At 36.9% G+C, this 57,671-nt stretch carries 50 protein-coding genes, 18 tRNA genes, 3 rRNA genes and 1 riboswitch (2 of these 72 cut by a window edge); of the genes, 21 read left to right on the top strand and 50 right to left on the bottom strand.

Annotated elements, in window-relative coordinates; all coding sequences use genetic code 11:
• Window positions 1–775 carry the 3' portion of a dipeptidase gene (locus MKY04_RS02805; protein WP_346235271.1) on the top strand. Its footprint begins 608 nt before the window's first position, so 775 of the gene's 1,383 nt are visible here — the last part of the coding sequence; its start codon lies beyond the left edge, outside the window; it ends in the stop codon at window positions 773–775.
• A gap of 446 nt (window positions 776–1,221) precedes the next feature.
• Window positions 1,222–1,473 (top strand): hypothetical protein, encoded by a 252-nt coding sequence (locus MKY04_RS02800; RefSeq protein ID WP_126294327.1) that lies wholly within the window; start codon window positions 1,222–1,224, stop codon window positions 1,471–1,473.
• A 1,520-nt stretch (window positions 1,474–2,993) separates the two neighbouring features.
• Here MKY04_RS02800 and MKY04_RS02795 read toward each other — a convergent pair.
• The 5 genes from MKY04_RS02795 to MKY04_RS02775 form a co-directional block, all read right to left on the bottom strand.
• A complete protein-coding gene (locus MKY04_RS02795) occupies window positions 2,994–3,662 on the bottom strand; it encodes a hypothetical protein (protein ID WP_126294328.1) in 669 nt (222 codons plus the stop codon).
• 13 nt (window positions 3,663–3,675) lie between these two features.
• Window positions 3,676–4,134 carry a DUF4879 domain-containing protein gene (locus MKY04_RS02790; protein ID WP_126294329.1) on the bottom strand — a complete coding sequence of 153 codons (459 nt, stop codon included), beginning with the start codon at window positions 4,132–4,134 and terminating at the stop codon, window positions 3,676–3,678.
• A 623-nt stretch (window positions 4,135–4,757) separates the two neighbouring features.
• A complete protein-coding gene (cyoE, locus tag MKY04_RS02785) occupies window positions 4,758–5,639 on the bottom strand; it encodes a heme o synthase (RefSeq protein WP_126294330.1) in 882 nt (293 codons plus the stop codon).
• A 188-nt stretch (window positions 5,640–5,827) separates the two neighbouring features.
• On the bottom strand, window positions 5,828–7,447 hold the full coding sequence (locus MKY04_RS02780) for a M14 family zinc carboxypeptidase (protein ID WP_185807703.1): 1,620 nt from the start codon (window positions 7,445–7,447) through the stop codon (window positions 5,828–5,830).
• A 161-nt stretch (window positions 7,448–7,608) separates the two neighbouring features.
• On the bottom strand, window positions 7,609–8,529 hold the full coding sequence (locus tag MKY04_RS02775; RefSeq protein WP_185807704.1) for an AbrB family transcriptional regulator: 921 nt from the start codon (window positions 8,527–8,529) through the stop codon (window positions 7,609–7,611).
• A gap of 398 nt (window positions 8,530–8,927) precedes the next feature.
• Between MKY04_RS02775 and MKY04_RS02770 the strand changes: the two genes are divergently transcribed.
• Both MKY04_RS02770 and MKY04_RS02765 read left to right on the top strand, forming a co-directional pair.
• Complete coding sequence (locus MKY04_RS02770; RefSeq protein WP_126294333.1) at window positions 8,928–9,992, top strand: NAD(P)/FAD-dependent oxidoreductase; 1,065 nt, start codon at window positions 8,928–8,930, stop codon at window positions 9,990–9,992.
• 74 nt (window positions 9,993–10,066) lie between these two features.
• A complete protein-coding gene (locus MKY04_RS02765; RefSeq protein WP_126294334.1) occupies window positions 10,067–10,900 on the top strand; it encodes an AraC family transcriptional regulator in 834 nt (277 codons plus the stop codon).
• Between the two features lie 302 nt (window positions 10,901–11,202).
• On the opposite strand, the gene MKY04_RS02760 is transcribed toward MKY04_RS02765, so the two are convergent.
• From MKY04_RS02760 to MKY04_RS02735, 6 genes are all read right to left on the bottom strand, one after another.
• A complete protein-coding gene (locus tag MKY04_RS02760) occupies window positions 11,203–12,075 on the bottom strand; it encodes a YitT family protein (protein ID WP_126294335.1) in 873 nt (290 codons plus the stop codon).
• Between the two features lie 176 nt (window positions 12,076–12,251).
• Window positions 12,252–12,968 carry an amino acid ABC transporter ATP-binding protein gene (locus tag MKY04_RS02755; protein ID WP_126294336.1) on the bottom strand — a complete coding sequence of 239 codons (717 nt, stop codon included), beginning with the start codon at window positions 12,966–12,968 and terminating at the stop codon, window positions 12,252–12,254.
• Window positions 12,961–13,617 carry an amino acid ABC transporter permease gene (locus MKY04_RS02750; protein WP_126294337.1) on the bottom strand — a complete coding sequence of 219 codons (657 nt, stop codon included), beginning with the start codon at window positions 13,615–13,617 and terminating at the stop codon, window positions 12,961–12,963. The genes MKY04_RS02755 and MKY04_RS02750 overlap by 8 nt, the downstream gene beginning before the upstream one ends.
• Window positions 13,618–13,835: 218 nt before the next feature.
• Complete coding sequence (locus MKY04_RS02745) at window positions 13,836–14,654, bottom strand: transporter substrate-binding domain-containing protein (RefSeq protein ID WP_126294338.1); 819 nt, start codon at window positions 14,652–14,654, stop codon at window positions 13,836–13,838.
• Between the two features lie 14 nt (window positions 14,655–14,668).
• Window positions 14,669–15,985, bottom strand: coding sequence for an aspartate aminotransferase family protein (locus MKY04_RS02740; protein ID WP_126294339.1), 1,317 nt, complete (start codon window positions 15,983–15,985; stop codon window positions 14,669–14,671).
• Window positions 15,986–16,548: 563 nt separating this feature from the next.
• A complete protein-coding gene (locus MKY04_RS02735; protein WP_126294340.1) occupies window positions 16,549–17,802 on the bottom strand; it encodes a DUF5068 domain-containing protein in 1,254 nt (417 codons plus the stop codon).
• Window positions 17,803–18,341: 539 nt separating this feature from the next.
• Between MKY04_RS02735 and ssuC the strand changes: the two genes are divergently transcribed.
• Genes ssuC through MKY04_RS02715 form a run of 4 tightly spaced genes read left to right on the top strand, consistent with a single transcriptional unit; the run spans window position 18,342 to window position 21,397 of the window.
• Window positions 18,342–19,121 carry an aliphatic sulfonate ABC transporter permease SsuC gene (ssuC, locus tag MKY04_RS02730; RefSeq protein ID WP_126294341.1) on the top strand — a complete coding sequence of 260 codons (780 nt, stop codon included), beginning with the start codon at window positions 18,342–18,344 and terminating at the stop codon, window positions 19,119–19,121.
• 28 nt (window positions 19,122–19,149) lie between these two features.
• Entirely contained in the window at window positions 19,150–19,845 is a 696-nt protein-coding gene (locus MKY04_RS02725) for an ABC transporter ATP-binding protein (RefSeq protein WP_126294342.1), read from the top strand.
• Window positions 19,846–19,847: 2 nt separating this feature from the next.
• Window positions 19,848–20,864, top strand: coding sequence for an aliphatic sulfonate ABC transporter substrate-binding protein (locus tag MKY04_RS02720; protein ID WP_185807705.1), 1,017 nt, complete (start codon window positions 19,848–19,850; stop codon window positions 20,862–20,864).
• A gap of 20 nt (window positions 20,865–20,884) precedes the next feature.
• A complete protein-coding gene (locus MKY04_RS02715; RefSeq protein WP_126294344.1) occupies window positions 20,885–21,397 on the top strand; it encodes a thioredoxin domain-containing protein in 513 nt (170 codons plus the stop codon).
• A 154-nt stretch (window positions 21,398–21,551) separates the two neighbouring features.
• On the opposite strand, the gene MKY04_RS02710 is transcribed toward MKY04_RS02715, so the two are convergent.
• Entirely contained in the window at window positions 21,552–21,716 is a 165-nt protein-coding gene (locus tag MKY04_RS02710) for a hypothetical protein (RefSeq protein ID WP_185807706.1), read from the bottom strand.
• Between the two features lies 1 nt (window position 21,717).
• On the opposite strand from MKY04_RS02710, the gene MKY04_RS02705 reads away from it, so the two are divergent.
• From MKY04_RS02705 to MKY04_RS02680, 6 genes are all read left to right on the top strand, one after another.
• Window positions 21,718–21,861 (top strand): hypothetical protein, encoded by a 144-nt coding sequence (locus MKY04_RS02705; RefSeq protein ID WP_185807707.1) that lies wholly within the window; start codon window positions 21,718–21,720, stop codon window positions 21,859–21,861.
• Between the two features lie 120 nt (window positions 21,862–21,981).
• A riboswitch (TPP riboswitch) is annotated at window positions 21,982–22,092 on the top strand.
• A 106-nt stretch (window positions 22,093–22,198) separates the two neighbouring features.
• Window positions 22,199–23,206, top strand: coding sequence for an ABC transporter substrate-binding protein (locus tag MKY04_RS02700; RefSeq protein WP_126294345.1), 1,008 nt, complete (start codon window positions 22,199–22,201; stop codon window positions 23,204–23,206).
• 12 nt (window positions 23,207–23,218) lie between these two features.
• Window positions 23,219–23,509 (top strand): thiamine-binding protein, encoded by a 291-nt coding sequence (locus MKY04_RS02695; protein ID WP_126294346.1) that lies wholly within the window; start codon window positions 23,219–23,221, stop codon window positions 23,507–23,509.
• A complete protein-coding gene (locus MKY04_RS02690) occupies window positions 23,509–24,267 on the top strand; it encodes an ABC transporter permease (RefSeq protein ID WP_126294347.1) in 759 nt (252 codons plus the stop codon). Before MKY04_RS02695 ends, MKY04_RS02690 begins: the two co-directional genes overlap by 1 nt.
• A gap of 1 nt (window position 24,268) precedes the next feature.
• A complete protein-coding gene (locus tag MKY04_RS02685) occupies window positions 24,269–25,006 on the top strand; it encodes an ABC transporter ATP-binding protein (protein ID WP_126294348.1) in 738 nt (245 codons plus the stop codon).
• Window positions 25,003–25,773 carry a TatD family hydrolase gene (locus MKY04_RS02680; RefSeq protein ID WP_346235270.1) on the top strand — a complete coding sequence of 257 codons (771 nt, stop codon included), beginning with the start codon at window positions 25,003–25,005 and terminating at the stop codon, window positions 25,771–25,773. Before MKY04_RS02685 ends, MKY04_RS02680 begins: the two co-directional genes overlap by 4 nt.
• A gap of 156 nt (window positions 25,774–25,929) precedes the next feature.
• Here the strand turns inward: MKY04_RS02680 and MKY04_RS02675 are convergent, their stop codons facing one another.
• Genes MKY04_RS02675 through MKY04_RS02660 form a run of 4 tightly spaced genes read right to left on the bottom strand, consistent with a single transcriptional unit; the run spans window position 25,930 to window position 28,549 of the window.
• Window positions 25,930–26,400 carry an SRPBCC family protein gene (locus MKY04_RS02675; RefSeq protein WP_126294350.1) on the bottom strand — a complete coding sequence of 157 codons (471 nt, stop codon included), beginning with the start codon at window positions 26,398–26,400 and terminating at the stop codon, window positions 25,930–25,932.
• A gap of 25 nt (window positions 26,401–26,425) precedes the next feature.
• A complete protein-coding gene (locus MKY04_RS02670; RefSeq protein WP_246020298.1) occupies window positions 26,426–26,770 on the bottom strand; it encodes a GNAT family N-acetyltransferase in 345 nt (114 codons plus the stop codon).
• On the bottom strand, window positions 26,737–26,934 hold the full coding sequence (locus MKY04_RS02665) for a hypothetical protein (protein WP_246020300.1): 198 nt from the start codon (window positions 26,932–26,934) through the stop codon (window positions 26,737–26,739). Before MKY04_RS02665 ends, MKY04_RS02670 begins: the two co-directional genes overlap by 34 nt.
• Window positions 26,935–26,944: 10 nt before the next feature.
• Window positions 26,945–28,549: a M20/M25/M40 family metallo-hydrolase gene (locus MKY04_RS02660; RefSeq protein WP_346235269.1), complete on the bottom strand. Its 1,605-nt coding sequence runs from the start codon at window positions 28,547–28,549 to the stop codon at window positions 26,945–26,947.
• A 183-nt stretch (window positions 28,550–28,732) separates the two neighbouring features.
• On the opposite strand from MKY04_RS02660, the gene MKY04_RS02655 reads away from it, so the two are divergent.
• The 3 genes from MKY04_RS02655 to MKY04_RS02645 all read left to right on the top strand — a co-directional run bounded on the left by MKY04_RS02655 (window position 28,733) and on the right by MKY04_RS02645 (window position 30,968).
• Entirely contained in the window at window positions 28,733–29,365 is a 633-nt protein-coding gene (locus MKY04_RS02655) for a nitroreductase family protein (RefSeq protein WP_126294352.1), read from the top strand.
• Window positions 29,366–29,925: 560 nt separating this feature from the next.
• Window positions 29,926–30,489, top strand: a complete 564-nt coding sequence (locus tag MKY04_RS02650) for a PadR family transcriptional regulator (protein ID WP_126294353.1) — start codon at window positions 29,926–29,928, stop codon at window positions 30,487–30,489.
• On the top strand, window positions 30,489–30,968 hold the full coding sequence (locus MKY04_RS02645) for a DUF4188 domain-containing protein (protein ID WP_346235268.1): 480 nt from the start codon (window positions 30,489–30,491) through the stop codon (window positions 30,966–30,968). The genes MKY04_RS02650 and MKY04_RS02645 overlap by 1 nt, the downstream gene beginning before the upstream one ends.
• A 171-nt stretch (window positions 30,969–31,139) precedes the next feature.
• Here MKY04_RS02645 and MKY04_RS02640 read toward each other — a convergent pair whose 3' ends face one another.
• A complete protein-coding gene (locus MKY04_RS02640) occupies window positions 31,140–31,469 on the bottom strand; it encodes a hypothetical protein (protein ID WP_346235267.1) in 330 nt (109 codons plus the stop codon).
• Between the two features lie 410 nt (window positions 31,470–31,879).
• On the opposite strand from MKY04_RS02640, the gene MKY04_RS02635 reads away from it, so the two are divergent.
• The gene (locus MKY04_RS02635; RefSeq protein ID WP_346235266.1) at window positions 31,880–32,275 is read left to right on the top strand and encodes a (deoxy)nucleoside triphosphate pyrophosphohydrolase; all 396 of its coding nucleotides are present in this window, start codon (window positions 31,880–31,882) and stop codon (window positions 32,273–32,275) included.
• Window positions 32,276–32,298: 23 nt separating this feature from the next.
• The gene (locus tag MKY04_RS02630) at window positions 32,299–35,184 is read left to right on the top strand and encodes a DEAD/DEAH box helicase (RefSeq protein WP_346235265.1); all 2,886 of its coding nucleotides are present in this window, start codon (window positions 32,299–32,301) and stop codon (window positions 35,182–35,184) included.
• Between the two features lie 388 nt (window positions 35,185–35,572).
• Here MKY04_RS02630 and MKY04_RS02625 read toward each other — a convergent pair.
• From MKY04_RS02625 to MKY04_RS02495, 27 genes are all read right to left on the bottom strand, one after another.
• A tRNA-Glu gene (locus MKY04_RS02625) sits at window positions 35,573–35,644 on the bottom strand.
• A gap of 13 nt (window positions 35,645–35,657) precedes the next feature.
• A tRNA-Ser gene (locus tag MKY04_RS02620) sits at window positions 35,658–35,748 on the bottom strand.
• Between the two features lie 3 nt (window positions 35,749–35,751).
• A tRNA-Asn gene (locus MKY04_RS02615) sits at window positions 35,752–35,826 on the bottom strand.
• Between the two features lie 9 nt (window positions 35,827–35,835).
• Window positions 35,836–35,912: transfer RNA gene (locus MKY04_RS02610), tRNA-Ile, on the bottom strand.
• A gap of 4 nt (window positions 35,913–35,916) precedes the next feature.
• A tRNA-Gly gene (locus MKY04_RS02605) sits at window positions 35,917–35,990 on the bottom strand.
• 4 nt (window positions 35,991–35,994) lie between these two features.
• Window positions 35,995–36,070 (bottom strand) — tRNA-Phe (locus MKY04_RS02600).
• Between the two features lie 8 nt (window positions 36,071–36,078).
• Window positions 36,079–36,154, bottom strand: a tRNA-Asp gene (locus MKY04_RS02595).
• 3 nt (window positions 36,155–36,157) lie between these two features.
• Window positions 36,158–36,234: transfer RNA gene (locus MKY04_RS02590), tRNA-Met, on the bottom strand.
• A gap of 178 nt (window positions 36,235–36,412) precedes the next feature.
• Window positions 36,413–36,505 (bottom strand) — tRNA-Ser (locus tag MKY04_RS02585).
• 15 nt (window positions 36,506–36,520) lie between these two features.
• Window positions 36,521–36,596, bottom strand: a tRNA-Ala gene (locus MKY04_RS02580).
• A 33-nt stretch (window positions 36,597–36,629) separates the two neighbouring features.
• Window positions 36,630–36,704, bottom strand: a tRNA-Gln gene (locus MKY04_RS02575).
• A gap of 36 nt (window positions 36,705–36,740) precedes the next feature.
• Window positions 36,741–36,816: transfer RNA gene (locus tag MKY04_RS02570), tRNA-His, on the bottom strand.
• 18 nt (window positions 36,817–36,834) lie between these two features.
• Window positions 36,835–36,908: transfer RNA gene (locus MKY04_RS02565), tRNA-Trp, on the bottom strand.
• A gap of 47 nt (window positions 36,909–36,955) precedes the next feature.
• A tRNA-Arg gene (locus MKY04_RS02560) sits at window positions 36,956–37,032 on the bottom strand.
• A gap of 8 nt (window positions 37,033–37,040) precedes the next feature.
• Window positions 37,041–37,125: transfer RNA gene (locus tag MKY04_RS02555), tRNA-Leu, on the bottom strand.
• A 14-nt stretch (window positions 37,126–37,139) separates the two neighbouring features.
• Window positions 37,140–37,214, bottom strand: a tRNA-Lys gene (locus MKY04_RS02550).
• Window positions 37,215–37,221: 7 nt separating this feature from the next.
• A tRNA-Thr gene (locus MKY04_RS02545) sits at window positions 37,222–37,297 on the bottom strand.
• A gap of 5 nt (window positions 37,298–37,302) precedes the next feature.
• A tRNA-Val gene (locus tag MKY04_RS02540) sits at window positions 37,303–37,378 on the bottom strand.
• A gap of 13 nt (window positions 37,379–37,391) precedes the next feature.
• Window positions 37,392–37,507, bottom strand: a 5S ribosomal RNA gene (gene rrf, locus MKY04_RS02535).
• A gap of 125 nt (window positions 37,508–37,632) precedes the next feature.
• Window positions 37,633–40,554: ribosomal RNA gene (locus MKY04_RS02530) — 23S ribosomal RNA — on the bottom strand.
• Window positions 40,555–41,004: 450 nt separating this feature from the next.
• Window positions 41,005–42,556 (bottom strand): 16S ribosomal RNA (locus tag MKY04_RS02525).
• Together the 16S, 23S and 5S rRNA genes with 18 tRNA genes alongside form the textbook arrangement of a ribosomal RNA operon.
• A gap of 778 nt (window positions 42,557–43,334) precedes the next feature.
• Window positions 43,335–44,024 (bottom strand): DNA/RNA nuclease SfsA, encoded by a 690-nt coding sequence (gene sfsA / locus MKY04_RS02520; RefSeq protein WP_126294973.1) that lies wholly within the window; start codon window positions 44,022–44,024, stop codon window positions 43,335–43,337.
• Between the two features lie 78 nt (window positions 44,025–44,102).
• Window positions 44,103–45,137: a potassium channel family protein gene (locus MKY04_RS02515; protein ID WP_126294971.1), complete on the bottom strand. Its 1,035-nt coding sequence runs from the start codon at window positions 45,135–45,137 to the stop codon at window positions 44,103–44,105.
• Window positions 45,138–45,142: 5 nt separating this feature from the next.
• Entirely contained in the window at window positions 45,143–46,378 is a 1,236-nt protein-coding gene (locus MKY04_RS02510; RefSeq protein ID WP_346235264.1) for a glutathionylspermidine synthase family protein, read from the bottom strand.
• Window positions 46,378–46,836 carry an RNA helicase gene (locus MKY04_RS02505; RefSeq protein ID WP_346235263.1) on the bottom strand — a complete coding sequence of 153 codons (459 nt, stop codon included), beginning with the start codon at window positions 46,834–46,836 and terminating at the stop codon, window positions 46,378–46,380. Before MKY04_RS02505 ends, MKY04_RS02510 begins: the two co-directional genes overlap by 1 nt.
• A gap of 18 nt (window positions 46,837–46,854) precedes the next feature.
• On the bottom strand, window positions 46,855–47,253 hold the full coding sequence (locus MKY04_RS02500) for a DUF350 domain-containing protein (RefSeq protein ID WP_346235262.1): 399 nt from the start codon (window positions 47,251–47,253) through the stop codon (window positions 46,855–46,857).
• Window positions 47,254–47,298: 45 nt separating this feature from the next.
• A complete protein-coding gene (locus tag MKY04_RS02495; RefSeq protein WP_421664546.1) occupies window positions 47,299–47,613 on the bottom strand; it encodes an aminotransferase yhxA in 315 nt (104 codons plus the stop codon).
• A gap of 425 nt (window positions 47,614–48,038) precedes the next feature.
• On the opposite strand from MKY04_RS02495, the gene MKY04_RS02490 reads away from it, so the two are divergent.
• Window positions 48,039–48,377: a hypothetical protein gene (locus MKY04_RS02490; RefSeq protein WP_346235260.1), complete on the top strand. Its 339-nt coding sequence runs from the start codon at window positions 48,039–48,041 to the stop codon at window positions 48,375–48,377.
• Between the two features lie 289 nt (window positions 48,378–48,666).
• Here MKY04_RS02490 and MKY04_RS02485 read toward each other — a convergent pair whose 3' ends face one another.
• From MKY04_RS02485 to MKY04_RS02460, 6 genes are all read right to left on the bottom strand, one after another.
• Complete coding sequence (locus MKY04_RS02485; RefSeq protein ID WP_126294964.1) at window positions 48,667–50,352, bottom strand: methyl-accepting chemotaxis protein; 1,686 nt, start codon at window positions 50,350–50,352, stop codon at window positions 48,667–48,669.
• 403 nt (window positions 50,353–50,755) lie between these two features.
• Complete coding sequence (locus MKY04_RS02480; protein WP_126294963.1) at window positions 50,756–51,034, bottom strand: DUF2564 family protein; 279 nt, start codon at window positions 51,032–51,034, stop codon at window positions 50,756–50,758.
• 228 nt (window positions 51,035–51,262) lie between these two features.
• On the bottom strand, window positions 51,263–52,249 hold the full coding sequence (locus MKY04_RS02475) for an agmatinase family protein (RefSeq protein WP_346235259.1): 987 nt from the start codon (window positions 52,247–52,249) through the stop codon (window positions 51,263–51,265).
• A complete protein-coding gene (gene hutI, locus MKY04_RS02470; RefSeq protein ID WP_346235258.1) occupies window positions 52,246–53,517 on the bottom strand; it encodes an imidazolonepropionase in 1,272 nt (423 codons plus the stop codon). Before hutI ends, MKY04_RS02475 begins: the two co-directional genes overlap by 4 nt.
• Before the next feature lie 2 nt (window positions 53,518–53,519).
• A complete protein-coding gene (gene hutU / locus MKY04_RS02465) occupies window positions 53,520–55,193 on the bottom strand; it encodes a urocanate hydratase (protein WP_421663450.1) in 1,674 nt (557 codons plus the stop codon).
• Window positions 55,194–55,213: 20 nt separating this feature from the next.
• The gene (locus MKY04_RS02460) at window positions 55,214–56,587 is read right to left on the bottom strand and encodes a YjiH family protein (RefSeq protein WP_346235257.1); all 1,374 of its coding nucleotides are present in this window, start codon (window positions 56,585–56,587) and stop codon (window positions 55,214–55,216) included.
• Window positions 56,588–56,753: 166 nt separating this feature from the next.
• Between MKY04_RS02460 and MKY04_RS02455 the strand changes: the two genes are divergently transcribed.
• Window positions 56,754–57,671 carry the 5' portion of an AraC family transcriptional regulator gene (locus MKY04_RS02455; RefSeq protein WP_346235256.1) on the top strand. 561 nt of this gene lie beyond the right edge of the window, so the window shows 918 of its 1,479 coding nt (coding positions 1–918); it begins with the start codon at window positions 56,754–56,756; its stop codon lies off the right edge, out of view.

Raw genomic sequence — 57,671 nt, 5'->3', positions numbered from 1 at the left:
TATACAAATTGACATACGTGGCGCTATAGGAGATTTACATTCGGGGTTATATGGCGGCGGCGTTCAAAATGCAATCCATGCCTTAGCCGACATACTTGCTTCATTCCGTGATGAGCATGGAACTATTCAAGTAGAAGGCTTTTATGATAAAGTGCGTCCTTTAACTGAAGAAGAGCGCAAAGCTTACAGTGAATTAAATTTTGATGAGGAAGCTTTAAAAGAAGAAGTTGGTGTAAATGAATTATTCGGTGAACAAGGCTACTCCTACTTAGAACGCACTTGGGCTCGTCCTACTCTAGAAGTAAATGGTGTCTTTGGAGGCTTCTCTGGTGAAGGGATTAAGACAGTTCTTCCTGCTGAAGCAGGTGCAAAAATTACTTGCCGCTTAGTGCCTGATCAAGATCCGAACGAAATCGTAGCACTTCTTAAAGCACATATCGAAAAACATAAACCAAAAGGTGTTAACGTTACAATATCTGAATTTGACAAAGGTGCACCTTACTTAACACCTTTTGATCACCCATTAATCCAAGCAGCAGGCCGTTCATATGAACGAATTTACAACGTCCCTACTGCCTTTACCCGTGGCGGTGGTTCTATTCCAATCGTAGCATCATTTGATGAAATATTATCTTTGCCTGTTGTATTAATGGGTTTCGGCTTAAATAGTGAAAACTTCCATGCACCAAATGAGCACTTCCATTTAGAAAACTTTGATAAAGGACTTCGTGTTCTTGGTGATTACTTGCATGAAGTTGCTGATTTAGAATTTTAATATTGATTTACCCTACGACTGTCCAAGAAGTATGTATTACAAACTTCTTGGACAGTTTTCTTTTAAATACTTAAGTACAACATCACTCTTTAGTAATGATGCTGCTCTTTCATGTCCGCTTTGCCTATCATCGCATAATGGGGACGCCCCCATCCCCTAATGAGCCCTTCTTTCTGCTTTGATATTATGAATATCTATTAAAGCATTATTACTGCGGTGATTCCATCCTAGCCGCAAAAAGAAAGTGACTCCTGCTCTAGACATCCTAAACATCCCCATCCTCTATACCGACCTCTAAAAATAATTTTTTTGCGGCACTTTTTTTACAAATATTTAATTTATATAACAAAAAGGAATTTCCTAAATATTTGTAGAATTGAAATTATACTATTTTATAAAGCTATAAATTAATTGTTTTATTAAAAGAAAGACAGGGGTGTTTTAAAATGGAAAATAAATGGAGTCTTGTATTATTTGTTCAACCAGTTATCGGGTTATTGCTCATTTTAATTGGATTGTATACGTTTATTGCTGGAAGTCCACATTTACTCCCTTGGGCCTTCATGTTGATGGGACCATTATTTGCAATGATGTGCTTATATGAAAGGAAAAGAGAAAATAAGAATACTAGTATTTTTTATTTAACTTTAGCGGCTATATCATTTTTGTTTGGTTTCTATTCATTTACAACGTTTTAATTTTAGCTAAGAAGCATTAGTTTGAAAGCTATGAGGGTCACTGTGTTATCACTGTAGACGACTTATTCTAATTTAAGAAGGCGGTATCAGGAAGTTAGAGTTTCTGGTAATCCCCTTCTACTTTTTTTGATATAATCTTAAGACACTATTTTTTGGTATTTCATATCCTCTTGGCAGAAATCGCCTTGCTCTTAGAGGAAGTACTTCACTATACTCATCATAAAAATCTCGTCCCGAAATATCTTACTGCAAGGGTCCTCTTGCCATAACAGAAAAATCTAAAAGACATGAAAAAAACCACCGCGCTTCTAATGGCACGGTGGTTTTTTAACTGACCTTTTAAAAAGCATTATATATATAGGGGAGGTTATATATCTTGTCGAACAAGCTTTTACAAGGGTCTTTTGAGCTTACACTTTTACTATGAGCGATTTTTCATAAGAAGCAATTATTATTGACTTCTTTATGATGTACTAAGTGTACCATCATTCAATTACTTATTGGACTACATGACGATAGATGTCACATTTTTATCACATTATTGTTCACAATTTCGAAATAAATTGTTATATAACAATAAAAACCCCTCATTTTACTTCCCTATACAGATTTATCAAAACTGTTAATTTAAAGCACTTCCACTGAAACAACTTTACTTTATGGGGATTGCAAACTGATGTGCAACAGGCTAGGAATTAAAATAATTTATAATAATTTTATAACTTTTGAATTGAAGATTTCAGCGTTCTATTCATTGTCCCTGCAAGAAATACTTTTCATAAATTAAAGAAAAGTTGTATCAATCTAGCTGACGTTGCCTTTATCAATTCAGACCAAGAAATTCATTAGAGGAGTTTAGAGATAAACAGTGATAGCTATTAAGATAACCTTGAAGAATCCGTATTTTTCATTTGCAACTACTTGCGATTCTTCACCTTCCTTTCGAGTTCCTCCAGCTTTTTTAGTAGTTCAATTCCAGCTTCTAAATAATGAATACGAGCTTCTGCTTTTTTAAGTATTTTCAGCAGATAAATCTTTAGTTGAAGGTCGTTCAGTACTTCCTTTTCCTCTGCGTTCTTCTAAAAACCCATTTTCCCCATATCGATTAAAAGTTCTTCTCCAACGGACTAAAGAATTCTTTGCTTTTTGTTAACCAATCATTTCAAGACCGAATCCTTTTTTTATAATATTTGAGCTGTCCTTTACCTACTAAAATTTCTTTCACTGCTTTAATTTTAAACTCAGGTGTTTACTGAATCGAACAATCAGATACTGAAGCAACAATAGGATTATCTTCTAACAGTTGACGTTGGTGTTCGTTGAAAAAGTTTTAATCTTAAAAATTCCCGTTCAGTATAATTTGTTTTAGTATAACGGGCTTTTTAAATAGAAAAAACCCCGAATAGGGTACTTTTTTAAAGTGACCATTATTCGGAGCTCGGTTCATCTAAGTTGCTTAGAGACTTTTTTAATTTTTCTTTACAAAAAGAATAATTTTATTTGATGAGGCTTATAATTATCTAAATTGATTTTTGATAAGCACTATTCATTAGTGCTTTATTATAATTATTATCCATCTTATAATTAATTAACATTATATTATCCTTATTTAACAAAGCATGTTCCATTTTTTTCTCAAAACGAATTTTGTAAAGCTCACTAGGAAATAATAATCTATTTTCTTTTGTCATCATTCCAAGTTCATAGCATTTTTTAATAATATCTAAAACACTCGCGCTTTTTAATATATCGCTTTTTCCTTCATCATAAGTAGACAGCTCTGTACGTATGTCCCAATTAGAGGCATAAAAATTTTCAAAACCGAATTCTGCATTTTTTTCGCTTACTACTTCACCTTTTTCAATCATAGAACAAAACTCATAAAAATGAATCGAGTAGCGATTATCATCTGTTACATTATTAATGTCTACACCTTCGTTAGCTAAATTACAAAATGCTAAAAACATTGGATCTAATTTTTCAATGTACTCGTCCCATCGTGCAGCATCATCTGCATCATAAGCAATACCATTAACAATGACACTTTCAGTTGATTCTATTATTTCCCCTCTATTATTGGCTTCTGCTTCGCAAACATTATCCCATCTTATCTTACTTTGATTTATAGACGTGCTATTTGTTGTACTTGAAGTATTTGTTACAATTGCAGTGTTAAGAGATTGTATCATATCTATTCTCCTATTATTCTCTATCAAAAGATACTGTATTACCATTAACAATTTGACCTAGTTGATTTATGCCTTTAATTGTTATTGAAATACTAGGCAAATCTCTAGATTCTACTTTAAAATAATATACAAATCCTGTTACAATTTTGTTCGAATCTACAACTGGTGTAGTTTGATAATTAATAACTTTTTTATGACTTAGGTTCACATCATTGCTATAAGCTAAATACGTTAAAGGATACCCTGTAAACAAAACTCTAATATATAAGGTATCTGTTGTTGTTACCGGAGTCTCTGCTTTTGATTGCTTCACTCCTATAGTTTCCCATTTGGTACCATCCACTGAAAAACCTGCAATTCGAACAGATATTAGATCTTGAGCAGGTGCCGCAGATACTTTTTCTTTTCCTACTCCTATAAAAATACCAAATATTAACGAAAATGTAATAGCAATAGTTAATAACTTTTTCATATTGCTACCTTCTAAGATATATTTATTGAGTTAAGAATTCTACGACGTCGTATAATTGATTATAATTTTATAATTGGTAAATTTCAATATATTTTACATTTTTTACATATTTTCTATATGGTATCCAACTTCTTAAGTTAACAAAACGAAAACAACTTGTATGTAATCCCTATGCAAATCCTGTTAATGAAAGTTCAATTTTAGAATATTTTAATGAATAAAAAGAAGAGGAATATTAAAGATTTTATTTTGGATATATATTTTGTCTAAGAGCCTTGGGGTAAAATCTACTGAGATGTATTAGTAGTTACAATAAAAGAGAATTCAAAAAACTATAGATTGCTAATATGAAGGTTAGAATAAAAACATGTTTATATCTTTTACATCTGAAGGTGTGCCTTTACCATTCAGATAAAGAATTCTATTATACGTCGGACAGTAGAATTAAAAAAAGATGCTACCTGTAAAATACAAGCAGCATCTTCTTAAGTTACTTAGAAACTTTTAAAAAAAAATGATTTATTTATAATTATCTGTGTAACCGGCAAAAGCCATGTATGAACATAAAGATGAAATACCCTAAAGTCCACTTAAAAACCTCAGGATACTCATCTTCCTATTATTTAAAAAATTAAACCAACCGATGCATAAATAATAACCGTTGCAAAAACTGCAGTCATATAAATTAGGGAATAAGCAAACATTTTATTTGCCCAAATTTTTTCATCCATTTGGCGATAGCCTACGAAGCTGATCCACAACCAAATACCACCTAAAATAAGGGACGATAACGTTAATCCCCAGCTTAAGGGCAAGAATAAGAAGCTTGTAAACATTAAAAGAATTAAGTAAATGTTTGTTTGAATGTACGTTCTTCTCGCACTTTTTATAACTGGCAGCATTGGAATTTTTGCTGCTGCGTAATCATCTTTTTTGCGAATAGCAATTGCATAAAAGTGTGGCATTTGCCAAATAACCATAATGATGAAAAGTGCCCATGCAGCTGGATGCCAAATATCTGGCGCTACTGCTGCCCAACCTATTAAAGGCGGCATCGCACCTGAAATACTGCCTACCTCAGTATTCCAAATAGTTCTTCTCTTTGTCCACATAGTATAGGGGACAACATAGAAAAATACTCCTAGAAAACCTAGAAACGCAGCAAGTGGTGTTGTTAATAGTAAAATTCCAAGCCCTAGAACAAGTAAGAGTATGCCGACAATCAAAATTGAGCGGATACTTAACTCACCTGTTACTGTAGGTCGTAATTTTGTTCGTTTCATAACCGCATCAATATCTCGATCATATAAATTATTAAAAATCCCTGCTGCACCAATTATGAATGCAGAACCAACAAAGGCATATATTATAGTCGGTATATGTTCAACAAAGCTTAGTTCATACGTATATAAAGCTAGCATAAGAGCCGCTATCATCGGAATTAAATTTGATTTAATAATTCCTGTTTTGACGGTCTTTGCCCATAAATTGATGTAGTTTTGCATAGTATGTCTAATTCTCCTCATTGTTAGGCTACCAAGGGTAAGCACTATATTCTATCATACCACTGATATGGGAGATTCAACAATCAGCACAGCATGTTTATTTTTAAAATTTTAAAGACTTACTTAATAAATTCGTAGTTTAGTCAAATTTTAAACTTGCCATTTAATAAATTTTTCCACTTTCTTATTTATCTCGAATTTGCCTCATTTGCTGCAAGTAAACCAATTGTTTTATTTTTCTTCCATACACTATCCCAATATTTTAGAGGAACAACTGTTTCACCTCCATAAGGGGCAATTTCTATAGTAATTCCAGGCATTCGATAATTCATAATAAACCAATCCGTTGATGCACCAGAGCCCGCCTCACCAGTTGGAGACATAATTTTGTAGCCTGTTGCCTTGCCAATCATTTTAGCAACGGATAAATCACGTGTTAAAGCTGTTGATTTTTGATAATGGTAGTAGTATAGGATTGATCCTGAACTATGATATGAAATATAGGATTTGAAATGATGCTGTGCTACAAAATTGCGCAGCGCTTGTGATTCCGGCTCAGAGAAAGCTTTTGCTCCCTTATAATTTTTATAAGATGGAGATGCAGCAGAAGCTTTTTTCTCCCAACCACCGTCAAAATTTCTATTCAAATCTATACCGCGAATATTGGCTTTCCATCTATTATAATTCGAGCTGCCATTATTTAATTTTTTGGTTGTTGAACTTGCATTCACTCTCGTCTGAACCAGCGTTACACCATCCGGATTCATCATTGGAACAAACCATATGCTTACCCTGCTTAAAATTGTTTTAACATTCATTGACGAAAATTTTTTACCTTTTAAATAATGATAAGTATACTCATCAATCATTTCTAATAAAACGTTCGTTGTCATATGTTCCCTTGCATGCAACGACGCATCCATTAAAATCTCTTTTGATCCTGTTCCTACCTTTAAAGCATATAGCGCTCTGCCTTGAACGGAAGAACCAATCTTAACTAGTTCCGTAAATTCCGGATACATATTTGAAAATACTTTTAAATAATATTCCATCTCTTTATAGCTAATATTCTTTTTCGGTTCTACTTGATTCGTATGATAAAAATCCACTAAATTTACATATACACGCTTGCCAAACCGTTCAATCACACCACGACTGCCATTAATCATATGTAAATTAACCTGTTCTCCTTTTGCTACTGTCCCAAGTATATTGCCAGCCTTATCTTCAAATGGTGCATCAATTTCAGCAACAATACTTCGAGGGAAATTCCCTTGTATATGAGCTTCTAGATTTGTTTCTTCATCTGTAGAGGTTAGAGCTGTTCTAGGGATATAAAAGGATTTCTTATTAGCCGTTACAATAAAAAAATTTGCTGTCACATTAGTTGGTGATAATATCGTGCCTTTTTCCAATGTCCCTGCATTTTCAAACCCCTTTGAAGAAGATAAGTAATACGGAGTTGTCTGAATCACTTTTCCATTTCCGTTTATGTATGGAGAAATTACTTCTTTTACTTCTGGTGGTAATGATTGTTCTTCTTCTGGTTGAGTATATGTATTTTCTTCATTTGCTTCATTTAGCAGTTGGTCAGATGGGATTCCAGATGTCTCTGCTTTATTTGGTTGCTCTTCAGAAACATCATCTATAATTATTTCAGGATTTAATTGTTCATCTGTTAATCCTACACTAGACGTTACTTCTGCTGAATTAGTAGATTTTTCAATTTCGCTCGCCGAAACGATTGAAACTTGAAAAATAAGTATAAACACTAAAAAAATTGATAGAATTGCTTTATAGTTGTTCAAAGTAATTAACTCCATTTCATTATTAAATTATCAAAAAGTTACTAATATTATCATAACTAATACAATATAAAATTTACAAATTACATTTATATTAAGAATTTTATTAGTATTTTCTATTTTCTTACAAAATAAAAAGAGACTTAGGAATTATCCCAAGTCTTTTAATAATATTTTATTTGTTCTTTTAAAACTTTTTCTCTTCTATCCAAATATGAACATGCTACTTTTAATAACGGTAAAACTAGCAGAAAGACAAACAGCAATCGGAAAATTTGGAACACAGTAACTACAGAAACATCTGCTCCAATTGAGTTGGCAAGCAGACTCATTTGATCAAGCCCCCCTGCTGCTGCACTTAGGAAGCTGGTAGATAGTGAATAGTCAAGGAGATAGACCAGCAATAAGCCTTGGAAAAACGTAATTGCAAGTAGAAAAAGTGCACTTCCTACTCCTAATAACAATACTCGTTTTCCTAGCTTTATCATATCTGGTTTTAAAAGCAGACCTATGTATGCACCCATGAACAATTGTGCCGCATGTAAAAGTAAAATTGGCACTTCTGGTACATTAACCGAGAATAGTTTTAGTACAATGACAAATAATACCGGAGTTAAAAAGTACGGAACTGGCAGATTGATTTTCTTCCCTACCCAAACAACAACCCATGACACAAGCAACAATAATGCTAGAGGGAAAATTGAGCTAATCAAAAAATGCCCTTCCCCTTTTGCTTGAATAACATGCCCCGAGAGAATAAATGGAACGAGAAAGACAATGCTTATTACCCGAACAACATGGAAAAACGTAACGATTGCTAAATTAATATCCTTTTCTTCTTCAGCAAATACAACAATTTGTCCTAAGCCACCTGGAACTGTACAGGTTAGAGCTGTCTTTAAAGGGATACTCCCTATTTTTTTAACTCCAAAGGCCATAAATATACTAATTATAACTAAGACGATATTCATTATTAGCATAAGTAAAAGAAGCCAGCTCATGCCTTTAAACAAATTAAATTGAAATGAATGACCGATGGAAACACTTATAATAACAAGGCCTAAATTCGAAGTTTCATAGGCCAATATAATTGATACTTAATAAAAAATTGACTGATTAGCACCGAAAATAGTGGTCCTAGCATCCATGGAACCGGCATTCCAACATATTCAAACAACAGTGCACCTAAGATGCTAATGAATGCTACCAAAATGATCGATTTTATATGCAAAACTCGAGCCTCTTTTCTATCTACGTTTACCTCAGATTATCATAAATTGACCTGCTACACATACACAGTTAGTCCCCTCCCGCAAACAATAAGAGATTCTTAACTACAATCATATGTAGAAAAAATATTATTTTTAAACCCTTGCCGCAAAAATCCATATAATTATTTTTTTTGTCCATTTACTTTTGTGTAAAAATAAGTAAGAATAATCAATAATGATAATCATTATCAATTATTCTTTAGGAGGATATTATGAATACTATTTATGATGTCACGATTATTGGCGGCGGACCAAGTGGATTATTTAGCGCATTTTATGCAGGTCTGCGAGATATGAAAACAAAAATCATTGAATCTCAACCAATGCTCGGTGGAAAAGTTCATGTTTATCCAGAGAAGTTAATTTGGGATATTGGCGGAATGACACCGATTACTGGACAACAATTGATTGACCAATCGATTTCACAAGCATTAACGTTTGATCCAACGGTATGTGTAAATACAAAGGTCCGAACAATTGGTAAAGAAGATAATATGTTTATAATTACAACCGAATCTGGTGAAAAGCACTTTTCAAAAACAGTGATTCTTGCAATCGGTTCAGGTATTGTAAACCATCAAAAATTGGAGATTGAAGGTGCCGAAAAGTTCGAAAATACCAACTTATTCTATTCTGTTCGCAGCCTATATGACTTCAAGGACAAATCTATTTTGATATCAGGCGGAGGGCATGCTGCAATAGACTGGGCACATGATTTACATGGCTTCGCAAAAGATATAACGGTTATTTACCGCGGAGAAAAATTATCTGGTCATGAGGCATACATCCAAAAAATTAAAAATAATGGAACACCGATACTATTGAATACACAAATTAAACAATTCGTTCCTTCTTTAAACGGCTCAACCATCCAACAAGTAATACTTGAAAATACAACAACTACTGAAGAAAAAGCAATTCATGTTGATGCCGTACTAATTAATCACGGCTTTTTGAAAGAGCGAACAATTGCATTTGATGACTCTATTACTGTTGAACGCGATAAAGAGCGCAACTATAAAGTAGTAACAAATGGGAAATGTGAAACTTCTGTACCAGGATTATTTGCTGCCGGCGATATTGCTGAATATCCTAGCAAAATTCATTTGATTGCAGGCGCTTATCAAGACGCGCTTCATGCAGTTAATAGTGCGAAAGCATACCTTGATCCAACTGCAAACCCTACTGCTCGTGTCTCTTCACATAATGAAACGTTTGATGAACGCAACCGTGAAATTTTTGAATCCCGAATAAAAGAAAAAACAACGATTAAATAAACTATTTTGCGAGGGTGATTGTATCTAAAGATTCAACAATGACTCTCTTCTTTTCGTTTTAGAAGGAGGAAGCGATGAATATTGAGGATTTAGCAAATTACTTTGCAAGTGCATCCATTAGCTTTGAGAATGCAATTCAACAAGTTATGGAGCCAAGAACAAAAAATATAGAAAAATATCATGAGTGCGCCAGTATAATTATTATTTCAAGTGGACTTGCAAGTTTCACTATAAATGAAACATCTTACAAGCTAAAAACTGGATCAGTTCTTCATGTTGGTCCAAGTACGGTTATTAGTGAAGTTTTAAGTGATACTAAATGTTCTTATATTCTTATTCAATACCGGATACTAGAAAATGAAGTGAGTATATTCCCCTTATATACAAGCCATTTCATAATGAATATTGATAATCAAAAAAAAGTTTTTCAATATGCTATGGAACTAGTAGAAAACTTCAGATCAACAGATGTCTATATGAAATTAAAATGTAAATCTTTGCTCTTAAGCTTTATTGTAGAATTAATACATGCTCTAAAAAACGATTCAAAAAAACAACCAGCAATTGATTTAGAAAAGATTAAAAGCTATATTCATCAACATTATGCAGAATCCATTACCATTAATGAAATTGCAAGTAACTTTGGCATCAAAAGAAGGTATTTAACATCTATATTTCAACGTTATATTGGTTCAAGCCCCATCGAATACTTAACAGCATATCGGATTCATAAGGCACAAGAGTTATTATTATTAACCGATAAACAAATTATTGAAATCTCAAACAGTGTAGGCTATGTTGATAATTTATATTTTAGTCGTGTGTTTAAAAAGAAGACTGGCATGTCCCCTACTGAATATCGTAAATATCGATCCTTCTTAACCAAAGAGAAAGTAAATCAAGATTAAATGTTTATAATAGCTCAATTGCCATTTAATGAGATAAGATTCCAAATGCAATAATTTGTGATTAATGATTTGTATGAGAAGTCTTGATACTAGGAATACCAAAAGGAGCCAACCAAAATTAGTTTGGATGGCCCCTGGAAAGAGGGTTATAAGGATATTCAGTTGTGGCTTCTGTCTATCTTAGATTGTACAACATGAATAAAATTATGCTCTTTTATAAAAAAATTTGTTATTTTTTTAGGAGTAATATAAAAAAGGCTGTTCAGACATATTACTTCTGGACAGCCTTTCATTAAAATATACTAATGGATATCATTCTTTTTGAAGTTTCCACCTCTTACTTCTGCTACGTCATAAACGGTAACAAAAGATCCCGGGTCGATTTCTCTTATAATTTCCTTCATTTTACTTTCTTCTAAACGGTTTATAACACAAGTAATTTCCTTAAATTCTTCATTTGAATATGCGCCTCGAACAATATTATATGTCGCACTTCGTCCTAAGCGGTCGCGAACAGTTTCAACCATTAATTCTGGTTCATTTGTAATAATTTTAAATGTTTTCGAACCGCTTAATCCTTCCTCAACGATATGAATCACTTTAGAAGCAATAAAGTAAGCAATACCTGAAAGAATTGCACCTTGCAGTCCAAATACAGTTGATACAATAATAAAAACAAATAAATTTAAAAATAAAATTAAGTCACTTGTCCCAAATGGTAATTTACGTGATAACAGCACAGCCAGCATATCAATTCCATCTAATGCTCCACCGTTGCGCAATGCTAACCCCATACCAAACCCGATGATAATACCACCAACAACAGTTACTAATAAAGTATCTCCTTCAATAATTGCAGGTATATGGTGCATAAGACTTGTACCGACTGCTAATGAAACAATCCCAACTACTGAAAATACAGCAAAGCTTTTACCTATTTGTTTATAGCCTAAAAATACAAAAGGGATATTTAAAAGGGCAATAAGTACCCCTAATGGCAAGCCAAATAATTGTGAGCCAACGATGCTCAACCCTGTTACTCCACCATCCGATACGCTGTTAGGGATTAATACCGCCTCAAGACCGTATGCTGTAACAAATCCCCCAATCACAACCATTAGCGCTCGTAAAAGCATCCAAGATTTACTCGATTTGCGATGTGTGTTTGCAACCATGTCATTTCCTCAATTCCATTTAATTTTACCAAAAAATATGTGTCACTAAATACCGTCACTTTTCTAGTATAGCATGCATCTCCTACTTACATCCTCTGAAAGCTCCTATATTAGGAAAACTAAACAAAAAAATCTGCCCGCGAGTCATTCTCTACGAACAGATTAAATATGATGGGTTATAATACTTTATCTAAAAAGTCTTTTGCACGAGCAGACTTTGGTGATGAGAAGAATTCATCTGGAGTGGCATCTTCAACTAAATAGCCTCCATCTAGGAACAATATACGATCGGCTACTTCGCGTGCGAAGCCCATTTCGTGTGTGACGATAATCATTGTCATCCCTGATTCTGCTAGAGATTTCATGACAGCTAGTACCTCTTTAACCATTTCAGGGTCCAATGCTGAAGTTGGTTCGTCGAATAACATAACTGTTGGATTCATAGCTAGCGCACGAGCAATTGCAACACGCTGCTTTTGTCCTCCCGATAATCGATTAGGATATTCATCGCGCTTTTCATATAAGCCAACTTTACGTAAAAGCTCGTCTGCGATTTCGGTTGCCTCTTGCTTTGATATCCCTTTTACATTCATTGGTGCGTAGATTAAGTTTTCAAGAACCGTTTTATGCGGGAATAAATGAAAGTGTTGAAATACCATTCCTAAATTTTCACGCACTTTCATCACATTTTTCTCAGTAATTAATGTATCTCCAACTGTTATGTCGCCGCTTGTAGGCTCTTCTAATCGATTAATACAACGTAAAAAGGTAGATTTACCTGATCCAGATGGGCCAATAACTGCAATAACTTCTTTTTCTTTTATTTCTGTTGAAATACCTTTTAACACTTCATTATTTCCAAACGACTTTTTTAAATTTTCAATTTTAATCACTGCGTCTCATCCTCTTTTCTATTGTTCTTCCAAGGAATGTTAATACGAGTGTCATAATATAATAGATCACACCAGCGATTAATAACGGCTCAAAGTAGCGGAATGTTGATCCACCAACAACGTAGGCACGACGCATAATATCTAGTGCACCGATTACTGTTACAATTGCCGACTCTTTATTTAATGTAATAAATTCGTTCATTAGAGAAGGCAGAATATTTTTCATTGCTTGCGGCAAAATAATATCCTTCATCATTTTGGCATAAGGAACACCTAAAGCTCTTGCCGCCTCTTGCTGTCCTTTATCTACTGCATTAATCCCCGCTCGAATTATTTCAGAAACATATGCACCCGAATTTAAGCCAAATGCGATAATAGCAGCAGGTATTGGATCGATGTTCGTACCAATAAATTGTGGTATCGCATAATAAATTAGCATCAATTGAAGTACAAGCGGAGTACCACGGAAAATCGATGTATAAAACTCTGCAAACCATTTTAAAGGCTTAATGCTTCCAATTTTACAAAGAGCTAATAAAATACCGAGAACTAGCCCTACAATCGTCGCAAAGATAACTATTTGTAATGTTACGCCTATTCCTTGTAAAATGTAAGGAATAGAGGGAACGACTTTAGAAAAATCAAACATCGTTATCCCCCTTTCTTAGATTAAAAGTGGAAGCGCCCTGTTAGTCCCGACAAGCACTGGAAGGCTCGAATCGATAAGCTTTTCCAGCTTTCGACCGAGGGCAGACCGCGACCTCGAGGGGCTGGGCGCTGTAACTGAATATTAATATGAGAAATTTTCTATTCTCTTATTAAATAGAATAGAAACGCCATTCAGATAAACTGAATGACGTATTTGAATTATTGTTCAACAACGAACCATTTTTTCTTAAGTTCGTCAATCTTGCCTTCATCAACTAGTGCTTGGATTACTTCATCGAATTCTGCTTTTAATTCACTGCCTTCTTGGAATACTACTGCTTTGAAGTCAGGATCTTCAACTTCGATTGGGAATGCTGCTAAGTCATCATTTTGAGCTAAATAGTTTTCAGCTACGATGTTTTCAATTACAGCACCTTGGAAACGGCCATTTTTTAATTCTTGAATTACTTCTGGAATTAAGTTGCGGCTTTCAACAGTAAAGCCATGCTCTGCTGCTAATGTATTTGCTAATTCTTCTTGAATTGAAGAAACTTGAGCCCCTACTACTTTACCTTTTAAGTCTTCTAAAGAAGCAATGTTGCTTTCTTTTGGAGAAACTAAATATTGCTCAGTTTCATAATATGGAATTGAGAAGTCAACTACTTCATCACGGTCCTTCGTTGGTGTCATACCAGCAATAACAAAATCAAATTTATCCGCTTGTAAACCAGGAATTAAACTATTAAAATCAGAGTTTGTGAATTCTAATTTATACCCTAAACGTTCAGCAACTATATTTGCTAAATCAATATCAAATCCGATAATTTCATCACTCACTGCAGTATCAACATATTCGAATGGTGCGTAATCTGCAGAAGTACCTACGCGTAATACCTTTGCTTCTTCTGTTGTTGCTTCAGTTTCTGATCCATCAGCTGCATTATTTCCTTCAGTTGTATTACCTTCTTCAGCTGTACCACAGGCTGCTAAAATACCAATGACTAATACTAGCATGAATAAAAAATACTTATTTTTCATTGTTTATTTCTCCTCTATTGTTTAGATAATTGTTCTGCTAAAAATCTTTGAATTGCTTTTTCAAGCATTTCCAAGCCATCATCAATTTGTTGCTTCGTTACTGTTAACGGTGGAATCATTCGAATAACTTCCCCAACATTTCCGCAAAGATAGAACAGTACGCCTTCTTCTAGTGCATAATCAAGAATTTTCATAACTGCTTGTCCATCAAGCTCGCCTGTTTGTGGATTTGATATTTCAATTCCGATCATCAAACCTGCTGAACGAACATCACTAATTATTGAATATTTCTCTTTTAATTGAAGTAATTGTTGTCTAGCATACGCTCCTACTTCTTTAGAGTTTTCTACAAGTTTTTCCTCATGTAAAATCTCTAAAGTTGTCAATGCAACAGAACAAGCAATTGGGTTGCCTCCAAATGTAGTCCCATGCATCCCAAGCGGCCATTGCTGCATAAGTTCCTTTGATGCAACCGTTGCACTAAGTGGCAGTCCTGAAGCAATCCCTTTTGCAATCGCCATAATGTCTGGCGTTACATCAAAGTATTGAGCTGCAAACCATTCACCTGTACGGCCAAAGCCTGTTTGTACTTCATCAAAAATTAGTAAAATGCCATGTTCATCACAAATTTCACGGACTTTCTTCACCCATGCTTTTGGAGGAATGATGTATCCACCCTCACCTAGAACTGGCTCCATAATAACCGCTGCCACTTCCTCCGGCGTTACTTGATGTTTAAACAAACGGTTAAAATCTTTTTCAAGCTGTTCAACACAATAAACTTCTGGGTCAACACCTTCTGGACAACCTTTTACGTCGGCATATGGAATTTGGTAAGACAAATGTGAAGGTTGTAAGAACTTACGGTATTTACTTTTCGATGTTGTAACACCTAAAGCGCCCATGGATCGACCATGGAAACAGCCCGTAAAGGATACTACGTAAGGACGTTTAGTTACAAACTTCGCAAGCTTTAAAGCCCCTTCAATAGCCTCAGTTCCACTGTTAGCAAAGAAAAAGCAATCTAAATTACCAGGCAATACTTTACCTAGTTCATCTGCTAATCTCAAAATAGATTCGTACATAATTACCCCTGATGGTCCATGTACTAATTGGTCGGCCGCATCTTTAATACTTTGAACAACTTTCGGATGACGATGTCCAGTATTCGCTACGGCAATTCCTGATGTGAAATCTAAGTATTGTTTACCATCTACACCATAGTAATAACAGCCTTCTTCTTTTACTATCGGAAGATTGGGATGATCTTTTGCCATACTAGGCGCTAATAAATCACCCATTCGTTCATATAAATCAAGCCAATGACTCATGTCGTTTTCCTTCTTTCTAATTGTTGCAAAGACTAAAGATTCATTATTATTAGTAAGATGCTAATAAAATGATAATTCCAACATTAATTTAATATATAACCTATTGTATAATTATGCAATAGAAAAAATGGTTAAATTAAATAGTCGAAATTTAATTAATATTTAAAATTATATATTTCGAATATATGTGTTGATTGGTAATTATTATATTATAGTGGATTTTCACTTTCGTAAAATAGTTTTTTCCATTTTAAACCTTATTTATCACCCAATCAATCGTCTAATAAAAAACAGCTTGGCACTTACAATCCAAGCTGTTGCTATTTATAATTATCCAATCACCTAAAATTAACCATTAAACAATTGACTGCCTATTGTAGTAAATTTAATTTGGGTTTACTAAATAAGCCCGATGAAAGTCTTTAAGCCCATTTTTTTCTGGTAATATGTTTCCTTCATTATGCTCTCATTACTACAATATAAAAAGTCAGTGCTATATTAAATAGAGAATTTAAAATAGTGCAGACAAAGAAAACTATTGTAACTTTGTCTGCACTCTGAAATTAAAATTCGAAAATAGCTGTCTTTCCTTTAGAAATATCCTTCGCTTCTTGATTTCGAATTGGTCCAACTTCTACTTCAAATGATTTATTTTTCCAAATCTTATCATATTGTTCCTTATCTAGTAAGTATATTTGCAGGAGTTCACCGGATTGTCCGCCAGCAATTACATCATCATAGCTGTAATCGAGCAGCATTCCTTCTCCAAGCGTATACTGTGTACCGTCGTTAAGAGTCAATTTAGAAGACATTGATGACAATGAGACAGAATCAGATCCTTTATTATCTAAATTAAACTTTACTGTTAAAAGTACAATGCCTGTTTTAAAGTTTTCAAAACGTGGTGCTTCAACTGCATTTGGAGTGAAATCTGTAAATTGGTATCCGTCAAACGTAACAGTAACATCCCCCAATTGTTCACTTTTTCCGATGCCGCTCTGTTCCTTCAGCATCTTCTTTTCACCCATATCATCTAACGTAACTTTATCATTATAAAATGCTGCATTGGCTTTAATTTTTTCAGCACCCGCATCATTCAAGCTTAAAGTAAATTGACCGTCTTTCCCAATTGTTGAGCTAAAATCATCTTTTACAGCAAGAGGTGCAGGAACTTCTACTGTTACAGTTGATACATTTAACGCATCTTGTAAATGATCTTGACCAAATGGATATGTATAATATCCTGTTACAGTCTCGCCAGCCTTAAGCAAATAATCATTTGTTGGTGATAACTTTTCCACTAATTGTTCTTCAGGTGGAAGCAAATCTCTAAAATTGTTATAATCTTTTTCCGCACCTGTGAAAGATAGATATAGGAAAGGAGTGTAATAAACATCCTTGTCTAATTCGTTCTTCACTGTATACTGTGCAATAATTACACCACCATTTGTCTGGTCATTAAAAGGAATACTAAAGTCCGTATGGAAATCATTTAATTCAACAAGTGTATATGCATCTAAAGACAGTGTTACACCGTCCATTTCATGAACTTGCGGTTCTTTATTTTCATAAAGAACTTTCGCTGTACCTTCTGTTTCTTCTTCCATATATTTAATTAAATCTGAAAAGTCACTTGTACTAGTAGCAGTTGTTGCTGCTTCCTCAACTTCTTCCTTAGTATCTTCAACTTCTACGTTATTCTCCTCTGTAGCATTTGCATTCTCATCAGCCTCTGTTGGTTTCTCGTTGCTTCCACATCCGCTAATAATTACTGATGTTAGTAATGCTGTCAAAAGGAATGTCCATGATTTACTCAAAATTTTCAAACCTCCAATTTCCAAATTAGTAACATACTAACACATTATTTAATTCGGTAATATAAGGAGAAGGAAATAAATTACAGACAACTACAGCGACTCTATTTTTTGGTACATATTGGAAAGTTATACTATAATAGTAACGTTAAATGATACTACCAACAAAAATATCTACGTAAATTTGAGTTATTTTAGAAAAATGATTTAGTAAGGAAGGAGGGCATTAGAAGTAATTATAAAAAAGAAAGTTATCTTTCTTCACCTTCACCTTCTGCTATTCCCCTTTAGCATCTCGTATACAAAACCACTATATTTATTATCATCATATAATTCGTTCGATAACTACGTAACGCAAGATTTTCTTTAAATAAGTGCGGTTTGTTGATAAGGAAATTTATACCCTGTTCAAAAGTAGTTGGTATGATTTCCTCTTAATCTAATAAAATAATTTTAAATCTTTACAATTCTTATAGGCATTATTATAATTCAATATGTTACATAATTTTCTAATATATCAAAAAATATAAGAAGGTGAGAAATTGAGGAAAGGAAGAAAATGGTATAATAATAGATTAGTTCCTTGGATATTACCTGTTGTTACGATTATTTTATGGCAATTATTAGTGCAATATAAAATCGTTACGACCACGCTACTTCCCTCTCCGTTAGAGGTGGTCGAAGCAGCAATTAAGCTTTCTAAATCTGGGGAATTACAAGAGCATGTATATATTAGTACTCAACGTGCCCTGATTGGATTTGCGATTGGTGGAATCATTGGATTTATTCTTGGATTAGTCAATGGAACTGTTGTCTTTTTTGAAAGAACAATAGATACAACGATTCAAATGATTCGTACAATTCCCCACCTAGCTTTAATTCCACTTGTTATTTTATGGTTTGGTATTGGAGAAAGCGCCAAGATTTTTTTAGTTGCACTAGGTGTTATGTTCCCAATTTATATTAATACCTTTAATGGCATTAAAAACGTTGATCGGAAACTAATTGAAATGGGCAGCGTTTATGGTTTATCGCGGAACAAATTATTTACGAATATTATTTTACCCGGCGCTTTACCTTCCATACTAGTCGGAATTCGCTACGCTTTAGGCGTTATGTGGGTATCCCTAATTGTTGCAGAGACAATTGGTGCAGACTCTGGCATAGGCTTTTTGGCTACGAGTGCCCGTGAATTTATGCAGATGGATATTATTGTATTAACAATTGTCCTTTACGCCATTTTAGGAAAACTATCAGATTTAATTGCAAAGTTATTTGAACATCGTCTATTAAAATGGCATCCGGCTTTTCATAAAAAATAATATTTGGATATAAAAGTGAGGTGTTAGGATGTTCAACATTGAACTAAAGGATGTAAGTAAAAGCTACGGGGATAATGAAGTACTACATGACATAAACCTCTCTATTGAACCTGGGAGTTTTACGGCAATTGTTGGCCGCAGCGGCTGTGGGAAAAGTACACTATTACGCGTCATTGCACAGCTAGAAGAGATTTCAAAAGGAACTTTATCTTTTTCTAGCAACAGTGGTAGCAAGCCGAAAATTCGTATTATGTTCCAGGATGATCGACTCATTCCTTGGAAAAGTATTATTAAAAACATCGAACTTGGAGCCATTAATAATGAAGTTGCAGAGCAATCTCTGCAAAAAGTTGGATTAATCGATAAAAAGACAGATTGGCCAGATCAATTGTCAGGTGGTCAAAAGCAACGAATTGCTCTTGCACGAGCATTGGCTAGCAACCCAGATATATTGCTTTTCGACGAGCCCCTTGGAGCTCTAGATGCGTTAACACGAATTGAAATGCAAAACTTAATCGAGGGACTTTGGCAGCAGCAGGAATTTACTTCCCTTCTCGTAACACACGATGTAACAGAAGCGGTTCGTCTTGCAGATCGCGTCATTGTCATCGATAAAGGAACGATTCAGCTAGATGAAAAAATTGATTTGCCTAGACCTCGTGAACGTGATGAAAAATTCACCTACTACGAGCAAAAAATATTAAATCAAATTTTAGGAGGATGAGCATGAAAAAATCGCTGTTATTTTTAATTACTGCATTATTTGTATTAGTTTTAGCTGCTTGCGGCAATGAATCAAGTACAGGGTCTACAAACGAAGAACCAACTGATGAATCAACTGGCAGTACGGAAAAAGAAGTAATTACAATTGGCTACCAAAAAGGAAATACAATTAACATTTTAAAAGAACATGGCAACCTAGATGCGGCACTTGAAGAAGCTGGTTACACTGTAGAATGGAAAGTTTTCCCTACTGGCACAGTGCTATTAGAAGCTTTAAACACAAACAATATCGATTTCGGTCATGCATCTGACGGCAATGCTGTATTTATGCAAGCGGGAGGTCATCCTTTAAACTATGTTGCCTCTGAAGCCCCATATCCAGAAGGTGTTGCATTAGTGGCAAAAGCAGATTCAGATATTCAAACAGTAAAAGATTTAAAAGGTAAAAAAATTGGAGTTACAAAAGGCGGCAACCAACATTATTTATTGCTTGTTGCATTAGAAAAAGCGGGTATTTCACCGGATGATGTAGAGATTATTTTCTATAAGGATGCGGCTGAAGGTTTAGCGGCCTTCACAAAAGGTGAATTCGATGTTTACGGTTCATGGGATCCATACTTAGCAATCGTTGAAAACACAGTAGAAACTCGCACAATTGTGAATGGCTCTGATTTAACGGAAAACCGTACATTCTACTTCGCAACAGACCAATTATTAACAGAAAAACCTGATGTAGTATCTATTATTCTAGAAGAATTGCAAAATGCCGATCAATGGGCAAATGAAAACAAAGATGAAGTAGCAAATATTCTATCTTCTGAATTAGGTTTAGACGCAGCACCACTTCAACAAGCAAACAACCGCCGTACTTTTGGTGTTCAAAAAATCGGTGATGAAATTATCTCAAGCCAGCAGCAATTAGCAGATACATTCTTTAACGCAGGTTTATTGGAAACAGAAATTAATATTAAGGAAGCTGTGAATATTGATGAATCAATTATTCCAAGCAATGTTCAATAATAAATTCGGGAGGTACAAAAATGACAACAGTAATTGAAAATGCCTTTTTAAGCTATGGTTCAAAAGGAGCTCCAGTAAAAGTAGAGGTTTTTCTAAACTTGGCATGCCCTTATTGTGCTACATTTTTTGAGGCTGCTGATAAAACACTTCAACCTTATATTGAAAATGGCCAAGTAGAATATGTTATTAAGCATTTTGATAAACCACGTGAAATGCTATTATACGGAACACTTGCAAACTGTTTCTTTGATTATAAGGAGCCTGAACGTGTTTATGACTTGATGAAAGACCTTTTCGCAAAGCAAAGCGAATGGCATGAAATCGACAGTGATAGTATCAAAAAAATGCTGACAGAACAATACGGCTTAAAAGAAGAACCTGAAACAATCGATTTAAGCTTACAAATTGTTGCAGAAGCTGTTAAACGCAACGTTAAAATGGTGCCAACTGTCTTCATTAACAATAAAGAATTCCAATACCCAGTCGAAATTGATGCAGCACAACTAAAAAAGGAAATCGATCAATTGTTATAATTCAAAAAAGCTAGAGTAATTCAATATGTAAGTAGACTATTTATAGATAGTTAAATTTAAAGCTGAACTAATGCACAATTAGTTCAGTTTTTTTGTAGTCTAATATACACTTTGGAAATTAGTGGGATTTTGTTATTGTATTAATAAATGATTTTCAATCATAACCTAAAGGAGGAATAAAAATTGAGAGTAAAAAACGATTATCTCTAATTGGCTCAATCGTAATTTTAAGTATTAGTATTTTAGTAGCCGCCTCATTAATATCTAATGCAATTAATAATGCTGGGTGGGATCTTTCATCTAATCTAAGTTCTATCAATATGAATGATTCTGTAAGTGAAAATTACGAGTTGCTTGTAAATGAAGAATGGCTCTATTTATATGATACAACAACTGGCCGAGTATGGAAAAAGGCAGATGATCCAAATGCAGCATGGGAAGAAGTAAAACATTTTACGGAATAAACTCAACTAATTCCAATAGTAAGATAGATCCCCCTTCCCCTTTTTACCTTAAATGTTAAATAAAAAATGATTGCTCCGTGCTATAGTCATTGCTAAAATAAAATACAAAGTTCATAGCAAGAAGAAATGTAGGGGAGCTGGTATGGCCAGCTGAGATTGTATCCCGTAAGATACTAACCCTTTGAACCTGATTTGGTTAATACCAGCGTAGGGAACATTGACTTCAATTTGATTTTCTTTTCATTTTGAAATGAATGTTTTTTAACGTCTGGGATACTATCCTAGACGTTTTTTATTTCTTCGAGTATGAATAATTCATTACAATGGAGGATTCATCATGAAAAAACTTTTCTTTCTGGTGATGATTGCAGTTTTAGCGCTTGTTGGCTGTCAATCAAAGGAATCACAAACTGAAACAAACACAAACGAGCAAACAGAAGAAAAACCATTAGAAAAAGTAACCGTTGTTTTAGATTGGACACCAAATACAAATCATACGGGGCTTTATGTAGCAAAAGAAAAAGGCTATTTTGAAGAACAAGGATTAGACGTTGAAATTATTCAACCTGGTGATGCAGGTGCAGATCAGCTCGTAGCTTCTGGCCAAGCGGAATTCGGTGTCAGCTATCAAGAATCCATTACACTTGCTCGAACACAAAATGTACCTATCGTTTCAATTGCAGCGGTAATTCAACATAACACATCTGGATTTGCCTCACCTGCGGGCAAAAATATTACTTCTCCTAAAGATTTTGAAGGCAAAACTTATGGAGGTTGGGGATCTCCTATTGAGCAATCAGTTCTAGAAACATTAATGAAATCAGACAATGCAGATATTAACAAGCTTGATATCGTTAATGCAGGAAATGCCGACTTCTTTACGATGGCGAACCAAGGAATTGACTTTGCATGGATTTATTATGGTTGGACAGGTGTTGAAGCTGAACTTCGCGGCGAGGATATTAACATGATTTATTTAACCGATTACAGTGAAAAGCTTGATTACTATACTCCTGTTCTTGCAACGAATGAAGAAATGATTGAAGAAAACCCTGATACCGTAAAAGCTTTTGTGGCAGCAGCCTCTAAAGGCTACCAAGATGCAATTGAAAACCCAGAAGATGCAGCTAGTATTCTATCAGCAGCAGCACCTGAACTGGATCAACAGCTTGTATTAGAAAGCCAAAAATGGTTGGCAGATAAGTACCAAGATGATGCTCCACGATGGGGAGTGCAAAAGCTTGAGATTTGGGCAAATTATGCAGAATGGATGAAGGAAAATGGTGTATTAGAAGGCGAATTTGATCCGGAAAAAGCATTTACAAATGAATTTTTACCGGAATAAGGAGAGAAAAAAATGGCGAATTCATTAATTAGTGTACAAATTATACCTAAAACAAAAAATCCTGAAGATGTCATTCCTTTTGTGGATGCTGCTATTGCAGTAATTGATGCTTCTGGTGTGAAATACGAGGTTCATCCATTAGAGACAACAATGGAGGGGGAACTTTCCGAACTTCTATCCATCATTGAGAAAATGAATGAAAAGATGATTGAATTAGGTAGTCCAAATGTTATTACACAAGTAAAAATTTTATACCAACCTAGCGGAATTACAATGAACACGTTAACGGAGAAATATCGTTGATGCAGCAGATGTGGCAACGAGGAGGAAAATCAATTGTGTTCCTCCTTCTTTTATTCATTCTTTGGGAACTACTTGTTTATATAACAGCTACACCAATGTGGCTATTGCCGGCACCGAGTGATGTAATAAAGGAAATTTACAATGGCATTTGGGAATTTTATGGTCATCTAATTTCCACAATGAAATTAACATTACTTGGCTTGAGTATTGGATGCAGTGTTGGTCTTTTCATTGCAATCATTCTTTATCGATTACCAAAAGCAAACCAAGTTCTTTATCCGTTGCTAATATTATCCCAAAATATCCCGACAATTGTATTAGCCCCCCTGCTTATTATATGGTTTGGTTTTGATCTATTGCCGAAACTCATTGTGATTAGTTTAGTTTGTTTCTTTCCTATTGTTGTCGCAAGCATGGACGGTTTTAGACAAACCGCTCCAGAATTAAAACACTATATGGAGATGGTTGGTGCAAGTAGAAATCAAATATTTTGGAAGCTAGAAATGCCCCATGCCCTTCCATCAATCTTTTCTGGACTTAAAATAGCAGCAACATATAGTGTGATGGGTGCAGTGATTTCTGAATGGCTTGGTGCAAAACAAGGAATTGGTGTTTATATGACTCTTGCACAATCCTCCTTCCGCATCGACCGTGTATTTGCAGCTATTTTCTTTATTATGCTATTAAGCCTTTTGTTGTTCGGAGTAATACGACTCGTCGAAAAGCTAATGGTTAAAGGTAGAAAAGAGGGAGTGTAGGATGCTAACAATCAATGGATTAGATAAAGCATATGGAGATCTTTCAGTTTTAAAAAATATAAATTTACATGTGAGGGACCGTGAATTCGTTGCTATTCTTGGACCGTCTGGCAGTGGAAAAAGCACGCTATTCCAACTAATTGGCGGAATTATTAAACCTGAACACGGCACAATCACATTAAATAATGAAGTGATTAATGGAAAAAAAGGATTGATTAGCTACATGCCGCAACAGCCTTCCCTGTTTCCATGGCGAACCGTATTAGAAAATGTAGTGCTTGCAGCAGAATTAACAGGCAAACCAAATGTTGAAGAGGCAAAACAATGGCTTGAGAAAGTAGGACTTGCAGAGTTTGAGAACTCTTATCCCATTGATTTATCTGGAGGGATGAGACAACGTGTTTCATTTATCCGCGCTCTACTGAGCAAACAAAGTTTACTCTGTTTAGACGAACCATTTTCAGCTTTAGATGAATTTACACGAATTAAAATGCAAAAATGGCTTCTTTCTGTTTGGGAGGAAAATCGAAAGTCCGTATTGTTTATTACCCATAGCATCGAAGAAGCGATATTTTTAGCTGATCGCATTTATGTACTTTCAAAGAGACCGGCAACTATGAAGGCAGAAATCACTGTCCCCTTTTCTAGACCAAGAAATGAAAGCTTACTTGAAACAACCGAGTTTTTCGATTTAAAGCAGCAAATTTTCCAATACATTAAGGAGGAAATTGTTGAATGATGATCGATGCACATATCCATCTTGATAAATATGATGACAAGGAACGAAACTATATTTTATCGAGTTTAACTGAGCATCAAATTGAAGCTTTAATTGCTGTGTCGTTTGATTTAGCGTCTTGTGTTAAAAATCGAAGCTATTGGGTTGAAGATGCTCGGGTGAAGCCGGCGTACGGTTTTCATCCGGAGCAAGAAATCCCTTCTTCTCAAGATGTAGAAGCACTTTTTTTATGGATGAAACGGCATGTTCATGAAATGGTGGCAATTGGCGAGGTTGGGCTGCCTTATTATAAGAAGCTGGAAAGTAATAATCAGCTAGATTATCAGCCTTATATTGAATTGCTAGAGCGGTTTATTCAAGTTTCTGCAGCGTGGAAGAAGCCGATTGTGTTGCATGCCGTTTATGAGGATGCACATATCGCCTGTGATTTACTTGAAAAGCACGGCGCTACAAAAGCTCATTTCCATTGGTTTAAAGGGGATGAAGTAGTTGTTAAGCGAATGATTAATAATGGCTACTTTATTTCTATTACGCCAGATGTTCTGTATGAGGACGAAATTCAACAGCTCGTGCGCATGTATCCGCTTGAACTAATGATGGTGGAAACAGATGGACCATGGTCTTTTGAAGGACCTTTTACAAACCAGCTGACTGAACCGAAGATGATGAAGCATTCTATTGATAGAATAGCCCAGCTCCAAAATCGTTCAGTTAAAGAAACCGCGCGAGTATTGTATGAGAATACGAAGAGGTTTTATGGGATTTAATTATTGTGAAATTGTGGCTTTTTTGGAGCCCCAACTAGATCCAAAATCGGGTTTTGTGATTGAATCTCTTGCTATGCGCGCTAATGCTACAGTAGCTTCGAATATGTAAAAAGGTTGTGTAGAATTTGAATATCTACACAGCCTTATTAAATTTAGTTATGAAAAAGTAAGGGCAGGCAAAGTTTTACCAGTTTCCAACAAAGACTTTAAGTTGCTTATAATGGCTGGCCAACCGTTATTAATCCCTTGGAAGCCTTCACTTTCGTCAAAGAAATCCGATGGCAAAAGGTCTTCATGTTGCAAAATCAATTTGACTGTCGACTCCATCGGCTGAAGTTTAAAGGTTACTTTAGGTAAACATTGACGTTGAGTTTGATCTTCTACCCAAAGAAATGTATATGAAAGAAGTTGATGGGGCTCATAAGCAATAAGTGTGCCATCGTCCGTAATGTTTCCATTTTCATCAAAAAACGTAACAAGCGATCCTTCTTTCCAATCAGATTGAATCTTTCTTCCGAACCAATACTTCTCAGTAAATTCACTGTTCGTTAAAGCTTCCCAAAGTTTTTCAGGTGTCGTTGCAATGTAAGTAACATAATGAAATGATGTGGTAGTTATAGGAATCATCCCTTTTTATAGAATTTCCAAATTTTTAATTGTGTAAAAACAGCACCATTAAATCTTCATCAAAGTACAGTTCCCTATCTTTTATAGCCCTTGGTTCAACACCGTAAGTTTCAAAGCCTAAAGACTTGTAAAGCATTTTTGCAGAGTCGTTAGTAGAGACGACTTGCAGAATCAATTGCTCTAATCCTTCTGTTTCTTTTGCGCGCTGAATAACCTCAAACATTAAAGCTTTCCCCACACCCTGACCTCGTGTTTCGGGTGCAACATACATGCCATAAATATTCCCTTTATGCTGTGATTTTAAAAGGGACTCACGTATAAAAGTTACAACTCCAACTAATAAACCATCCGTATTATACGCACCAAGCACAAACTTATCTTCATCCGGTCGAATGCCTCTTGGACCATTTCAGTTGTGAACACCGCTTCCCTTTCATATGTAGAACCAAAGCTTTCCGGATTAGTTTGCAATGCTCTTAGTCGAAGCCCTTGATAATCCTCTGCATCTGCTTCATTTAATACATGAATTTTCATACTGCTCCCCTCATTTGTTCATAGTTTCTTTATCAACAAAACGCAGCAACTGATAGATTAAGTCCGGCATTTCGTAAAAAGCACTCTTCATATGCAACCTTTCTGAAATTTGATGAGCGTCTTTTCCATAAGGACCTACATTCAACACAGGTGCCTTGAACTTCGCGATATGGTCAAATGGTATATCATAAGTACGTTTCCAAACAGGGGTGTTCATTTCATATGCCTGCCACCCATTGTCCTCGCTTAATTGGCAATAGCTTAAATCACTAATGCCATTAAAATAATGAACTTGCTGCAACGGAATTTCATATGGCTTGGATGCCTGCAACACTAGTTCTATTGCCTTTTTAGCTAAAGGATGATCGCTTGAATTAACCGCAGGATAAAATGGCGGTACGAATAACACAACAACTGCCGGTGCCAACTCCTGGCAATGAATCATTAATTTATCTGCAATGAAAAATGACTGATCACGCTCATCTAAATCAAGACGGGCAATTACTTCTTCAATCAGCTTTTCAACTGCAGGTTCACCAAGCTTTTTCTTTGCATAGCTTAGTAGTTCACTATAACGAATTGTACGTATTTTACCGAGTGGGTTAATATTCATTTTTGCACAGACTTCATCATAGCGTTCCTGACATTTCTCCATCGCACGAGCTGTAACTTGCTCAAACAAGTCTAAAATTTCTGCTGCACTGCGCTTCATTAAAAAGACATTATACATTGCCACTGCTCGATATGGTGTTTGTGTAGAATATTGTTCCTTTAAATCTTGCAGTTTCAACGCAACCGGAAGTGGCGTCCGTTCACCGTAAACCGTTTCACAAAAAGCGTCGTTCCATTCCATTTCGGTTGCTAAAAATGCACTCATAAAAGGTGCACTTAATCCCTTTAAAGGCTCACCCACATGTGTTTCCTTACCATAAAATAAGGCTGCTGGCATCACTTTTCCAATTGATCCTGTATAGATGTATTCTTGTAAATCATACGGGTCTTGTGAAAAAGATGGTTCACTGTTTAAAAACAGACAGATGTCCAACTCATAGCTTTCAGCTATCTGTGCTATATGCACCGCTGCTTTACGCATTCCGGCTGAGTTTACCTCTTCATCCGGGACAGTAATTAGAAGCAAGTTCATCTCCCATCGTTCCTCGATAGCACGCTCTAGCACTTGCATATGGAGAGCAAGGCCCATCTTCATATCCATCACACCGCGCCCAAATAAGTAATCCCCTGTTTCTAAATCCTTCTGTGCCTGCTCATTCAACATTCCCTTCTCCTCTTTAAATGCTTGAGTTAACTCCTCTGGTAATGTAGCAAGCGGCATAAGCGCACCATATTCTTCAATTTGAACTGTATCAAAATGGCTAATGAGCACAACTGTCTTTTTTACTTGTGGATGTTTATACATCGCTGATACGACCTGTCTGCCTCCCTCAACATCTACCGTTTGCAAGTAGTCACGGTTCGTTTGGAAATACGGAAGCAGCTGAAATTTAGCATATAATTTTTTGGAAAACTCCTGTTCCCCTTTTGTTAACGTTTGGCTCTCCCAGCTTACTAGCTCACATAATAGCATTTTTAACTTTTCTGGTGTATCCCATCTCATAGATGTCCCACCCCTTCTGTTTGCTGTGAATTAATTTCGATTGTTGTAATATTTAGACAAATGGTGTTGCAATCCCTTTAAAGGATTGAAAAAACATCTGAAGCAAATCATAATGATAATCTTGAATGTTATAGTAAAATTTACTTACCTTAACAACTATTAATAGAAATGGAGAATGCTAGTATGAATTTTGAAGATCTAGTAAGATTACGTCACTCCGCAGTAAATTTCATTGAAGATGAACAAATGACCGAAGATGATTTTAAAAACATCTTCGAGCTAACAAAATTAGCACCTAGCGCTTATAATTTACAATTCACGAATTATCTCGTGATTACCGATAAAGAAAAGAAAGAGCGAGTTTTTGAATTAAGCTACCGCCAATATAAAATACATACGGCAAGTGCAGTAGTTATTGTAATGGGCAATAAAAATAGCCTCGAGGTTTCCGAAGCTGAGAGAATCTATAATCCAATGAAAATGTTAAAAATGATGGATGAAGTAGAATTCAATATGACGATGGACATGATTAAAAAATATAGTGATGGATTAAAAAAAGATCCACATGAAGTGGACTTAGAATTATATCGAAACGCTGGACTCCATGCCATGCTATTCATGTTAAGCGCAAAGCATTTCGGTTTCGATACATGCCCGATGCATGTCCACAATATTGAGGAATTAAGAAAAGAATTCAATATCCCTAATCATTTACAACCGATAATGATGATTACTATCGGAAAAAGTGTTGATAAAGAACGTCCCCGTGGCTATCGTAAACCGGTTGGAGAGTTTGTTAGTTTTAATGGGTATTGATGTGACGAGGCTGGTAATCTTCCCCTAGAATTAGATACTAAACAGATGAAGTTGTTTTGAAAATAATAAAGCGTTTCTATTAGATAATTGATAGAAACGCTTTTCGGTTATTATATTATCATGTTCTTTTCTAAAGTAATTTCTAAATTTTTTATGAATACTTGATATGCTCTTGTATAATCCAATTTTTCTTTGTACGTTTGACTTATAATATCATTCTTTAAAATTTTACCTGTTTCTAGAATTATTTAAATAAATGTAAGCATCTCTTCAGAAGTAAATTTGCAACTTCTAAATTGTAATAACTTATTCCGAACAATTGGTGGCCAAATAACACTCCGTTTAACCATTCTTTAAAATCCTCTACTGAAATTGATTTTAATAAATCAGAAGTAGTCATTGCTTTTCCGTGCCCATACCATTCACCTTAATCCTTTTTCAAGTGTAACGTTTGTCCTAACTCACTGATTTTTATTCTGAAAATTCCCACTTGTTTTTCCACTACGTTTTGATTATTATATATCTAAATGATATATATCTTTTAGATAGGTGGGTGGAATTTGAAAAATTATAACGATACAACCTACGCCATTTTAGGAATTTTAACTACTAACTGTAGATCTGGCTATTCCATTAAACAGTTTATTGACCAAAGTCTTAATCATTTTTGGAAAATTAGTTATGGCCAAATATATCCAACATTAAAATTAATTGTCCAAGAGGAATTGGCGGAGGTCCATACTTCATCTTCTACAGGTAAGCCGGATAAGCATGAATACTATCTTACTGAGAAAGGGATAGAAACCTTAAAAAATTGGTTAGAAAAACCGATTGAACAGCTCCCAGTTGAACGAAATGAAATATTGCTTAAATTGTTTTTTGGCCGATTTCAGTCCCGTGAAAAAACGATCTCCCTTCTAGAAAATTACAAGGAAAAATTAGAAAATCGCTATCAAACGTATGTATCGATTGAACAGGCAATTATTAATTATCCAGACAATGATACAGATCCGGATTCAATGTATTGGTTATTTACGTTGGATTATGGAAAAAGAACAACTAGAGCTTCTATTGAATGGTGTGAATTTACTCTCGAAAAGTTTTTAAATAAGGAGGATTCATAATGGCTAAGCAAGTTTTTAGTGGGCGTTATACGACGGAAAATACTGAAGACATTGTTGTTTTTATTATCGGAATGAGGGTTAACAAACGTCTCGCTTTTCACAAATGGCTACCTGTATTTAACGCTATGCCTGGAATGATTAAAGAACTTTATACAAATAAAGAAGAATTGGGATTCTTATCGATGGAAAGCTATTTCGGTCTAAGAACGACTGTCATGATACAATATTGGCGTTCAATGGATGACCTCCTCGCCTATGCAAAATCAGAAAAGCACTTAACTGCGTGGAAAAATTTCAATCAAAAGGTCGGCAAGAATGATGCTGTTGGAATTTATCATGAAACCTACCAATTGAAAAGTGGAAACTATGAAGCTTTTTATGGCAATATGCCTCATTACGGCTTAGGCAAAGCATTAAACCCCATTCCAGTCACAGCAAAACTAAATTCCGCTCGGGAACGGCTTAAAAGTACGTTTTAAAAATACTTTGTGAATGTTCAAAACTATTATTCATCTTTAGTAAAAAGGACATCATCACTATACCCATACTTTTAAAAATTTTTGCCTATAAATATTAAACCTTCAATCTGTAGATAGATTGAAGGTTTCTTATTTCCAATCATTTTTGTTTAATTAAACTTCCTTAAGTTTTTAATTGATTTTTAAATAATACTTTCCTTTATCATATGATGCATAAGATACATGCATCAATAGACCACCAATAGTACTGTAATTACATGGAGCTGATTTCGATTGAATAGGAAATTGTTTCGCGTACCATTCTCTTGAAATACTACCTTTGACCTTTAACTCATTAATTGCTTCTTTTAATTCCTGAAAGGATATGTTTTTTGAATTTCCACTTGTACCTAGGGAATATTTTATACCCTTATCGGTTATTGCAAGTATTTTACTAGTTGCTCTAATTTTTTTAATTTCTAGGCCGATATTAATATTGTCTAATAATTCTTCAATACTCAATTTTTCTCCTCCTATTCTTAGCACTGTACATTTAAATCAAAATGTTTTTTGTGATCAATATATAATATTTTTTTCAACCATTCATGTCGATTTGCATTTATATAGAATGTGGTGTACAAACTACATTTTTTTAGTTTTATAAAATCCCCTCCATACATAATCCTGTTTCCCTTTTTTATAAAGTATTTCAATTGATTTTATAACCTCATACTTACTTGGAAGCATATTACAAACACCCTTCTATCTATAAGCCATAATAACATAGAAAAACTTGTCATGTATTAATTCCCCGTCTATTGACTGTCAACTAATTAGGGAGGAAGTTAACATTTATAGTTGAATATTAGGTAATGCTCAATTTTTGGAGATAAGGTAAACTTAAACTATTAAATACTATTAGGTGATGAAGAATGAAAAAATTAGTCCATGTAGTTGGAGCAATTATAGAAAATGAAAACAATGAGATTTTCTGTGCTTTGAGAAGCCCCGAGATGTCCCTACCGAATTACTGGGAATTCCCCGGTGGAAAAATCGAAAACGGCGAAACTCCTGAAGAGGCACTAGCTAGAGAAATTAAAGAAGAATTCAACTGTACTATTATAGTTGGACAGAAAGTAGAGGATACAACATACGAGTATGAAAAAGTAGTTGTCAGACTTGAAACATATAAAGCAAAGCTTATGGACGGTGAGCCTACCGTATCAGAACACGCAGATACGAAATGGGTAACCCGATCGGAGATTCTCGCGCTCAACTTCGCACCTGCTGATATTCCTGCGGTAGAAAAAATTGCTAGAGAAAAATAAATTGTTAAGATGGTGCAAAAGATATGAATCAATTGATTAAAAAACTGGAAGACTCATTACATAAAGGATTTATTGATCAAAACAAAGCAGTTTCTACACAATTTAAACCAAAGCTTTTAACAAATAAAAAACATGAGACAGTTTTGTCATCTCTACTTCAAGAGTTAAAAACATGTAACACTTTTACCTTTTCAGTTGCTTTTATTACTGAAGGTGGCTTAGCTACGTTAAAAACAATGCTTTATGACTTAAAGTTGAAAGGAATTAAAGGTCGGATTCTGACTTCCACTTTCCTAAACTTCAATCAGCCTAAAATGTTTAAAGAACTTCTTAAATTTGAGAATATTGAGGTTCGTTTAACTGGAGAGAAAGGTTTCCACTCCAAAGGTTATATATTTGAACATACAGACTACTATTCCTTAATCGTTGGTAGTTCAAACTTAACAGACAGTGCATTAAAAGCAAATTATGAGTGGAACGTGTTTTTAACATCATTAAAAAATGGAGAAATTATTAATCATTTCAAAAATCAATTTGAAGCTGCTTGGAATGAAGCAATTCCTTTAACAGAAGAGTGGATTGCAAATTATAAACAAACGTATGATTTACAACCCTTTATTAATAGAATCACTACAAATGCTTTGGAATTAAATACAACATACCTAACTAATAATTTAGCTAGTAGCCTATCGATTAAACCGAATAAAATGCAAAGTCTTGCATTAGAACAATTAAAAAACCTTAGAGCTACTGGAGCTAAAAAAGGATTAATTATATCTGCTACCGGTACTGGTAAAACCTATCTTTCTGCATTTGATGTACGAAATTTTTCACCAAGAAAAATGCTCTTTGTCGTGCATCGAGAACAGATTTTAAAGAAAGCTATGCAGGATTATAGAAAAATCCTTGGAGGTCATGAAGACGATTACGGCATTCTTTCTGGCAACTCAAAAGAGGTAAATGCAAAATATTTGTTTGCAACAATTCAAACAATCTCAAGAGACGGTTATTTGCAACAATTTGCAAAAGACCAATTTGATTATGTATTAATTGATGAGGTTCATAAAGCAGGTGCTGAGTCATACTTAAAAATTATTAATTACTTTGAGCCCCAATTTTTACTTGGTATGACGGCTACACCTGAACGTACAGACGGCTTCAACATTTATGACTTATTTGATTATAATATTGCCTACGAAATCCGTTTGCAAGAAGCCCTTGAAGAAGAAATGCTCTGTCCTTTCCATTATTTTGGTGTTTTAGACTATGAAAAAGATGGAGAACTAATTGATGATATTACTGACCTTAGAAATTTAGTTTCTATTGAGCGCGTAAAACATATTATTGAAAAGATCAATTATTATGGTTATTCAGGTGAACGTGTTCGTGGTTTAATGTTCTGTAGTTCAAAAGAGGAATCACGAAATCTCTCAATCGCATTAAATGAGGCTGGACTTAAAACTATTGCGTTAACAGGTGATAACTCTCAAAAGGAACGAGAAGATGCCATAAAAAAATTGGAGAATGGTGAACTCCAATATATTCTAACTGTCGATATTTTTAATGAAGGCATTGATATTCCCTTCTTGAATCAAATTGTGATGCTACGTCAAACTCAATCAAGTATTATTTTCATACAACAGCTTGGACGTGGTCTGCGTAAACACGATTCAAAGGACTATGTTACAATTATCGATTTTATTGGTAATTATAAAAATAATTACTTAATTCCAATCGCCCTTTCAGGCGATCAGTCAATGAATAAAGATAATGTACGTAGAAAAACCGTAAATACTGATTATATTCAAGGTGTTTCTACAATTAACTTTGAAGAGATTGCGAAGAAGAAGATTTTTGATGCTATTAATAATACAAAGCTATCAACAATGAAAACTTTACGCGATGCTTATATAGAAGTAAAAAATCGTTTAGGGCGTATCCCAACCCTACATGATTTTATAGAACAAAATTCATTGGACCCAGAAGTAATCATTAGTTCTGTAGATAACTATTACAATTTTCTTTTAAAAATGAAAGAAGAGATACCTTCTTTATCTGATTATGAACAAGCAGTTTTGACCATGATCTCAAAAGAGTTTTTAAATGGAAAACGAATCCATGAGATATTGCTGATAAACATGCTACTCCTAAATCCTGTAATTTCAAAAACTGATTACATTCAAAATCTCATGGACTTTGGTACCTACTACGATAAAAAAACAATTGAATCCGTTGAAAATATGTTTTCTCTTAAGTTTCATGTTCAAAACGACGTGAAAAAGTATAGATTTAAACCAATCATTGAATTAGTAAATGGAAACTACCAATTTAATGAGGAGATTCAAGAGAGTTTACGAGATTTAAACTTCAATAACTATATTGTAGATATTATTAAATGTGCTTATATAAAAAATGAAAAGTATAATAAAACACAGCCATTAACATTGTATGAGAAGTATTCAAGAAGAGACGTATGTAGACTTTTAAACTGGCCGCATGATGATTCATCCACAATTTATGGTTATCGTGCTAAATATAATACTTGTCCGATATTTGTTACATACCATAAAAAAGATAAAGTAGAATCTAGTCAGGCATATGGTGATGAATTTTTAGCACCCGAACTGTTTAGATGGTTTACACGAAATCGACTTAATCTTGATTCTAATGAAGTAAAAACTATACTTTCCTATAAAGAAAATGATATGGATATTCACTTATTCACTAAAAAAGATGATGGTGAAGGGACCGACTTCTACTATTTGGGCAAAGTGGATATTTTAAAGGATAGCGCTAAAAACGAAACAATGCCTGATGGTAAAGGAAACAACCTATCCGTTGTAACAATGAATTTAGTATTAGAGCAACCAGTGCAGTATGATATTTATCATTATTTGGTAGAGGAATAAAAAATGCCGAATTAACTTTTTCTTTTAAGTTAATTCGGCATAACAAAATTGTTATTTTAAATTTATTTTGGTAAGAACAAAGTTAATGGTTTATTCTTTGAAAAACGATATGAATCTTGCCCATAATTAGCATAGAAACTAATATACCATTCGTGCACCTTCACTTAGGGCAACAAGTTGAATCGCTATAAATTTTTAAAAAGTATAGATGCTGAGTGAACAAAAAAATAAAGATGATAAAATAAGGGGATTTCTACCTCCTATTGCAGATACACTAAAGCCCGATTCATAAGAATCGGGCTTTTTTGCCTAGCGACGTCCTACTCTTTAGAGGATCTCCCTAAGATACTTTCACTAGATTATTTATTTAATTACTACGATTTATTTATGACCCGTACGGGATTCGAACCCGTGTTACCGCCGTGAAAGGGCGGTGTCTTAACCACTTGACCAACGGGCCAAAACATTATGTATGGCGGAGAAGGAGGGATTTGAACCCTCGCGCCGGTTACCCGACCTACACCCTTAGCAGGGGCGCCTCTTCAGCCTCTTGAGTACTTCCCCATATGGCTCCGAAGGTAGGACTCGAACCTACGACCGATCGGTTAACAGCCGATTGCTCTACCACTGAGCTACTTCGGAATATTGTTATGGTGGGCCTAAATGGACTTGAACCATCGACCTCACGCTTATCAGGCGTGCGCTCTAACCAGCTGAGCTATAGGCCCCTATTGGAGCGGGTGATGGGAATCGAACCCACGACATCAGCTTGGAAGGCTGAGGTTTTACCATTAAACTACACCCGCTTAATGGTGGGTCGAGACGGAATCGAACCGCCGACACTTTGAGCTTCAGTCAAATGCTCTACCAACTGAGCTATCGACCCATTTTAAATGGCGGTCCCGACCGGGATCGAACCGGCGATCTCCTGCGTGACAGGCAGGCATGTTAACCGCTACACCACGGGACCTTTTGGTTGCGGGGACAGGATTTGAACCTGTGACCTTCGGGTTATGAGCCCGACGAGCTACCGAACTGCTCCACCCCGCGGTAATATTAGTTATCAGATATAAACTTTGTCATAACGCATTAAGTAAATCTCGAACCGTCCCGATTTCGATAAGCCATTCAAGATGTCTGCGAAATCGTTATGCTGAAGCATTTCTACGAAGCTTATTCGTTCGTGCTCCACCCCGCGATAATATTATAAAATCAAATTTAAAGAAAATGGCGGAGGAAGAGGGATTCGAACCCCCGCGCGGTTTAACCCGCCTGTCGGTTTTCAAGACCGATCCCTTCAGCCGGACTTGGGTATTCCTCCGTATTTACATTTCAATGGTGGAGCCTAGCGGGATCGAACCGCTGACCTCCTGCGTGCAAGGCAGGCGCTCTCCCAGCTGAGCTAAGGCCCCAGAGTTATCGATTTTGAACTACTTCCTCGAAAATGGCTGGGGTACCAGGATTCGAACCTGGGCATGACGGAATCAAAATCCGTTGCCTTACCGCTTGGCTATACCCCAAAAATATATCTTAAAAGTTCAGTCTTAAATTTTAAATGGGGCGGCTGATGGGAATCGAACCCACGAATGCCGGAACCACAATCCGGTGCGTTAACCACTTCGCCACAGCCGCCATCATGCTTAAAAATAATGGCAGGGGCAGTAGGAATCGAACCCACACCAAAGGTTTTGGAGACCTCTATTCTACCGTTGAACTATGCCCCTATTTAATTCGCTAAATTTAAACTATATACTAAAAACAATGTATGTATTGGCGCGCCCGGCAGGAGTCGAACCCACAACCTTCTGATCCGTAGTCAGACGCTCTATCCAATTGAGCTACGGGCGCTAAATAAATGGTGCGGGTGAAGGGAGTCGAACCTCCACGCCTTACGGCGCTAGATCCTAAGTCTAGTGCGTCTGCCAATTCCGCCACACCCGCATTAATATTAAAACTGGTGAGCCATGAAGGACTTGAACCTTCGACCCTCTGATTAAAAGTCAGATGCTCTACCACTGAGCTAATGGCTCGAAAAAATGGTGCCGGCGATAGGAGTCGAACCCACGACCTACTGATTACAAGTCAGTTGCTCTACCAACTGAGCTACACCGGCATATATGGTGGAGGATGACGGGCTCGAACCGCCGACCCCCTGCTTGTAAGGCAGGTGCTCTCCCAGCTGAGCTAATCCTCCACATAAAAAATAAGCGAAGCGACGTCCTACTCTCACAGGGGGAAGCCCCCAACTACCATCGGCGCTAAAGAGCTTAACTTCCGTGTTCGGTATGGGAACGGGTGTGACCTCTTTGCCATCATCACTTCACTTGCACATGGATGTGCTGGCTTCGCCGTTGCAACAGGATGTTGCGCTCTTAGGCGAAGTTCCTTTATTTAATTGAGAGTTCGTTCTCTCAAAACTGGATAAAGACATTGAATACGTTCAAAATTTTGGTTAAGTCCTCGATCGATTAGTATTCGTCAGCTCCATGTGTCGCCACACTTCCACCTCGAACCTATCTACCTCATCGTCTTTGAGGGATCTTACTTACTTGCGTAATGGGAAATCTCATCTTGAGGGGGGCTTCATGCTTAGATGCTTTCAGCACTTATCCCGTCCACACATAGCTACCCAGCGATGCCTTTGGCAAGACAACTGGTACACCAGCGGTGTGTCCATCCCGGTCCTCTCGTACTAAGGACAGCTCCTCTCAAATTTCCTACGCCCACGACGGATAGGGACCGAACTGTCTCACGACGTTCTGAACCCAGCTCGCGTACCGCTTTAATGGGCGAACAGCCCAACCCTTGGGACCGACTACAGCCCCAGGATGCGATGAGCCGACATCGAGGTGCCAAACCTCCCCGTCGATGTGGACTCTTGGGGGAGATAAGCCTGTTATCCCCGGGGTAGCTTTTATCCGTTGAGCGATGGCCCTTCCATGCGGAACCACCGGATCACTAAGCCCGTCTTTCGACCCTGCTCGACTTGTAGGTCTCGCAGTCAAGCTCCCTTGTGCCTTTACACTCTACGAATGATTTCCAACCATTCTGAGGGAACCTTTGGGCGCCTCCGTTACCTTTTAGGAGGCGACCGCCCCAGTCAAACTGTCCACCTGACACTGTCTCCTACCCCGCTAAGGGGTATGGGTTAGAATTTCAACACAACCAGGGTAGTATCCCACCGACGCCTCCCTCGAAGCTGGCGCTCCGAGTTCTCTGGCTCCTACCTATCCTGTACAAGTTGTGCCAAAATTCAATATCAAGCTACAGTAAAGCTCCACGGGGTCTTTCCGTCCTGTCGCGGGTAACCTGCATCTTCACAGGTACTATAATTTCACCGAGTCTCTCGTTGAGACAGTGCCCAGATCGTTACGCCTTTCGTGCGGGTCGGAACTTACCCGACAAGGAATTTCGCTACCTTAGGACCGTTATAGTTACGGCCGCCGTTTACTGGGGCTTCAATTCAGAGCTTCGTGATGCCACTAACCCCTCCTCTTAACCTTCCAGCACCGGGCAGGCGTCAGCCCCTATACGTCACCTTACGGTTTTGCAGAGACCTGTGTTTTTGCTAAACAGTCGCCTGGGCCTATTCACTGCGGCTCTCTCACGAGAGCACCCCTTCTCCCGAAGTTACGGGGTCATTTTGCCGAGTTCCTTAACGAGAGTTCTCTCGCACACCTTAGGATTCTCTCCTCGACTACCTGTGTCGGTTTGCGGTACGGGCACCTCCCGCCTCGCTAGAGGCTTTTCTTGGCAGCGTGAAATCAGGTACTTCGCTCATACGAACTCCCCATCACAGCTTGGCGTATTAGGAAGCGGATTTGCCTACTTCCACGCCTTACTGCTTGGGCGCGCATAACCAACAGCGCGCTTACCCTATCCTACTGCGTCCCCCCATTACTCAAACGGCGGGGAGGTGGTACAGGAATATCAACCTGTTGTCCATCGTCTACGCCTGTCGGCCTCGACTTAGGTCCCGACTAACCCTGAGCGGACGAGCCTTCCTCAGGAAACCTTAGTCATACGGTGGATGGGATTCTCACCCATCTTTCGCTACTCATACCGGCATTCTCACTTCTAAGCGCTCCACCAGTCCTTCCGGTCTGACTTCAACGCACTTAGAACGCTCTCCTACCACGGACATCTAAGATGTCCATCCACAGCTTCGGTGAATCGTTTAGCCCCGATACATTTTCGGCGCAGCGTCACTCGACCAGTGAGCTATTACGCACTCTTTAAATGATGGCTGCTTCTAAGCCAACATCCTGGTTGTCTAAGCAACGCCACATCCTTTTCCACTTAACGATTACTTTGGGACCTTAGCTGGTGGTCTGGGCTGTTTCCCTTTTGACTACGGATCTTATCACTCGCAGTCTGACTCCCGTGTATAAATATCTGGCATTCGGAGTTTGTCTGAATTCGGTAAAGCGAGATGCCCCCCTAGTCCAAACAGTGCTCTACCTCCAGTATTCTTAATCACGAGGCTAGCCCTAAAGCTATTTCGGAGAGAACCAGCTATCTCCAAGTTCGATTGGAATTTCTCCGCTACCCACACCTCATCCCCGCACTTTTCAACGTGCGTGGGTTCGGGCCTCCAGTGAGTGTTACCTCACCTTCACCCTGGACATGGGTAGATCACCTGGTTTCGGGTCTACGACCACGTACTCATTCGCCCTATTCAGACTCGCTTTCGCTGCGGCTCCGTCTTCTACAACTTAACCTTGCACGTAATCGTAACTCGCCGGTTCATTCTACAAAAGGCACGCTATCACCCATTAACGGGCTCTAACTACTTGTAGGCACACGGTTTCAGGTTCTATTTCACTCCCCTCCCGGGGTGCTTTTCACCTTTCCCTCACGGTACTGGTTCACTATCGGTCACTAGGGAGTATTTAGCCTTGGGAGATGGTCCTCCCGGATTCCGACGGAATTTCACGTGTTCCGCCGTACTCAGGATACACTCAAGAGGGAATGAACTTTCGACTACAGGGCTTTTACCTGCTCTGGCGGACCTTTCCAGATCGCTTCGCCTAATTCATTCTTTTGTAACTCTTGTATTGAGTGTCCTACAACCCCAAGAGGCAAGCCTCTTGGTTTGGGCTCTTCCCGTTTCGCTCGCCGCTACTTAGGGAATCGAATAATTTCTTTCTCTTCCTCCAGGTACTTAGATGTTTCAGTTCCCTGGGTATGCCTTCATGACGCTATGAATTCACGTCAAGATACTGTTCCATTACGAACAGTGGGTTCCCCCATTCGGAAATCTCCGGATCAAAGCTTACTTACAGCTCCCCGAAGCATATCGGTGTTAGTGCCGTCCTTCATCGGCTCCTAGTGCCAAGGCATTCACCGTGCGCCCTTCATAACTTAACCTAATTGCGGCTTCCGATACACATCGCATTACTTCGTCAATTTCACTCGTTCGAATCCTCACGTACATAGGTACGCTCCGGTCCTCACTCGTTCATTTCCTTGTACTGCTCGTGTCTCGAAACCCTTGAAGTTAGTTACAGCTTTTCTATAAAGAAAAGACTTAAGAACTTACAATAAATTTCTTGAACTTTGTTTGTTTCAATGTCGTTTTATCCAGTTTTCAAAGAACGAAATTACTAAATTGAAGATAATTCATTTACATGAACTCTTCAAAACTGAACACAAAACGTTAATGTTAGTTGATCAAATCAACTATTCCGTAATGTCTAGCTTCAAACACCAGCTCGTACGCTGATTTCGCGCCTTCGTTCGAAAACAGGTTTTCGACTCAGTCGCTCCAATCCGCTATCGAGCTAAGCGGGTGTTTTCCGCTTTTCGACAAATCCTTAGAAAGGAGGTGATCCAGCCGCACCTTCCGATACGGCTACCTTGTTACGACTTCACCCCAATCATCTGTCCCACCTTCGGCGGCTGGCTCCAAAAGGTTACCTCACCGACTTCGGGTGTTACAAACTCTCGTGGTGTGACGGGCGGTGTGTACAAGGCCCGGGAACGTATTCACCGCGGCATGCTGATCCGCGATTACTAGCGATTCCAGCTTCATGTAGGCGAGTTGCAGCCTACAATCCGAACTGAGAACGGTTTTATCGGATTGGCTCCCCCTCGCGGGTTGGCAACCGTTTGTACCGTCCATTGTAGCACGTGTGTAGCCCAGGTCATAAGGGGCATGATGATTTGACGTCATCCCCACCTTCCTCCGGTTTATCACCGGCAGTCAGATTAGAGTGCCCAACTGAATGATGGCAACTAATCTCAAGGGTTGCGCTCGTTGCGGGACTTAACCCAACATCTCACGACACGAGCTGACGACAACCATGCACCACCTGTCACCGCTGTCCCCGAAGGGAAGGCTATGTCTCCATAGCGGTCAGCGGGATGTCAAGACCTGGTAAGGTTCTTCGCGTTGCTTCGAATTAAACCACATGCTCCACCGCTTGTGCGGGCCCCCGTCAATTCCTTTGAGTTTCAGTCTTGCGACCGTACTCCCCAGGCGGAGTGCTTAATGCGTTAGCTGCAGCACTAAGGGGCGGAAACCCCCTAACACTTAGCACTCATCGTTTACGGCGTGGACTACCAGGGTATCTAATCCTGTTTGCTCCCCACGCTTTCGCGCCTCAGCGTCAGTTACAGACCAGAAAGTCGCCTTCGCCACTGGTGTTCCTCCAAATCTCTACGCATTTCACCGCTACACTTGGAATTCCACTTTCCTCTTCTGCACTCAAGTCCTCCAGTTTCCAATGACCCTCCACGGTTGAGCCGTGGGCTTTCACATCAGACTTAAAGGACCGCCTGCGCGCGCTTTACGCCCAATAATTCCGGACAACGCTTGCCACCTACGTATTACCGCGGCTGCTGGCACGTAGTTAGCCGTGGCTTTCTAATAAGGTACCGTCAAGGTACAGCCAGTTACTACTGTACTTGTTCTTCCCTTACAACAGAGTTTTACGATCCGAAAACCTTCTTCACTCACGCGGCGTTGCTCCATCAGGCTTTCGCCCATTGTGGAAGATTCCCTACTGCTGCCTCCCGTAGGAGTCTGGGCCGTGTCTCAGTCCCAGTGTGGCCGATCACCCTCTCAGGTCGGCTACGCATCGTCGCCTTGGTGAGCCGTTACCTCACCAACTAGCTAATGCGCCGCGGGCCCATCCTATAGCGATAGCAGAACCATCTTTCAGCATTTCATCAGGAGATGAAATGAATCATTCGGTATTAGCCCCGGTTTCCCGGAGTTATCCCCAACTATAGGGCAGGTTGCCCACGTGTTACTCACCCGTCCGCCGCTAACATCTTAAGAAGCAAGCTTCTCATCAGTTCGCTCGACTTGCATGTATTAGGCACGCCGCCAGCGTTCGTCCTGAGCCAGGATCAAACTCTCCATAAAAGAAAATTTGATATAGCTCAAATTTTTGCTGGCATCATATTTGATGTCCAAAATTTTGTTTCGTTCACTGACGAGGGTCAGCTACTAAAAACTATATTTCATTAACGTTTTGTTGTTCAGTTTTCAAGGTTCATTTCCGTCGTTTTAGTGACAGGAATTATATTATATAAAATAGCATCGCGTTTGTCAATAACTATTTTAAAATATTTATTCACGTCACATCGACAGGAACTTTATTATATCACCATAACTTTAGAAATGTCAACAACGTTTTAATTCTCTTAAATTCTAAGTTGAATCAACATTTAATAGTTTAGCGACAGCTCATTAATATTATCACTAACTAAACAAAAGTGTCAACACAAAAATAATAAAAAATATTCGTTTTCCTACTATATATATTGAATTGAATATTTATAAATTAAGAAACAGAGACTAGTAAAAGAAAAACTGTGTTCACTAGTTCAAATCTTTATATTCAAGAAATCAAATTATACTTTCCATCAGTTTATTTTATATAAAAAAACTATTTCTCTAAGTACAACGTTTTGGGTAACTCAAACTTGTTACCTATGTCAAAATGATAAATCAAAAAACTCATTACTAATTTACAGTTTAAATGGGTTTGTCCTATTCTAAAGCCAAATATTTTTAAAGAAACCGACTGTGCTCACCTACTAGGTATTACTCTCCTTATCAAGTAATCTTTAATTTTCCCTATTCCACTCGAGGAACCAAATCAGAATTCCTATTCTAATTTTAAAATACCTCCCACTACTCAATCTAAATTCACTCGAATTGAACGGTCTAGAGTCAAACCTTCTTCTGTAACAATCGTGTCATATGCCAAAACCTGTACCCCTGCTTTCACAGCTAGTTGTAAGGCATCCGCAAAGGCAGGATCTGTTTCCCTATTAGGAACAAATTCATAGCATCCTTTTAATTGTACGACAAATAGAATTGCACACGTATATCCTTCTTGAGCAGCTTTTGCTAGTTCTAATACATGTTTTGTTCCTCTAGTAGTCGGTGCATCTGGAAACATGGCGATACCGTTTTTCTCAAGGGTTACCCCCTTCACTTCAATAAATCCCTTTTTATTTTCCTGTTCAATATAAAGATCAAATCGGGATGCGCCATATGTTACCTCTCTTTTTACTGTTTTGACCATCCCGATTTCCGGTATTTTCTCTTTCTTAAGAGCTTCAAATGCAACAATATTCGGAGCCTGAGAATCAATGTTTACCCAACGGCCATTTTTCTCTACTGCTATGAGAGAAAACTTTGTCTTTCTTTCTGGATTATTACTCTGCTCTAATAGAACTTCCGCACCTACTAGAAACAGTTCCTTTAAACGACCTGTATTTTTAATATGTACTCTTTCATTTACTCCATTTATAGTAACTTCAGCAATAAATCGATTAATGCGACTACCAAATTGACCACGTACCATTTTTTGATACTTCATCTTTTCACTTCCCAATTACTTTCTTAACTACTACTTATACTTCAATCTTTTTTATCATTTTGTCTATAAACTAGACAATTAACAATCGGCCACAATTCTACTATAGGTTGACTCATCACATATAATAAACAATTTTGCATCTTTAGGTATTTGTTCATGATTGCGTCGGGCAATATCTAGGGAGCTGCCTTCCGAGATTAGAATTGCCCCCATATCAAATAGTTCGATGGCAGCTTCCCGGTACGTATTCCAATGGGGTCTAGCCTGAATTTCATATAAATTTTCCCCATCAGTATTACTTAAAATTTGCTTGAATAATTTGCTGGAGCCATGATGAAGAGCAGCTTGTGCCATGAGTCGTGAAACCGAATCGTTTGATAAAATAAATTCATCGACATTTGCATGTTCGAATAAGGCAATATGTTTATCTTTTTTCACTTCCACAATGGTATAGATATTTTTCTCATATTTCTTCGAGATATGCTCCACTCTAGAAGCTGTTAGCAACGTTTTTCCGTCTGCATACTCTGCAAAATTTTGCTGATCATCGGAAAAGATGGCTACGGATTTAGCTTCCAAAATATTTGCCTTCAAAAGAACCTCTTCTTCCGCCGGATTACCGCTGATGAAATGAACATCGTTATGATCAATAGGGCATCTCTCTGCGTGATCAATGATGACCACATCCTCTTTATAGTCACTAATCATAATCTCTTCTACTACATTTTCCAATTTCTCTTTGGATGATCCGATTAAAATATAATGTTCCTTTCCCGAGTAGGTCAATCGCCCCTCCTCCTTCATTTTTCGATATGCGCTAAAGCTTTCAAACACCTTCCCAATGATAATCCCCATTCCACCGATGCCAACAGTATAAAGGAGAATCATCGTAAATAGTCTTCCAAAGTCGCTCTCAGGAAAATAATCGCCATATCCAACCGTAACAAGAGTCGTCATCGTCCACCATACCGCATCGAGGAATCGAGGGAAGGTTTCCGGCTCTACTAATCTCATGGTTATACTGCTAATTAATATGAGGGCAACGGTTAATATTGCCGCCTGCAGAAGGCTAATTTTCGATATTTTAGAGAATATTTTATGTAGAATCCACATTCTTCTTATCCTTCTCCTTTAAAAAGTCCCACAGGCAAGTAATAGGAAAGATTATTCGTAATCGTCCCCCCGACTCTATAGCCTAATGCAGCCGGTTTCCCGTTAACTAAAAAGCTGCCTAAAAGCAGTTTGCCCTGTTGGATGCCCTTTTCGCTTTGAAAAGTGATGGTTGGATGCTCTACGAATTGCTGATATACCGGGATGAAATCCGAATACGTTCGTTGCGCATCCTGATGAATTAACTGACCATGCTGATTAAATATTTCCACTGTGTCGCCTTCTCTCCCAAAGGATGGTTTTTTCACAAAAGGCATACCTTTTTGCAATAATTCATCTGGTTCAAGATAAGTCGGAAGAAAGTAATCCTCTATCCACTTATGCTCCTGCTCTGTAAAGAAAGGATGGTTTTCTTCATGCAGACCCCAAATGATTGCCTGAACCGCTTTATTTTGCAATAAAAATGCTGAGGGAGGATTTATTAGCGCCAACTTCCCCTCTTCAACTAACTCTAATAACCACCTGCCAATAGGGTTTCCATTATCATCTTCATCCGTTATTAAGCTTTCAATCGGGAAAGTTTGCCGATAAAGAATATCGATTTTCACCCCATCTTCATCAAATAGACCGACTCCTCTTTGAATTTGCAGTTTATGGAGAGGCGTAAATTTAGATGGTACGCCCCTTTGAAGAAACAGTACCGTTTCCCTGTCCTCGATATTATCCTCGTGTGCAGTAAAAACAACATGGGGCGCTGGATGATTTATACTTTCATTGATGCTGTGACGAACTGCTTTTCGTAAAAGCAGTTCCATTCCTTCATTGGGGTTGGCTACTCCAAATTCATTGCAGACTAAGCTATTAATAGAAAACAATTCTTTTATAAAAGTTGGTGTATCAGCATTGATTTCAATGCATTTATAACTATCGCCATATGGAATTAAATCCAGCCGAGAAATAACACTCTCGGCTGGAATCGTTTTTAGCCTTAAAAAAGAAAGGGTCTCTTTTGGGAATCCCATTTCTAGTAAAGTTTCATCAGGCACATTTCGAAGCAAAGAAGCACTTTTAAAAAAGATGGCACCAATCCGCTCACTAATTAGACGAATACTGGAAACCTCGTCTTCTTTTATAAGCTTGATATCATAAAGGGCATATTCTTCCCCGTATAAATCAGCCCAAAAACCTTCTATATTTTCATAGAATTGGCGTCGTTTCGTATGATAATCAAATGATTCGCTCACTATACTCCCTCTCCTAAATCCTTGACATATACTACATAAACTCCCCGATCTTCATCAATTTCAGTAGAGGAGACGAGCTTTTGTCCGATGCCCGGTATATCCACAACATCCTTTAAGAGATAGCGCAGAACATCGAAATGGGTAGGACAAGGAATGCGGGATAACAAACGGAAATTGTCCCGTTCATCAGGACTGCGGAATTCGATATGCACTCCCATACCGCGAAAACTTCTTTCATCTTCCCCGGGATAATTCCTTCCGATTTCTTTTATAACTAAAATTTCTTCTTCCCCATGCATTTCATTGGAGGTCAGCTCGTATTGAGTCCCTCTTAAGATGAAGTACGTACATAGCTGCCGTGCGTAAAATTCATCAATTCCAACGTTTTTAGCCGTATATTCATAGAATGGCTCGTAATGACCATTCCCTTTATCAATATAGTAAGTTAATCCTTTCAATGTCCTTCCCCGTCCCAACTAGTAAGATAAACATTTTGCTACAATCCAGCCAATAGCTAGCGATAGAGATAATAACATCGTTCCTACTGCTCTATTATCCTCTTCAATTGCTTTATGAATGCTAAAACGAATTGTAATCACTTCTGCTAATATAAAAACAATAATTTGCGAAATAATTCCGATAGCTCCCCATACTGCCATATCAAGAAGAGAGACAGAATATTCTGCTGCAGCTCCTAAAACAATAGCAAGACCGACAACTTTACCGCCTAAAGACATAGCAGCCGTTACATTTCTTTCAGCAATTAAACGAAATTCCTTTAACTTTGGTGTACTTACTGTAAATAGAACTACTCCAACAATTAAAAGGAGCAGGGCAACCCCTAAATAAGATGCAAAATTAAGATATAAATTCATCATGTACCTCCCTTTTTAGCTTTCACTTTCATTAAACTTGAATTATTAACCCCCGTAGCTTTTTGATCCACTGCCAAATCCAGAGCTAGTTTTGTTTCCACCTTGAACTGTAGAGCTGCTGCTCTTGGTACTTTTATAATCAGAACTATTTATTAGGGAGCTTTTATTTTTGTAATACTTGCCGCCGTAATAATAATGACCATAATAGCTAGAATGACTGTCATCACATTCCCATACACCATCGTCATCGTCCCATTCCCAATCATTACAGTATTGATCATTAGGTGGAGAACCTACTGCAGTGCTTGAACCGCATCCTGTCAGCCCAAACGTGAGTGCGGTCGTTGTAATACCTACCATTACCTTTTTCGTTTTCCCCAATATATTCACCTCTTTCCTTTTACATTTACGAGAAGTTTTGTAAAAAGATTCATAAAAATTTCTTTACCATCGTCATACAATACGATTCGCTATAAAAATTTATACGGCCAACTATGATAGTTAGTAATTTAAGTATCCTAGCCTTATTAACCGTACATGAAATAATGAAAAGGAGTTGCTCAGAAGTAATAGCTCAGGTATGAAATTGTAGCAATTATGATAAATGAATAAGAAACCATTAATAAACAATAAAAGAGATGCAATTATCGTGATTTTACAATAAATCTCTACTCCGCTATTAAGCAGGATGGAAATAAGTAAAATTTTTCAATTTAGACAACTTATACGAAAAATTTAATTAATAAAGGTAATACTAATAATAAAAAATTATAGGAGCGGAAACCATGCCACGAAAATTCACCCAAAACAGCGAAGAGTTGGATACAGAGAAAATGGTTCAAGCATCAAATGCTCAACAAAATAATAATCAGCAAACTAAAGAGGAAGTTGATAAGCTAACTCGCATGTTAGCATCAGTATTGGAGTATCTGTCAGATGAAGACACAGATGAAATTGATATTGGGTACATTTTTGATAATACAGAAGGTCTTAAAGAATGGTGGAATCAATATAAGGAAAAGAATCGGAAAGTGATTGAAGAAGAAATTAAACAATCTCTTGGCGAACTATCTTTAGAGGATCTTAATAAAATCCTTAAGCAGTTAAAAGAAAAACAGAACTGACCACTAACTAACAGAACTATTAAGAATAAGCATAAGCGCCCTGTTAGCCCCGACAAGAAGGCGCTTTTTATTCTACATTTCTGTATTAATAGTAGAAGGTTTATTTAAAGGATGAATCAAATTTTTGCGAGCTTTATCGTCTGTTCGCAAACAGTATGATTTTTCAAAGCAAAAAGTAAAAAACGATAGTTATACCCTTTTAATCCTCCTTAATTAAATAGGAAATCATCACTCAAAAATGGATTTCTAATGACTCCCTTTTTGAGTGATGATATTTACCGCCATAGTATTAAGATTTAAAATTACTAATAATTCCCTGTAATTCTTGAGCCATTTCACTTAATATTTCAGCCGAAGAGGATACTTCCTTCATTGTAGAGTTCTGCTCCTCGGTAGATGCTGCTGCATTTTGTATTTTAGCTGTAGATTCTTCCACTATGTATCTTACTTCTTGTATCCCGTTGTCCACTTTTTGTAAATTAGAATGTACTTGTTTAACTATTGCAGCTACTTCTTGAGATTCAACGGCCACCTGTTTAATAGATTGATCTATATCTCGGAAAGAGTTACCCGTTTTTCTTACCATATTTAAACCTTCTTTAACAACTTGTGTACTGCTATTTATCGATTTAACAGCTTTCTGGGATTCATCCTGTATTTCCTTAATAAGATTACGTATTTGCTCTGCTGCGATAGATGATTGGTTAGCCAATTTTCGAACTTCATCTGCAACAACAGTAAATCCTTTTCCTTGTTCACCTGCCCGTGCAGCCTCAATTGCCGCATTTAAGGCCAACAGGTTTGTCTGATCAGCGACCTGTGTAATCAACTCAATAATTTTGCCAATTTCTTTGGATTTTTCACTTAATGTATGAACAACCTGAGCAGATTCCCTTGCAGAATCTTGTACCTGATTCATCTGTTCTATTGTTTGCTTTACTACATCATTTCCTATCGCCGCATTGTTATTAGCAGCAATCGTTAAATTAGCAACAGACTGAATAGAATCAGCAGCCTTACTCATTCCTTTCGATATTTCCTCGGATGCTTCCGCAGCCTGAATAACCATGGAGACTTGCTTTTCTGCCCCCATTGCAATTTCCTGCATAGCAAAAGTAATTTGTTCCGTTGCTCTATTTGTGTCTTCAGCACTAGCAGATAATTCATCTGATGTGAAAGCTACACGTTCTGAATTTAAATGAACTTGATGGATCAATTGGCGGAGACTCTGTTTCATTTCGTTAAAGACACGAGCTAATTCCCCAATTTCATCACGATTTCCCACTATTATATCGTCTTGTGTTAAATCACCTAAAGCTATATTTCTCGCTCCTTCTACTAAAAATAAAATAGGACGAGTAATCATCCGAGACATGAAAACGCTAATAAGGATTGCTAGAGCAGAAGAGATAAGACCCCAAAATAAATTTATGTTTTTAACAGAAGCAACCATATCTGAATTTGCAGTAATACCTTCCTGCATTTGTTTTGTCTGAATCTCAACCATTTCATTAGCAGCTTCTTCTATTTGTGCAGCTATCGGAATGATTTCTTCATTAACGAGTTGGTTAACTTGTTCGTTATTTGCCTCTTCTGAATTAATGGCATTTAAAGATTTTTCCTTCAACTGTTCATGTAAATCAGAAATTGTTATTAGTAACTCATTTGCTTCCTGACCTTGAATGACTGTCTCTTCACTAGTCACTTTTTCTTCTAATTGCTCAATTGTTGTTTGTAAAAATTCTAAAGAGCCTTCCTCACCAGCCAAAATGCCTCTCAAACTTGCAACTTCTCTAGAAGCATAGAGCTGAATATCTTTTATATTTATTAAATTAGTATCCAATTGTTCCACCAAATCTGAATAAGAATGATTTATTTTTTGGATTTCATAATAAGATAGAGCACAAACGGCACCAAGAAGAACCGTAAGAATCAAAAACCCTGATAACATTTTTTTACGAATAGTCATTTTCATTTAAATATCCCCTTCTAGCCGATAATCGTAATTTTTAATATGTTTAAAGTAATGGATGAGCCTTAAAATTTCCTTAAAATTACTAAGAAGGGTTTATAATTTATCGATTGTGTTAATAGGGTACTGGAAGAGATTAATTTAATAAAAAGGATTAATTTGCGAGGAATATGGAGTAAACATTACTTAGAGGTGAACCTTAATGGGTAAGCATTACTTATTATTACTAGGAGTATTAGATTACAAACATTTGTCTCAATAAGGATTAATACTCCTTTATATAGAAAAGTATCAAGTTTATAAACAATAATTTAACAAGATTTCCCACAATTCCCAAAAAGACTTGTAGTATCTAATACTACAAGCCTTTTTAGAAATCCCTTTGTTAAGCTTGAATTGACCCAAATCAGTGATCTTCTACAATCTTCTGTACTTCTTGTAATTGCTGCTTCAACAACTCTAGCTGTGATTTATTATGTTCAACTAAATCCATATGCTCATTATGTTGTTCTGCATTTTCAAATGCGTTCTCTGCATGAGAAATTGCATTAAATGCATGCTCAACTGCTATTTCCTCTGGGTGTGACATTGCTTGCTTTACCGCGCGATCAGCCTTTTGAACAGAGTTGCTGAATAAAGTACTCGGGTGATCTTGTTTCCAACTTGTGTCTGAATGCTTTGCCATATATATTCTTCCCTTTCTTTCGAATTAATCATTACTAAATCTTAGTATTGTAATCTAACGACAAAATATGTACATCATTAAAGTGAATTAATTTTCATTTCAGTTAATAACGAAATTATTTTTGTTTAAATAAACAACATTATTCCATACTAATAGTTGATGGAAATAAAAAAGAACTTTATATACAAGTAAAATAATTTTTGTATATAAAGCTCTATTAATATTTATCTATTTTTTCATTTTATGAATATACCGCGATGCTAACGCTGTTAAAAACGCATAAGTTGTTGCCTTGACAGTAGATTGCACTTGATTATCTCGATTTGGGTCGATACAAACAAAATCCATTGCACGGACTATTGGATATTTCCCCATCTCAAATAAGATATCAAAAAGCTCGTCAGTCCGCATTCCACCTGGTGTTGATGCCGGGACGCCTGGTGCATAGGTAATATCCAATACATCCATATCAACCGTAAGATAAACAATATCAACTTTATTGGAAAGCTGCTCCATCACATCATGTATCACGGAAGCAATGCCTTTTTTACGAAGCTGTTTTAATGAAATCATATTGACCTTATGTTTATGTGCCGCTTCAATTAATGAAGGTGCGTTATAAAACCCATGAAGTCCAATATTATATACATTTTCACCCTTTACAACATTGCCTTCCACAAGTTGACGAATTGGTGTTCCATTCGTTGGACCTTGGCTTAAATCTCTCAAGTCCAAATGTGTATCGAGCTGAACAATTCCTATTGATTTATTTTCATTATTACTTTGAATTGAACGAACTAATGGTGCAGTGATTGAATGATCGCCGCCAATGGATACATAAAAAGAGTTAGGATAATTATGTTGAATATGCTGCATAGCATGTTCTATATTATCATGACACTGAAGAATATTTGTATAGTGCATTTTTACATCGCCAAGATCACCAACTTTATAATCCCGAAAATCAACATGTTCGTCAAAATAATAAGTTGTGAATAGTTCCCAAGCCTTTCGGAATGCCTTCGGAAATTCCGATGCAGCAGATGCACTAATAGAAGATCTCGAAAGTGGGACACCAAGAATAACAGCATCCCAGTCTTCACGTTGTTCTTCCCAGACAGGTATAATCCAATCCTTAACCTTTATATCCTTGCCTTCTTCTCTTATCCATACTGTTGAAGATTTTTGTACATATTCATTTAATCCTTCTATCATTGAAAAACTCCGTCCTTTAAGACTACTTTACCGTTTTTCACAACTATATGAGTGTGGTTCATACCGTAATAGTATTGTAATTGTTTATAGTTGGCCACATTCAACACTAATATATCTGCTTTTTTCCCCTTTTCCAGTGAACCAATTTGATCCCCTCTGTTAATCGCATAAGCAGCATTGACTGTTGTTGCCGTTAATACTTCTTCCAGTGTAAGTCCCATGTTCATACAAGCTAAATTCATAATAAACGGCAAGCTAATTGTAGGTGATGAACCAGGATTAAAGTCTGTTGAAATTGCAACAGGTACCCCTTCATCAATCATTAGTCGTCCACGGGCAAAAGGTGCACGTAAGAAGAAAGCTGTACCTGGAAGTAAAACGGCAATAGTTCCTGCCTCTGCCATTTTTCTAATCCCCTCATCTGAGGCAACTAGCAAGTGTTCTGCAGAGATTGCTCCTACTTCCGCTGCAAGTTCAGCACCTTCGTATGGTTCTATCTCGTCAGCATGAATTTTAGGTGTTAATCCATATAGCTTTCCAGCCTCCAAAATTTTACGAGATTGTTCGGGTGTAAACACTCCTTTTTCACAAAATACATCATTAAATTCCGCAAGATTTTCTTCGGCTACTTTAGGAAGCATTTGGTTAATAATAATATCAACAAATTCATCTTCTCGCCCTTTATAGTCTATCGGAACTGCATGTGCTCCCATAAAGGTACTTACAATATCAATAACATGTGTCTCTTGAAGTTTTTTTGCTACTTCTAACTGTTTTTTTTCATTCTCCCAATCTAAGCCATAGCCACTCTTAGCTTCAACAGTGGTAACACCGTACTTTAAAAATTCATTTAAATGATTAAATGTTTTCTCATATAAATCTTCAAAGCTAGCTTGACGGGTACTCTTCGTCGTTGAGTGAATGCCTCCGCCTGCATTCATAATTTCCATGTAGGTAAACCCGTTTAAACGCATATTGAATTCATTTTCCCGTGTTCCACCATGTACTAGATGGGTATGGCAATCGACTAGTCCAGGCATAACAATCTTTCCAGCAGCATCAATCACTTCTGCATCCATAGCAAGTTGTGGATGTTCTCTTTGTATTTCTTCTAACGTACCAACAGCAACAATTTGATCTTGATCGATTAAAATACTGCCGTTTTTTATAATACCAATTTCCTTCATTGCTTCTTTTGTACGAGGACCTTTTCGATCCCCTTTTAGCGTTATAACTTCATTTGCATTTTTAATTAATGTAGGCATCACTATCAACCTCTTTTGTCCAGCATTGGCATTTTAACATGCTTTTCTTTAGCAGCTTTAATTGCTATATCATAACCAGCATCTGCGTGGCGAACAACACCCATACCTGGATCTGAAACAAGAACTCGATTAATCTTTTCAGCTGCCAATTGTGTTCCATCAGCCACTAATACTTGACCAGCGTGTTGTGAATATCCCATACCAACACCTCCGCCATGATGGACACTAACCCAACTAGCTCCTCCTGCTGTATTAATTAAAGCATTTAAGATTGGCCAATCTGATACTGCATCCGATCCATCTAACATTCCTTCTGTTTCACGGTTTGGCGATGCAACAGAACCAGAGTCTAAGTGATCACGGCCGAATACTATTGGTGCCTTTAATTCTCCATTAGCTACCATTTCATTTACCTTTAATGCGAAGCGATGGCGATCGCCATAACCAAGCCAGCAAATACGTGCAGGAAGACCTTGCCATTTAACCATTTTTTGAGCCATATCAATCCAGTTAACTAAGCCCTCATCATCTGCAAACATTTCTTTTGCAAGAGCATCTGTTTTGTAAATATCTTCTGGATCACCTGATAAAGCTGCCCAGCGAAACGGTCCTTTACCTTCACAAAATAGTGGTCGAATATACGCTGGTACAAATCCAGGGAAATCGAAAGCATTTTCAACCCCCATTTCTTTAGCATAAGCACGAATATTGTTTCCGTAGTCAAATACTTCTGCTCCTGCCTTTTGGAAATCAAGCATCGCCTGCACATGGTCTGCCATAGCTTGCTTTGCTCTTTTCTCATATTCTTTTGGATCTGCTTTGCGCAACTCTAACGCTTCTTCAAAACTCATGCCATTCGGAACATATCCATTTATCGGATCATGTGCAGAAGTTTGATCAGTAACAAAATCTGGGATTACTCCACGGTTAAGAAGCTCTCTGTGTACGTCTGCACAGTTGCCTACTAAACCAATGGATGCAGGTTCTTTGTTTTCTCGTAGTTTATTTACCAATTCAAGAGCATCATCTACCGTTTCCACCAAATAGTCACAATAGCCTTCTTTTATTTTACGTTCAATACGTTTTCGGTCTACCTCAACAACTAAGATGACAGCACCAGCCATTTTTCCTGCAAGGGGTTGAGCACCACTCATTCCTCCCATACCGCCAGTTAAAATGAATTTTCCTCTTAAATCAGCTGATCCGAAAACCTTTTTGCCTGCTTCTACAAAACTTAAATAAGTACCCTGTAAAATTCCTTGAGCTCCTATATAAATCCAACTGCCAGCAGTCATTTGGCCATACATCATTAAATTGCGTTCTTCCAACTCATAAAAATGCTCCCAATTTGCCCAAGCTGGAACTAAATTTGAATTTGCAATTAATACACGTGGAGCATTTTCATGTGTTCGGAAAACAGCTACAGGTTTACCAGATTGCACAAGTAATGTTTCATCATTTTCTAATTCCTTTAAAGACGCTATGATTTGTTCAAAACATTCCCAATCTCGCGCCGCCTTACCGATACCGCCATAAACAACTAATTCATCCGGATTTTCTGCAACTTCAGGGTCAAGATTATTCATGAGCATGCGCATTGCAGCTTCTTGTTGCCATCCTTTACATGTTAATTGATTTCCTCTAGGTGCTTTAATATTTTTATTCATCAATTTATTCATCTATAATCTCCCCTTAAAAATTAAAATAATAAAAATGCTATTGGTGTTACGATAATTAAAGAAAGTACAACCCGTTCAAACCAAATAATAATTAACTGGCGAATTGTTAAAGGTATATCGGTTGATAAAATTAACGGGATAACTGCTGAACAGAATAAAATCGCTGACACTGATACATTCGCCACAATAAATTTAGTAATTAGCGATGCTTCTGCCACTAATAAGGAAGGCAAGAAAATTTCTGTGATTGATAATGAAAGAGCCTTCGCAGTCAGCATAGGTTCTGGCAATTGTAATAAATAAGTGAATGGTGCAAAGATGAATGCAATAACATCAAATAATGGTGTATACAAGGCTAATACTATTCCTAGTAAACCAATTGATAAGATGGAAGGTATAACACCCATCGCCATTATGAGACCATCTTTTAGATGAAGATATAAATTCTTAAAGAATGTAGGGTTTTTCTCTACTGCATTTAAAGCCTCTTGCCATGCATTTTGGAAACGCTTTCCTCTTATGATGACTTCTGGGTCTGCAGTAGTTCCTTCTAAAAACTCATCCTTCATTCGATTAAGCGGGTAAATACGTGCTGTTATTGCTGTTACAACAAATGTAATAATTAGGGAAATCCAAAAGAACTGTGACCAATATTCCATAATATCGAGTGTATTGGCCATTACGACCATAAACGTAACAGATACAGTAGAGAAGCCAGTTGCAATAATTGCTGCTTCACGAATCGTATACTTACCTTGCTTGAAAACACGATTTGTTAATAACAATCCTACTGAATAGCTTCCAACAAAAGACGCTACTGCATCAACAGCAGAACGACCTGGTGTACGAAAAATTGGTTTCATAAACGGCTGCATGAAAACACCGATAAACTCTAGTAAGCCATAACTAACAAGCAATGCTAAAAATACAGATCCTATTGGAATTAAAACACCTACTGGTTTAATTAACTTATCCATTAAAAATGGTCCTACGTCTGGTGCAAAAAGCCATGCTGGACCGACTCCGAAAATTAGCATAATACCTATAACTAATCCTGCTAATTTAAAGATAGATAAAATTCTACTAACCATATCCTTCTTCCAGCTTTTATTAACAAATGGCAATATTGCACCCGCCACTAGTAAAATAAAGACATATGCAGTAACCAATGTTGGAAAAGATGTAGATATAAAACTGACTATATGGTCGATTAGAATGGAAGATTTTCCATTCCATTCAAATGTTACAAAGAAACTGAAAATACCAATTAGACTGCATACAATCATTTTTAAAGTTGTTGTAGTTTTATTTGAAGCATTTATCGCAGTCATTTGATCTATTTTATTCGATTCGGCTAATTCTTCCGCCGACAGCTCTTTAACACTCTCAGTCATTTCTCTTCCCCCTTTGCTTTTTATTTATATTTACATTTTAATATTCAGTCTTTTCGAAAAATATAGAATTTTAAAATGAGAAAATGGAATTTTATATGTTTTTAATTAGAATTTAATTGTATAATAGAAAAAAAATATGATTCTGGAATTTTATAAGGTGATTAGAATGAAAATTTTCATTATTGATCGAGATTATACAGAAGCAAAGGGATTTAAATGGTATTTGGAGTCTTATCTATTAAATGAAATTGAAGTATATATTTTAAACTCAATTGATCAACTATATCAGCAATATCAACAAGTACATCCAGATATTTTAATTGTCGAGATAGAATTAATAAAACATCCAAATGATATTGCCTTTTTCAAATTAGCTAGAAAAGACGGAACCGAGATTTATGCAATAACCTCCGAACCACTTTTTCAACACGCTTTAAAGGCAATTCAAATGCAAGTAACGCACTTTTTCGTAAAGCCTGTGGATTTAAATCATTTGAAGTATTTAATTAATTCTTCTACAAAGGAAAATAAAACTGTTGTCAATTCTATTGGAGATTATGATTTAACAAATGTTTTTTACTTACAACTCTTTTTAAACAATGAAAATGGTAGCTTTTTAAAGGACAATCGACTTTTTTTCCTTATCGAGCCAGAGTATCCCAAAGATTTAAGCGCTTTATATAGTTGGTTAAAGGAAACCCCGATTTTCGAAAGTATAGAAATTTATCCATTATCAAAACGTATCATCTGTATCTCAGAATTTGTTGAGAAATCATTATTTGAGAAAAAGGCAAGAACATTAATTCGGGAATGGAATATTATGAGTGGCAGCTATATTAATATAGCTATTTATGATAGAGAACCTGCTCAATTGAATGAAATTTATTTAGAGACTAAGAAAGCCTTAAAGCAACGATTCTATAAGGGATTTGAGCATATTTTTTATGTCAGCAAGCAGCTTATTCCACTTCCCTTAGATCCGTTATTAACACCTGAGGAACAGCAGCTATGGATACAAGGTCTTGAAAATCTTGATATACAAACAATTAAAGAATTTCTCTACCGATTATCTATTGATGGGACT

The organism is Lysinibacillus telephonicus (assembly GCF_039654155.1).
Classification (GTDB): Bacteria; Bacillota; Bacilli; order Bacillales_A; family Planococcaceae; genus Ureibacillus; species Ureibacillus telephonicus.
The sequence above is the reverse complement of the archived record's forward strand: the minus strand, read 5'-3'. Positions and strand labels throughout refer to the sequence as shown.

Bases quoted from the DNA above. Each gene is read 5' to 3' on its own strand.
- MKY04_RS02630 (WP_346235265.1), top strand. From the start codon at position 32,299: ATGAATCAATTGATTAAAAAACTGGAAGACTCATTACATAAAGGATTT.
- MKY04_RS02685 (WP_126294348.1), top strand. From the start codon at position 24,269: ATGCTAACAATCAATGGATTAGATAAAGCATATGGAGATCTTTCAGTT.
- MKY04_RS02760 (WP_126294335.1), bottom strand. From the start codon at position 12,075: ATGGTTGCAAACACACATCGCAAATCGAGTAAATCTTGGATGCTTTTA.
- MKY04_RS02655 (WP_126294352.1), top strand. From the start codon at position 28,733: ATGAATTTTGAAGATCTAGTAAGATTACGTCACTCCGCAGTAAATTTC.
- MKY04_RS02700 (WP_126294345.1), top strand. From the start codon at position 22,199: ATGAAAAAACTTTTCTTTCTGGTGATGATTGCAGTTTTAGCGCTTGTT.
- MKY04_RS02660 (WP_346235269.1), bottom strand. From the start codon at position 28,549: ATGAGATGGGATACACCAGAAAAGTTAAAAATGCTATTATGTGAGCTA.
- MKY04_RS02485 (WP_126294964.1), bottom strand. From the start codon at position 50,352: ATGAAAATGACTATTCGTAAAAAAATGTTATCAGGGTTTTTGATTCTT.
- MKY04_RS02795 (WP_126294328.1), bottom strand. From the start codon at position 3,662: ATGATACAATCTCTTAACACTGCAATTGTAACAAATACTTCAAGTACA.
- MKY04_RS02475 (WP_346235259.1), bottom strand. From the start codon at position 52,249: ATGATAGAAGGATTAAATGAATATGTACAAAAATCTTCAACAGTATGG.
- MKY04_RS02515 (WP_126294971.1), bottom strand. From the start codon at position 45,137: ATGTGGATTCTACATAAAATATTCTCTAAAATATCGAAAATTAGCCTT.
- MKY04_RS02460 (WP_346235257.1), bottom strand. From the start codon at position 56,587: ATGACTGAGAGTGTTAAAGAGCTGTCGGCGGAAGAATTAGCCGAATCG.
- MKY04_RS02765 (WP_126294334.1), top strand. From the start codon at position 10,067: ATGAATATTGAGGATTTAGCAAATTACTTTGCAAGTGCATCCATTAGC.
- MKY04_RS02480 (WP_126294963.1), bottom strand. From the start codon at position 51,034: ATGGCAAAGCATTCAGACACAAGTTGGAAACAAGATCACCCGAGTACT.
- MKY04_RS02675 (WP_126294350.1), bottom strand. From the start codon at position 26,400: ATGATTCCTATAACTACCACATCATTTCATTATGTTACTTACATTGCA.
- MKY04_RS02695 (WP_126294346.1), top strand. From the start codon at position 23,219: ATGGCGAATTCATTAATTAGTGTACAAATTATACCTAAAACAAAAAAT.
- MKY04_RS02645 (WP_346235268.1), top strand. From the start codon at position 30,489: ATGGCTAAGCAAGTTTTTAGTGGGCGTTATACGACGGAAAATACTGAA.
- MKY04_RS02745 (WP_126294338.1), bottom strand. From the start codon at position 14,654: ATGAAAAATAAGTATTTTTTATTCATGCTAGTATTAGTCATTGGTATT.
- MKY04_RS02495 (WP_421664546.1), bottom strand. From the start codon at position 47,613: ATGGTAGGTATTACAACGACCGCACTCACGTTTGGGCTGACAGGATGC.
- cyoE (WP_126294330.1), bottom strand. From the start codon at position 5,639: ATGCAAAACTACATCAATTTATGGGCAAAGACCGTCAAAACAGGAATT.
- hutU (WP_421663450.1), bottom strand. From the start codon at position 55,193: ATGAATAAATTGATGAATAAAAATATTAAAGCACCTAGAGGAAATCAA.
- MKY04_RS02725 (WP_126294342.1), top strand. From the start codon at position 19,150: ATGTTCAACATTGAACTAAAGGATGTAAGTAAAAGCTACGGGGATAAT.
- MKY04_RS02665 (WP_246020300.1), bottom strand. From the start codon at position 26,934: ATGAAAATTCATGTATTAAATGAAGCAGATGCAGAGGATTATCAAGGG.
- MKY04_RS02705 (WP_185807707.1), top strand. From the start codon at position 21,718: ATGAATGATTCTGTAAGTGAAAATTACGAGTTGCTTGTAAATGAAGAA.
- MKY04_RS02680 (WP_346235270.1), top strand. From the start codon at position 25,003: ATGATGATCGATGCACATATCCATCTTGATAAATATGATGACAAGGAA.
- MKY04_RS02740 (WP_126294339.1), bottom strand. From the start codon at position 15,985: ATGAGTCATTGGCTTGATTTATATGAACGAATGGGTGATTTATTAGCG.
- MKY04_RS02635 (WP_346235266.1), top strand. From the start codon at position 31,880: ATGAAAAAATTAGTCCATGTAGTTGGAGCAATTATAGAAAATGAAAAC.
- MKY04_RS02500 (WP_346235262.1), bottom strand. From the start codon at position 47,253: ATGAATTTATATCTTAATTTTGCATCTTATTTAGGGGTTGCCCTGCTC.
- MKY04_RS02720 (WP_185807705.1), top strand. From the start codon at position 19,848: ATGAAAAAATCGCTGTTATTTTTAATTACTGCATTATTTGTATTAGTT.
- sfsA (WP_126294973.1), bottom strand. From the start codon at position 44,024: ATGAAGTATCAAAAAATGGTACGTGGTCAATTTGGTAGTCGCATTAAT.
- MKY04_RS02790 (WP_126294329.1), bottom strand. From the start codon at position 4,134: ATGAAAAAGTTATTAACTATTGCTATTACATTTTCGTTAATATTTGGT.
- MKY04_RS02770 (WP_126294333.1), top strand. From the start codon at position 8,928: ATGAATACTATTTATGATGTCACGATTATTGGCGGCGGACCAAGTGGA.
- MKY04_RS02800 (WP_126294327.1), top strand. From the start codon at position 1,222: ATGGAAAATAAATGGAGTCTTGTATTATTTGTTCAACCAGTTATCGGG.
- MKY04_RS02690 (WP_126294347.1), top strand. From the start codon at position 23,509: ATGCAGCAGATGTGGCAACGAGGAGGAAAATCAATTGTGTTCCTCCTT.
- MKY04_RS02490 (WP_346235260.1), top strand. From the start codon at position 48,039: ATGCCACGAAAATTCACCCAAAACAGCGAAGAGTTGGATACAGAGAAA.
- MKY04_RS02715 (WP_126294344.1), top strand. From the start codon at position 20,885: ATGACAACAGTAATTGAAAATGCCTTTTTAAGCTATGGTTCAAAAGGA.
- MKY04_RS02750 (WP_126294337.1), bottom strand. From the start codon at position 13,617: ATGTTTGATTTTTCTAAAGTCGTTCCCTCTATTCCTTACATTTTACAA.